This window comes from Alteriqipengyuania triglochinis (assembly GCF_054655655.1).
Window position 1 is genome coordinate 1 of the sequence record NZ_BAAHNC010000001.1, and the last position, 55,194, is coordinate 55,194.

Genomic DNA, 55,194 nt, shown 5'->3' on the forward strand with positions numbered 1-55,194 from the left:
AAGCATCCCGCGATGCCCCACCCGAGGGACGATCGCGCAGGAGATAGCGGTATACCCCGAGTGCGTTGATCAGCAGCAGGCAGATGTTCTGCCAGCCGATCCCGCTCGCATCCTCGCTCAGGAAGCCCCATGCGATCAGTGCGAACGAGGATGTGACGAACAGGACGAAGGCCCACCCTGTCGTTCGCCGCCCGAGATCGCTCGCAACAATCGCCGCTGCGATCACTGCTGCGATCGCTCCATACCATTCCAGCAGATCAAGCATGCGCGTCCCCTTTCAGTCGAGTGACATCAATGTCCTGATGCCGTGTCCCGGACCCGACCTCACAAATGTGGGTAAGGTCCGAAACAACCGGTGGGGTCCGGCGCTGCCTTATATCGCCGGATCGAGCCGTTCGCCGAGCATGTGCGGCGTGGCGAGGCCGAAGGCGAGGGCGCTCGCAAGGGAAAGCGGGACGAGATCCGAGTAAACGAACATCACGAGCACGCATGCGCCAAGCAGCGCGATGACACCGGTCGGTGCAACCGCGTGAAGGACCGCGCGGCGCCCATGATCCGCGATCTGCCGCAGCTGGATGGGCAGGGCATGCGCTGCGAAGAAGATCAGCGCGACTGCTAATGCCGGGGCAAGGAAGGCCGTTGCCAGGATCGCTGCGAGGGCGTGCGCGGCACCAGGGGCCCGTCTTGCCGAGGCCAGCAGTGCGCATCCGGTCCCGGCAATGCCGATTCCAGCCAGCACCAGCAGCACCTCAGCCGGAAAGCTTGCACCGGTGATCGCGGCGAAGACCCGCGCGGTCTCGTGTGGCTGGAACAGGACGCTGCCGCCTATCGCGAGGCCGGCGATCGCATAGCGCGACACGCGGTCGAACCCGCATTCGCTCGTCGCGAAATGCCACGCCGAGAGCAGGAGAAACATGCTGAGGCCGGCGAGCGGCGCGGCGAGATACAGGGCTGCTACACCGCCTGCGACGATCACGTAGGCGACGGCGCGCAGGGAGGTGAAGCGCCGGATAGTATCGGCGCTCTCGTCTCCCGCACCGTGGAACAGGCCCGCGGCGAACAGGACAACTGCCGCCGCCAGCGCCCATGGGCCACCTGCCAGCTGGGCGAGCAAAGCCAGAACGATTGCACCGCCCGTCAGAAGGGGGCCGATGGACGGCCCCCCTCCTTCAAGACGCGCGATTGCGTGCATGCGGCGCCTTAGTCTCCGCGCTTCGAGGCGATCTGGGCGCCCAGCGGGCTCGTCTCCAGCGCCTCGGCTGCGGGAACGTAGCCTTCCAGCGCGCTGCGCCGCAGGACATAGCGGCTCAGGATGATGCCGTAGATCAGCTTGGAACTGATGTCGGCGATCGAGAACAGCAGCTGGCGGGTGACCACGATTTCACCCGTGAAACCCAGCTGCGGCAGAGCGTAGGCGATCGGGTATATTCCCCAGGTCGCGAGGAAGTACCACCAGATGTTCTTGGGCCATTCCTTCAGCTCGGGCGGGCTCGTTGCGATGCCCTGACCGATCACGCCGCGCACCTCGATGATGAGCCACACGAAGAAGACCGTGGAGATGACGCCCCAGATGTTGAGGCGCATGAAATCGCCGGTTTCGCCGAACTGGCCGTAGAGGCCCGTCCAGATCATCAGCAGCGCAGGGACGATCATGCGAATGACACGCCGATGCAGCTCGGGCCGCGCAAGCCCGAAGGCGATTGCAAGCTGGGTCAGCAGGATGGGGACTGTGATCGTCCAGTTGCCGTACCGGAATGCGTTGGTGAAAGTCGAATTGTCGGCGAGCGGATGATAGACGCCGCCAACCAGATCGTAGCTCTGTTCCCAGATCATGAACTCGCGCAGCAGGCTGAGTCCCGCAGAAGCCATGACGACCGCAGAAAGGATCGGAACGATCCGGTAGCGCGGAGCGAGTTGCCAGGCCATTGCGAGGAAAAACAGAATGAACGCGAAATGCGCGCCGTAGCTGACCATGAGGATTAGCGAACCGGCGGTATACTGGTCGACGCTGAGCGCGACGAGGTTTTCGATGCTGCCAAGGTGGCTAGCGACTTCGGGTGTGATCATGATTCAAACCTTAAAGAGGATGACGATCACGAACCTCGCGCCTTCCATACAAGAAGCCCCGAGCACGAAGTACGCTGCAACCAAAGTGCCGATGCGGGGTTGGGTTCCTGAAACATTACATGGACTTTGGGGCAGTGTGCATGCGCGTGAGACAACCGGCGACCGGGCTGATTGGCTGGGTTACCCATCGACTGGTCGCCAATTACTGGTTTCTCGCGCTGTGCGCGGTGGTCAGCGCGCCCGTCTTTTTCGGGCTTTGCCTTGCGCTGGACCGGCACGGGGCGGCCGACTGGCTGGTCGCGAACGGCCTTTCTCCCGTTGCCTCGGCCGACACGGCGAAAGAGGTGGCAAGTGTCGTCGCGGGGATCGATGCGGCCTTCATCACGCTGTATTTTTCGATCTCGCTGATTGTCCTGACCATCGCCGCGGGCAATCTGGGCGTCCGGTTGATCGACCGTTGGCTGGCCAAGCGACTGGTGCGCGTGTCGATTGGCGGACTGTCCTTCAGCTTGGTGTTCGCGGTGATCGCGCTCGCAGCCATCGATGCGGATGCGAGCCTTGAGCAGACGCCGCTGGTGACTTTGGCGGTAACCGTGCTGCTGTTCGGGGTGAATGTCGCCATGCTGGCGGTCGCCTTGCACGACCTCGGGCGGACGATGTTCGTCGACGAAGCGATCGACAGGCTGGCGAACGATGCGATCGCGGCTGCGCCGAAGATCGTGGCTGCAATGCCGTATGTCGGCCGGTGGGGGCAGACGATCGACGCTCCGCGCGATGGCTATGTTGAGGGCGTGGACCTTGAGTATCTCGCCCGAAAGTTGGCAGATCATCCGGGCAGGGTTCGCATCGCAGTCGCGCCGGGGCAGCACATTCTTCAGGGACAGCCGATCGCCTTGTTCGAACAGGCAGGCGTTTCGCCCAAGCTGGTCAAGCAGGCCCTGCCGATCGGGCCGTTCCGCAGCGATCGGCAGGGCGCGGTCTTCGGCATCAGGCTGCTGGTGGAGATTGCGGCCCGCGCGCTTTCGCCGGCGGTGAACGACTTCTACACCGCGCTCGCGGCGGCGGACGCGCTGAGCGAGGTCATCGTCCGGCATGCACGCAACTGGGTGGGCGACGGGAGCGTGGCAGCCTCGGCCGACCATCCGCGTTTCGAACTTTGCGGCCAGGATTTCGCCAGCCTGCTCGACGATCCGCTGAACGCTTTCCGGCAGGCAGCGGCGGACTACCCCGCGGTCTCGATCCGCATGATCGGCAATTATGCGCGGGTGATCGCGGTGCTCGAACGGGATAACGATGCGGCGGGGGCAGTTCGCTTCCTCGGCGAGAAGGCACGGGCCCTGCGCGATCATGCGGTGGACCGGGCGCAACTGGCACAGGACAAGGCCGACATCGCAGTAGCGTTCGACGCGCTGCGCTCCTCATCCGATGTGGCGTGACGTCCGGGCAGCGGTGAAGATGCGTGCGGTCGGCTCTGGCTCGCCCGCGAAGAGCGCGCTAGGTCGGTCACCATGAAGAGTTCGACCGACGCATCGCCTGCCACCGACATCCAGCCTTGGACGGCCCGCTCTCTGCTGTTCGTACCCGGAGACAGCCCCCGCAAACTGGAGAAGGCATTGGGGGGCGAAGCCGATCTGATCATCCTCGACCTCGAGGATTCGGTCGCCGAGAGCGCCAAGCCCGACGCACGGGCGCATGTCGCGGAGGCGCTGGGAAAAGGTGGCCGTGCCAAGCCGCTGTGGGTGCGCGTCAACCCGGTCGACACTCCGCACGCGCTGGGCGATCTGGTTGCAGTAGTGCCGCATCGGCCCGACGGGATCATGCTGCCCAAGGCAACACCCGACGAAGCGCGACTGCTCGGCCACTATCTCACCGCGCTCGAAGCGGCTGCAGGGATCGACGACGGCGCGATCCGGCTGATCGTCGTCGCCACTGAAACCGCATCTGCACTCTTCCGGCTTGGCGATTATGCGGGCGTGCCCCGGCTCGACGCGCTGACCTGGGGCGCGGAAGACCTTGCCGCAGCTTTCGGCGCGGCGGCCAATCGCGATGAGCAGGGCAATCTGCTGGAGCCTTTCGCTCTCGCGCGGACCCTGTGCCTGGCGGGGGCGAACGCCGCTGGCGTCGCTCCGGTCGAGACGGTCGATCCCAATTTCCGCGACGTCGAGCGCCTGGAGCGGACCGCGCGCGATGCCCGCAGGCTCGGGTTCCGCGGTATGATGGCCATCCACCCGGCGCAGATCGAGCCGATCAACCGTGCCTTCACCCCGTCCGAAGAAGAACTGGAACGCGCGCGTCGGATCGTCGCGCTGTTCGAGGAGAACCCTGCCGCTGGCGCGCTCCAACTCGACGGTGAAATGGTCGATATCCCACACCTGAAACAGGCACGTGGTCTGCTCGGTCTGGCAGAGAAGTAGGCGTTCCTACTTCCCCTTGAACTGCGCTTCACGCTTGCCGAGGAAGGCCGTCACGCCCTCGATGAAATCCTCGCTGTTGCCCGCAATCCGTTGCGCCTCGGCTTCGGCGTTCATCGCGTCGGACAGGCTCTGCGCCTGCGCATTGCGGACGAGGCGGCGTATCTGGCCCATCGCAACGGTCGGCCCGTTGGCGAGCTTGGTGGCCAGCGCCATCGCCTCGTGCATCACCGCGCCATCGTCGACGCAGCGGTTGACCATGCCCAGTTCGTAGGCGCGTTCCGCCGGGATGCGTTCCCCCAGCAACATCGCCTCCATTGCCGCGGGAATGCCCGCAGCCTTGGGGAGCACCCAGGTGGCGCCGCCATCGGGCACGAGGCCGATATTGACGAAGGCCTGCAGGAAGTAGGCCGACTTGCCCGCCACGATAAGATCGCCCGACAGAGCGAGCGTGCAGCCGATCCCTGCGGCTGCGCCATTGATCGCCGTCACCACAGGCACATCGAGTCCCGCCAGCGCCAGCATCAGCGGGTTGAAGCTGGTCTGCAGCGACCGGCGCGAGGCATCGCCCGGCTTCGAGCTACCTCCGCCAAGGCTGCGCCCGCTCAGGTCCGCGCCTGAGCTGAACCCGCGGCCTTCGCCGGTGATCAGCAGTGCGCGTGCGCCCATGCCGGGCAGGGCGTCAAACACGGCCATCATCTCGTCCACCATTTCGGCGCCCATCGCGTTCATCTTGTCCGGCCTGTTAAGCGTCAGTGTGACAATGTTGTCGGCCTGGTCGACGCGGATGGTCTGGTAATCTGCCATTGTGTGCTCCTCGATCCCGCTTGTTCTTTGCGCCACCGGTTCGGGCAAATGACAGGTTTTGGCAAGGGTTGCGCATTGCAATTCATCCTCACCGGTTGCGCGTACGGCCCCGCGCTGCCAATCCGATGGGTATGAGCAACAACGACGCACCGACCTTCATAGCCACCGAAGGAATCCACAATTTCCGCGACTACGGCGGCTATCCGACGCTCGGGGGAGGGCGCGTGCGTACCGGCCTGCTGTTCCGCTCTGGCCAGCATGTCGAGGCGAGTGAATCCGATCTGCGGACTTTCGCCGATCTCGGCATTCGTACGGTGATCGACCTGCGCGGCAATGGCGAGCGCGAGCGGCATCCCTGCCGCCGGCCCGACCTGTGGGATGGCGAGGTGGTTTTCTACGACGGAGAGACCAGCTCGCGCGCGCCGCACGAACCCGGCCAGCCGCAGGAACTCACCGCGGAGAGCGCGCATGACCGGATGCTGAAGGTCTATACCCGGATGCCAGAGAATGCCGCGATGCAGGTGATCTTCGGTCAGTACCTCCGCACACTGGCCGAGCGGGAGGGGGCGAGCCTGGTCCACTGCTTCGCAGGCAAGGATCGCACCGGCATCGCCGCTGTGCTGCTGCACCACATCCTGGGCGTGTCCCGGGCGGACATGCTGGAAGAATTCCTGCGTACTAACGACGCGCCGACCTACCACATCCTCGAACGACAATCGCTTCCCGGGATCGAGGAGCGCCTCGGCGGCCCGATCGTCCCGGCAGCCATCGCCGAGCTGATGCAGGTGCGCGAGGCGTATTTCGACCGCTTCTTCGCCATCGTGGACGAGCGCTGGGGATCGCTCGATGCGTTTCTCGGCGATGCGATTGGTGTGGATGACGGGTTGAGAGACAGCCTGCAGTCGCGCTTCGTGGCGTGACTCTGGGGGCTGCGATCCCCATACTTACAGCAAGATTTCAGACTGACAGGAGACGCGCGCACATGGCGACGCACCGCACAAAGATGCTCATCATCGGTTCCGGCCCCGCAGGCTACAGCGCGGCCATTTATGGCGCGCGCGCCATGCTGGAGCCGGTCATGGTCCAGGGCCTGCAACCGGGCGGCCAGTTGACCATCACCACCGATGTGGAGAACTACCCCGGCTTTGCGGATGTGATCCAGGGCCCGTGGCTGATGGAACAGATGCGCGCGCAAGCGGAGCACGTCGGCACGAAGATGCACTGGGACACGATCGTGGAGATCGACCTCAAGAATGGCTCCCCGTTCCGCGCGGTGGGCGACAGCGGCGACGAGTACATCGGCGATACCGTGGTGATCGCGACCGGCGCTTCGGCCAAGTGGCTCGGCGTGCCGGGCGAGCAGGAGCTTGGCGGCAAGGGCGTTAGCGCCTGCGCGACCTGCGACGGGTTCTTCTACCGCGGCAAGAAGGTCGCGGTGATCGGCGGCGGCAACACCGCGGTCGAGGAAGCGCTGTACCTCACCAACCATTCCGACGACGTGACGCTGATCCACCGGCGTGACGAGCTGCGCAGCGAGAAGATCCTGCAGGATCGCTTGTTCAACTCCGACAAGATCACGCCGATGTGGAACAAGACGGTCGAGCGGTTCGAGGCGGGCGAGAACGGAGCGCTGCACCACCTCGTCCTGAAGGACACGGTGACCGGCGAAGAGAGCACACTGGAAGTCGACGGCGCATTCGTCGCCATCGGCCATGCGCCCGCGACCGAGCTGTTCACCGGCCAGCTGCCGACCGACGATGGCGGCTACCTGATCGTCGAGCCGGGCACGCCCCGCACCGAGATTCCCGGCGTGTTCGCGTGCGGCGACGTGATGGACCACACCTATCGCCAGGCGGTAACCGCTGCTGGCACGGGCTGCATGGCCGCGCTCGATGCCGAGCGGTTCCTGTCAGGGCTCGAGATCGAGCTCGACGGCCATGTCGAGGAAGCCGAAGCGGCGGAGTAGGGCGGCTCTGCCCACCTGCCTTCTCCGCTCGTCCTGGGCTTGTCGAAGGACTGCATTCTCTTTCGCCCGGCTGAGCGATTGAAGGACGCCCTTTCGACTCGCTCAGGAGGAGCGGTCTGCTTGGTAACTCAAACGGAAGCCAGCAAACCTTAGCTGCCTTAGCCGCCGCCGCCAAAGACGGTCGCCGCGGCAAACCCGATCAGCGCGATCAGCACTACGCTCGACACCGCGAACAGCACGAAGCGCACCATCACCTTGTTCGCGGTGACCTGCACGATGGTGTGGATGATCCGAAGTCCGGTGTAGATCCACGCCAGCAGCGCCGGAATTCCGTCGCCCGCGCCGATGATCGCGAGCACGATGCCGACTGCGTAGAACACCGTGGGCTGTTCGTGCAGGTGGTTGTAGTTGTGCGCCTTCCACTGCACCTTTTCGGGCAGCACACGGTCGAGATCGAGGCCCGTCCCGCCCCGCAGGTTCTTCGTATCGATGTCCTTGCTCGCCTGCATCGCAGGGATGCGCGTGGCGTACATCCACGCCCAGACGATCATCGTCCAGATCATCAGCGCGACGAGAGGTTGCAGGATGTCCATGCCGATCATGAGGGGGCTCCCAGAGTTGCGATGAGCGCCATGACCGCGAGCGCGATCAGGGCGAGGGTCGAGGTGATGAAGAGCAGGAAACGGATCGCGACGATATTGACCGTTGCCTGCCAGACCGAATGAACGATCCGAAGCGCGACGTAGATCCAAGCAAGCAGGATCGCCAGCGGGCTGGGCGCGAGGATCGCGAGCGTTACGACGATGGCGTAGAACAGCGTGGGCTGTTCCATCAGGTGGGCGTAGTTATGCGCCTTCCATTGCACCTTGTCGGGGATCACGCCTTCTAGATCCCGCCCGCGACCGCCGCGCTTGGCATCTTGCAGGCCGGCGCCAGCCTTCTTCATGGCCGGAAGGCGAGTCAGTGCCATCCACAAAAGCATGATGAGCGACCATGCGACGAGCACGGCAGCCGGAGCGAGCATCTGAGCCTGCATTCAATCCCCCTGAATTGTCCAGCGGACGGTGACGGTGGCCAGGAGGCCTGTCAATCCGTCGATCCAGCTGCGCGGCAGAGCCGTTCGAGGCGATAATATCCGCCCATCCCGTCACGCCCCTGCCGGGTCCAGCCGGGCATTTGCGCAAGTGCTTCCGCGACATCGGGCAGATCGAGCCGGGGGGCGACATGGAACTGCTTCAGCCACCACTTGAGGATCCGCGCGCCAAGCGTGCCGCGCGCGCTGTAGCTGCCGAAATCGACCACATGCAGCGAACCACCCGGCGCCACCAGTGTGGCGGCGTGGCGCAGTGCGCGCTCCCAGTCGGGAATCATCGAGATCGAATAGGACAGGATCACCCGCTCGAACGTAGGGCGGCCCAGCATCGCGCGCGCATCGAACTGCCGCGCATCGGCGGGGGCAAGGATCGCGTTGGTGCCCAGCTTGGCGGCCGCGCTCTTGAGCATTTCCGCCGAGATATCGATCCCGAACAGCCGGGTGCCGGGATAGGCATGCTGCACCTTCGCAAGATTGCGACCCGTTCCGCAGGCGATTTCCAGCACGGCGTCGCCCGGCTGGCAATCGAGCCCCCGGATCAGCTCGTCGCGCCCGAACAGGTAATATTTGCGCGTGAAATCATAGATGTACTTCTGCCCGCGATAGATCGAATCCATCAGCGCGGCGTGATCGTGCTTGCCCCCCGCCTGTGCCATCAGGCGAGCTCGTACAGGTGCACGCCGCCGTAGATCGAGCTGCGGTCGCGCTCGGTCAGGTCCTTCGACAACTCGTCATGATAGGTCCACTGGTCGAGGATCTCGTTAGGTACGCGGCCGGGCAGCAGGCTCGGTTCGGCGGCGGTGCGGAACAGCACCCGTGCTCCCTCGCGCGCCGTCCGCGTGACCTCGCGCCACAGGTTGGTCAGCTGATGGTCGTCCATCCAGTCCTGCGCATCGAGGAAGACGTAGCGATCGAGGCTCCGCGCCGGCTGGGCGGAGAGGAATTCGGAAAGGTTGGCGCGCTGCACGCTCAGCTTGGCGACCCGTTCACGCAGGTCGGCGTAATTGTCGCGCTGGAGGTAGGGCGGCAGCGATGCGTTCTCGTCTTTCGAATAGCCGCGATTGAAGGCCTGCCACGCGAAGTAGTTGTCCTTCACGTCGAAATCGCAGGCCAGCTTCTCCAGCCGCTTGCGCAGCACTTCGGCCATCTTCTCGTCACCCGCCAGCGCGTCGTACTGCGCGGGCGGAATGCCGAGGCCGAAGAGCGATGCGGGCTGGTTGGTCACCCAGCGGACGAACTTCTTGTCGAATACCGGCGCCAGCTCGCTCTCGAAGATGGCACGCTGTTCCTCGACGGTCGGCGCTTCGAGCACCTTGCGCAGGTCCACGCCGTACAGCTTGGCGAACAGGTGGGCCATGCCGATGAAATTGCCCAGCAGGCCCTGCTTGTAGATCCCGCGTTGGAACTGGGTGATCCGGCGGCGTCCGCGAATGTCGCGGCCTTCCCAGTATTTGCGGCTTTCATCGTCCAGCAGCGGTGCGATCCGGTCCTCGTAGATCGACACGTTTTCCTTGTAATCGGAATGCGCGAAGAAGCGGCGGAAAAGGTCGTAGTTCGGCAGCGCGTTGATCGCCGCAATCTTCAGCCGGCCCAGCGCGATATGCGCGCGGTTGAGGTCGACCGCGGTGATCGCGGCGGGGTTTGCGGTGAGATAGCTCAGCGCGTTGCAGCTGCCGCTGGCGATGCACAGCACGCGGCTGTCCTCGTCGATCTGCAGCCCTTCCATGTCGACCACCGGGTCTTCCCAGATCTGCGCATAGACCAGTCCGCGAAACGCGGTGGCGAAGGCCTTGTCGAGCAGAGTGTCCTTCAGGCCCGTACTCTTGCGGACCACAGAACGGTCGATGATGTGGGTATCGCCTTGCGGCATGGGGGGTAGTCTCCGGTTGCGGTGTTCAGGCTGCGTCGGGCGCGATGGTCGCGGCATAGGCCGTGGGGTCCACATTGCGTCCGGTCAGCATGATGACGGTATCGGGTTTCAGCGCTAGCTTACCGGCAAGGGCTGCCGCAAGGGCCGCCGCGCCGCCGGGCTCGACCACGAGGCCGAGTTTCGCGAAGGCAAAGCGCTGGGCGGTGCGCACGTCATCGTCGGTAACGGTGACGCCGGGCTCGGCCCGGTCGCGCAGCACTTCGAGGTTGATCGGCTTGGTCGCCGTCGGCTGCAGTGCGTCGCAGATGGTCTCCGGCGCATCGGGTGCCGCCTGCACGATTTCTCCTTTGGCGATCGCCTGGCCGACCATATCCCAGCCAAAAGGCTCGACCGGCCCGATCCGGCTCTCCGGGCAGGAAAGCGCCAGCCCGGCTGTCAGCCCGCCGCCGCCACAGCAGGCGAGGATTAGAGGCGGCTGCTTGCCCAGCTGTCCGGTAAACTCGATCCCCGCACTGCCTTGTCCTTCGATCACCCAGGCATCGGCAAAGGCGTGAACCAGCACCGCACCGCGCTTGTCGATCTCGCGCGCCGCAACCTCGTCCCGGTCCTCGCCCCCCTCATCTTTTGGGGCGCGTTCGTATAGGACGATTTCCGCGCCGAGTGCTTTGGTGGCTTCAAGCTTCACTTTCGGCGCATTGCGCGGCATCACGATCGCGGCCTTGATGCCGAGCTTGCGCGCCGCCCATGCGACGCCCTGTGCGTGGTTGCCGCTCGACACCGCGACTACGCCGCGCGCGCGCTCCTCCTCGCTCAGGCTCGAAAGCCGCCACCAGCCGCCGCGAATTTTGAACGCGCCGATCGGTTGCAGGCTCTCCGCCTTCACCCAGCACTGGACACCGCCGATCTCGACCGGCAGCAGCGGGGTGGGCGGCAGTATCTGCGCAATGCTCTCGGCAGCGGCGATCACGCCTTCGCGGGTCGGCCGGCGCATTGCGTCCGCCTGTATCCCGCCCGTCACGACGCCACCTGCGCGCCATGCCTGACACACCTGACACAGTGTCCTGAAGAGGAAAAACCGGCTGGCCGAGGGCGAGGTGGGACAGGACAGGGGAGGGCGCGAACGTTCATTCGCCCCCGATAGTCCCCCCGCACCCGATTAGGAAAGTGCCGATTGGCGCTGCGCGTTTCTCGGATCGTTTGGAGCACCGCCTTCGTTTGGGTAAGGGCGCGCTCAAAGATTCGCATACGGAGAAAAAGCATGTCGAAGGTACTGGTGATCGGGGCAGGGGGCGTCAGCTCGGTCTGCGTCCACAAGATGGCGATGAACAAGGATATCTTCACCGACATCCATCTCGCCAGCCGCACCAAGAGCAAGTGCGACAGCATCGCCACCTCGGTGAAGGATCGCACGGGCGTGGAGATTTCGACCTACGAGATCGACGCGGAGGAAGTCCCCGCGATGGTCAACCTGATCAGGAAGATCGGGCCCAAACTGGTGGTGAACCTCGCGCTTCCCTACCAGGATCTGCCGATCATGGATGCGTGCCTCGAAGCGGGCGTGGATTACCTTGACACCGCGAACTACGAGCCCAAGGACGAGGCAAAGTTCGAATATCACTGGCAGTGGGCCTATCAGGACCGCTTCAAGGAAGCTGGCCTGACCGCGCTGCTCGGCTCGGGCTTCGATCCGGGCGTAACATCCGTGTTCACGATGTGGCTGAAGAAACACAAGCTCAAGACCATCCGCCAGCTCGACATTCTCGACTGCAATGGCGGCGATCACGGGCAGGCCTTCGCGACGAACTTCAACCCGGAAATCAACATCCGCGAAGTAACCGCGCCCGCGCGCCACTGGGAGAACGGCGAATTCGTCGAGACCCCGGCGATGGGCAAGAAGGTCGAGTTCGACTTCGAGGAAGTCGGCCAGAAGAACATGTACATGATGTATCACGAAGAGCTGGAAAGCCTGGCCAAGTTCGTGCCGGAGCTGGAGCGTGCGCGCTTCTGGATGACCTTCGGCGATGAATACATCAAGCACCTGACCGTACTGCAGAATGTCGGCATGACCCGGATCGATCCGGTCAAGTACCAGGGCCGCGACATCATCCCCCTGCAGTTCCTCGCCGCCGTGCTGCCCAAGCCGGAAACGCTGGGCGAAACGACCAAGGGCAAGACCAATATCGGCGTGATCGCGACCGGCGAAGCGCTCGACGGGTCGGGCGAGAAGACGTTCTACATCAACAATATCTGCAGCCACGAAGCCGCCTACGAAGAGACGGGTAACCAGGCCGTCAGCTACACCACCGGCGTGCCCGCGATGATCGGCAGCGCGATGATGGTGGAGGGCACCTGGGACGGCGACGGCGTGTTCAACATGGAGCAGTTCGACCCCGATCCCTTCATGGACATGCTGAACGAACATGGCCTGCCGTGGAACGTGAAGGAACTGGAGGGGCCGGTCGGCTTCTAGACCCTTGCAGCAAGGCTCCACCAAGATCGAGGCGGTTCAGGGCAACATCGTGACGATGGAGTTCGACGCCATCGTCAACGCTGCGAATTCCTCTCTGCTGGGCGGCGGCGGTGTCGATGGTGCCATACACCGTGCGGCGGGGCCGGATCTGGTGCGCGAATGCCGCCTGCTGGGCGGGTGCAAGACCGGGCAGGCGAAGGTCACCAAGGGCTATCGCCTGCCCGCCGACCACATCATCCACACGGTCGGCCCGGTCTGGCGCGGCGGCGATAATGGCGAGCCGGAGCAGTTGGCGTGCTGTTATCGGGAATCGCTCACCCGCGCGGTCGAACTCGGCGCGCGCTCTGTTGGTATTCCGGCGATCTCGACCGGGATCTACGGCTATCCGCTGGATCGCGCAGCGCAGGTTGCGGCGCAAACGGTTGCAGATGTGGTGGCGGAGAATCCCGACGCGTTCGACCGCATCGCACTGGTCTGTTTCGACGACGAGGCGCTGGCTGCCTTCGGGGATGCCCTGGAGAGTGTCCGATGAGCTCTAAACTTGCGCTGCTGGCACCCATCGGCCTGCTGGCGCTGTCGAATATCGTCATGAACGTCGCGTGGTACGCCAACCTCAAGGCGCCGGAGAAGACACTGGTATGGGCGATCGGCGTGTCCTGGCTAATCGCGCTGGGCGAATACGTGTTTGCCGTTCCCGCCAACCGGATCGGCATTGCCGCCTATTCTCTGGCCGAGCTCAAGACGATCACCACTATCTTCTCGCTGGTCGGCTTCGTCATCGTCGCCTTTTTCATGTTCGGCGAGAAGCCCGGTCTCAACCAGCTGATCGGGTTTGCGCTGATCGGTGCGGGGTCGTTCTTCATCTTCAAGACCTGATGGCGCAATCGGTGGGCGGGGCGATTCGGGCCGGTTGACACACCCTTGATCGGCTGCGTTTGGCTGACTGCCGAACGAACGAAACAGCCGGAGACTTTCAGACCATGCGCAAGATTGCCCTCGGATGTCTGCTCCTCGCCTCGCTTGGGGCGTCCGTGAGCGTCGCCGCGCAGGACGTTGCGGCCGAGACTGACCAAGGTCGAGCGACTTTCGACGCTGGCGCCGCGTGGGACGAGTTCGAGCAGGTGCTGCGGCGCGGCTATGCCTATATCGAGCGCGACGATATCGACGTCGAAGCGCAGTTGGACCGCTCCCGCGCGCTGGCAGCGAAGGCGCCCGACAAGGCGGCGCTGCGCCGGATCATGCACCGCACCGCGCTCACGTTCATGGACCCTCATCTGATCGTCGGGCCGTTCGATGACGACGATTACGCGATCGTCATGACGGCCGCCGATCTCGATGCCCGGTTCGAGGATGGCAAGGCGCTGATCGTCGATGTCCGGCGCGGTTCGCCTGCCTTCGATGCCGGGCTGCGGCCGGGCGACGAGGTGCTGTCCATCGACGGCAAACCGGCGCGCGCTGCGGCGCAGGCGCCTTTCGGCGAGGTTCTGCCCGATCCCACCGCCGACCAGCTCGATTACGGGCTGACACTGGCAGCAAACGGGCGGCGCAAGGGCGACCGATCGCTCAAGCTGCGCAAGGCGAACGGCCAGGTCCGCACCTTCGAGCTGGCATCGACGCGCGACTGGGCGAATTCCCTGCGTGACCGAGAGCCGGTGGACCTCTCCTTCGCCGGTCCGCGCGGTGATGTCGCGGTGCTCGCGCCGCTCAATTCGCTCGGTAATAACGACACGATCACCGCATTCGACGCAGCCATGAAAAAGGCCATAGGGGCGGGTGCGCGGGCGATCATCCTCGATATGCGCGAAACGCCAAGCGGGGGGAATACCGAGGTCGGCCGCTCGATCATCGGGCACTTCACCGATCAGGTCCGGCCCTACCAGATGCACCGCATCCCCGCGCTCGAACGCGAGTTCACCGTGCCGCGCCAGTTCGTCGAATACGTCTTCCCGCGCGAGCCCTACTTCGGCGGGCCCGTTATCGTGCTCCACGGCCGGTGGACCGGCAGCATGGGCGAAGGCATCGTCATCGGCATGGATGCGGCAACCGGCGCGACCACGATCGGTTCGAACATGGGCGACCTGTTGGGCGGGCTGTGGAACGAACAGCTCGAGCTGAGCGGCGCGCGTCTCGACTTCGGCGGCGAGTCGCTGTTCCATGTCGACGGGACGCCGCGCGAAGATTACGTCGCAAGCGTGCCGGTCGAGCCTGCCAGTACGGCGGCGGATGGAAGCGATCCCGCGATTGCCGAAGCGCTGCGATTGTTGGAAAAGCGCTGAGCGCGGTCGGTGACCAGCTAGCTGGAGAGCGAAGCGCTCTCCAGCAGAGTCATGAAATCGGGCAGGTTGCGCTCGTAATAGTGCAGGCGCGGCGCTTCGTAGAGGATCATGAACAGTTCGCCCTGCACGATGGCGGCCCGTGCGAGCCCCAGCCGGGTCAGGTTGTCGGCATCGACGTAGCGATAGGTGAACTCGACGCCGTCCTGCGCCAGGAAGGACGCGGGCGTCACCGATAGCACGCTGAAGGTGCCGATCCCGCGATCGGCGCGGTAGGTGCGTTCGAGAAGTTCGGGAATTTCCGGCAGCAGCGTCTGGCGGGTGAAATCGGGGAGCGGATTGTGCTTGCGATCCCGCTCCTTGATTAGCGGCTTGCCGGGGGCCATGCCGCCGAAGAACGTGACGTTGTTCAGCTGCTCCCCGTCGAGCGTCCAGGTTTCGGTTTTCTTGCCGATCCGGCCGTTGAGCCTGTTCCAGTCGAGGGCGGGCGTCACGGTCATCTCGCTCTGGGCCACGTCGACCCTCGTTCCTGCCTCGCGGAGTTTGTGTGCCAGGCCCGGTTGCGGCGACGCCAAGAGGGCGATCGACAGGCAAAAGGCCACGAAAATACGCGAAAACAACGTCATTGTGCGCGCTCCTTGGGAAGCATGAGACGGATCAGGGCGGCATCGTGCGCCTGAGGTTCCAGATCGAGATAGGTGGCGATGGCCGCATGCCCTTCGGTTGTTTTGCCGAGCTTCAGCAGCGAGAGGCCGAGGCCGCGATGGGCGCCGGGATGATCGGCTTGCAGCGCAATCGCCTCGCGGTAGAAATCGGCGGCATTGGCAAGGTCGCGCGGTGCGCCGCGCGCTCGGAAAAGCTCGCCGCGGGCGAACCAGAGGTCCGCCGTCCAGCCAGCCTGCGCGAGGCTTTCGATAATATACTCGCTGCCCCCGAAATCGTTGAGCTTGATCTGGTCTTCGAGGAAGACCGGCATCCACTGCGCCATGGCGTCGCGATAGGGTTCGGCGCCATCGTCGCGCAATGCGCCTTCGGGGTTGGCCAGGTCTGCAAGGTAGCCGGCCCGCTCGGCGTGCGGCGGATGCGATGCGGTGAAGGCGATCGCGTCGAATTTCGGTTTCCGGAGGCCCCGGGCCACGCTCGATGCCTCGATTTCGCCCATCAGGCTCTCCCACACCTGCGATGCGGCCTGGGGGCGAAATTCGCTTTCGTTCAGGTAGCTGAGGCCCAGCAGGTCCGCTTCGCGTTCCTGGTCGCGGTTGTAACGGAAGAGGTTGCCGTAAATCTGGTATGTCACGCTGTTGCTGGCGGTGTAGGCGGGGCCCGTCGCGAAGGTCGATGCGAGCAGCGATGCCCACGCGAGCACATCCCCGGACGAGCGGCGCCGCTTGAAAGCATCGAGGCCGTGGCGCTGCTCGAAATGGCCGAATTCGTGGCCCAGTACCGAAGCAAGCTCGGCCTCGCTGCGCATCCGCAGCAGCAGCCCGCTATAGACACGCATCGTGCCATTGGGTGACATCGTCGCGTTGAATGCGGGTTCACGGATCACATAGATCCGCGTCGCGCCGCAACGATCGGTCCCGACCGCCCGACACAGCACGTCGTGCAGATAGGCGACGAGCTTTTCATCGCGGATGATCTGCGGCGATGCCGCCAGCTTGCGCTCGCTCTCGTCGTCCTCGCCCCACAGGCCGATCTCGTCGACCCCTTGCGGCTGGTACACGCCCGCCCATGGCGGCGGCGGCGGTGCAGGCTCGGCGAATGCCGGGGAGGTGATGGCCAGCGCTAAGATCGCAGCAAGGCGCGATGGCGCCCGCATCACTCGGCCTCGATGCTGCTGCCCGGAAAATCCTCAAGCAGTTGGCGCATGCGCTTTTCGGACCCTTCGGGGTCGCGGACATCGCCTCCCATCTGCCCATCGGCGTTGAGCCACAAAAGGTCGCCCGTCCGCAGGTCGACGAGACCGGCATAGCCGATATGCTCGCCCGACTTGACCCCGATGCCCGGGCCGACCGCCGCGAGCACCTGCAAGATCTTGCGCCCGGTCGATCCATACGCATCCTTGGTTAGGATGAAGAGCGCATAGTCGGCGTCCGCAGCTCCAGGGATTGAGGCCACGCCGGGCCCCATCGACCACTCGAACACGTTCCCGCGATTGTCCTGCTTTTTCGTGGGCAGCCGATTGCCGACGAAGAACTGGTACTCGATCACCGAGGACGCGATGGCCCTGAACAGCGCCATATATTCCTCGACGAGGATCGCGTCTTCACCATAGGCCTCGGGTGCGGGCACGACTTCGTTGCCCAGCTGCGTCTGCCAATTGGTCAGCGAGGTCGCGAGATTGGCGCGCGCCTGCTCGGTCCAGTCGGCATTGGGTTCGAAGATGCCGCCCGTGGACTGTGCACCGGCCAGCACCGAAGGACGAAGCACCAGAATCTTCTGCCCGCTGCTGGCGCCCAGTTCGAAGTCTTCCTTCACTGCCGAACGTTCCTGCGCGTGCAGGGCAACCGGCGCTGCAAAAAGTGCGGCGCTCACGGCCAAGCCGATCCATTTCATCTGTACGTAACTCCCCCCCGGCCCTCGTGAAATAAGGGCCGCCCGAAGAAACTACTGCGAAAATTATTTTGTCTTGGCAAGCCTCTTGTTGCGGGGAAGTAATCCTTTCACCGAAGAGCCCTGACGGGCAGTAGTGGCGAAGCAGTTGCGCTTGGCAGCTTGCGGGGCAGGCAGGCGCTTTGCCAGGGCCGTTGAAGACGCTAGAGGCGTCGCCATGGAAACCAAAGCTGGCGACCCGGGCGCCTTCGCCCACTTCGATCTATCCCGCGTCGATACGCCTGCCTTCGTCGTGGACGCGGCGAAGCTGCGCGAGAATTGCCGCATCCTCGCGGAAATTCGCGACGAGGCCGACATCAAGATGCTGTCTGCGCTCAAGGCCTTCAGCATGTGGAGCACCGCGCCGATCATCGGCGAATATCTCGATGGCGTGTGCACCTCCGGCCTGTGGGAAGCGCGCCTAGCGTCGGAGTTCTACGATGGCGAGATCAGTACCTATTGCGCCGCCTACAAGCCCGACGAGCTGGAGGAGGTCGCGCGCCTTTCCGACCATGTGATCTTCAACTCGCCCGGCCAGATGCAGCGCGCCGCGCTGATCCTGGAGCAGGCGAGGGCGAGCGGCGGCGCGTTCGACGTCGGCTTGCGGATTAACCCGCAGGTGCCGACCGGCGAAGTGCCGCGCTACGACCCGTCCAGCCCCGGCAGCCGCCTCGGCTTCCCACTCAGCCAGTTGACCGAGGAGCATATGGAGGGCGTCGAGGGCATCCACTTCCACAACCTGTGCGAACAGGGCTTCGAGCCGCTCCACCGGACGTGGGACCGCGTGTTCGACGCGATCGAGCCGTGGTTCGGCCAGCTCAAGTGGATCAACATGGGCGGCGGGCACCACATCACGCGCGCGGATTACGAGCGCGAGGAACTGATCGAGTTTTTGCGCGATGCGAAGGCAGATACGGGCGCGGAAATCTACCTCGAACCGGGCGAGGCAGTGGCGCTGGATGCGGGTATCCTGGTGGGCACGATCCTCGACACTGGCGAGAATGACGGCCCGATCGCGATCACCGATATTTCCGCCACCTGTCACATGCCCGATGTGATCGAAGCGCCATACCGGCCCGCCATGCTGCATGAAAAAGCGGGCGAACCGCCGGTGCGGCTGGGCGGCCCGTCGTGCCTCGCCGGAGACGTGATCGGCCAATATTCGCTGCCCGTGCCCAACGAGCCGGGCCAGCGGATCGCCTTCCTCGACCAAGCACATTATTCGATGGTGAAGACCAACACCTTCAACGGCGTGCCGCTGCCCTCGATCTGGCTGTGGGACAGCGAGTCCGACGCGCTCGATTGCGTCAAACGATTCGGATACGAGGAGTTCCGCAACCGGCTTTCATAGCCTGCGGAATAACGCCTGCTCGCGCCGGAGAACCGGTTCGGCAGGCGCTTTGGCGCCGTTTAGGAACTCATCGGCCAGACAGCGTTGATTCGTTGAATGCTGCACGTAACGATTTCCCTTGCATCGCCGCGCGAAACGCCTATTTGCGCGCCTCCGCTGCCCCAAGGGGACTCGAACCGCAAGGCAGCCCTTGTCTGAAACCTAACCGTTTTGGGGGTCCCTTGAATTGGCCACTTATCCTGACGCTCGATCCGTAGTCGCCGCTCTCGCGCCCGACGAACCGGTCATTCTCAACCGTCCGCACGCAGCGGCGCGCGCCGCGCGTTTCTTCGTGGACGGCTTTCGCGGCCGCCCGCTCTATGCGGTCAAGGCGAACCCGTCGCCCGATCTGATCCGCATTTTGTGGGATAGCGGGATCACGCATTACGACGTTGCCTCGATCGCCGAGGTCCGGCTGGTGCGTTCGATCCTGCCGGAAGCCGAGCTGTGCTTCATGCACCCCGTGAAGGCGAAGAGCGCGATTGCCGAAGCCTACCACCAGCACGGGTGCCGTACCTTCAGCCTCGACAGCGAGGAAGAGCTGGCAAAGATCGTCGAGGCATGCCGCGCACCCGACGGGAAGCCCGCCAAGGACCTGAAGCTACTGGTGCGCCTGCGCGTCTCCTCCGAATTTTCCGAGCTGTCGCTTGCCAGCAAGTTCGGTGCCGACCTCATCGACGCGCCCGTGCTGCTGCAGCAGACCCGCCAGCATTGCGACTGGCTGGGCGTATGCTTCCATGTCGGCAGCCAGGCGATGACGCCGTTCGCCTATGTGCAGGCGATCGAGCGTGCGCGTGCAGCCATCGTGTCCTCCAGCGTGGTCATCGACATCATCGATGTCGGCGGGGGCTTCCCCAGCATCTATCCGGGGATGGAGCCGCCGCCGCTCGAAGACTATTTCGACGTCATCTTCCGCGCGTCCGAAACGCTGCCGATTTCGTACTCGTCGGAACTGTGGTGCGAGCCGGGTCGCGCGCTGTGCGCGGAATATTCCTCGCTCCTCGCGCGGGTCGAGAAGCGCCGCGGGAACGAGCTGTTCATCAATGATGGCGCTTATGGCGCGCTCTACGATGCGGCGCATCTCGGCTGGAAATTCCCGGTCCGGGCACTCGATCACGACGAGGCCGCACCGGGCGAGGATTTCTCGCTCTACGGCCCGACCTGCGACGATGCGGACTACATGGAAGGCCCCTTCGCGCTGCCCGCCGATATCGCGGCTGGCGACTACATCGAAGTCGGCATGCTGGGTGCCTATGGCGCGGCGATGAAGACCGATTTCAACGGCTTCGGCGTAACGCAGGCCGTGGTGGTCGACGATGATCCGATGCTGAGCCTTTACGACGGTCGCCGCGTGCGCCCCGAGACCGACAACGTGGTCAACCTGCGCTAGGATTCGGTGGCGGCGGGTCGGTGACGGCCTGCCGCTCCGCCTCGCATTTCTCCGCCGCCTTCTGCGCCTCCCACTCTGCCATGCGCATCGCCTGATAGCGACGCAGCAGTTCGACGCGGCGCGGGCGGAAGCTTGTGCTGCCCGGCTCTAGCCGTTCCATCCGGGCAACCTCGAAGGTGCGATAATCCTGGCGCAGCAAGCACCAGCCGACCAGCATCAGCGTGGTCGGGCTGTATGACAGGCCCAGCGGCAGGATCTCGCGGGTCGACTGCCGCTCCCGCTTGTCGCGATAGGCGATGACGATGCTCGTCTCTTCCCAGCACGCCTGCCTCAGCCTATCGACATCGACCGCAATCGCCGGGCGCTCTGCGGGCATGCGCCACGATCGCATGATCGCGTGCATCGACTGGCGCGATTGTCGGTCGGGCAGGGTGGCGATGATCCGCGCCATCGCGTCGCGCCCGGCGTTCGCGAGCCGATCGTCGCCCAGTTCGTCCAGACTGCCGACCGCGAGCATCAGTGCCTCGGTCTCGAGCCGGGAGAAGCTTTGCGGGGGCAGCGCGGGGTCTTCTGTCAACGTGTAGCCGTAGCCGGTCGCGCCATCGATCAGCACGCCGCCCGCGCGCAGCGTGGCGATATCGCGATAGAGCTGGCGCCGCGAAATCTCGGTTTCTTCCGCCAGTCGCTGCGCCGTGACGGGCGAGGGAAGCCGCCGGAGCGCGGCCATCAACCGCATGAGCCTGTCTTGCCGTGCCATGTTTCGCTGCTGCCTCTTTCTGTCAGCAGGGCGGGCATATTCCCGCGGCACCGCAAACGGAAAGGAAAATCGCATGCCGACGCTCTATCACTCTCCCCAGACCCGTTCCGACACGGTCGTCGATCTCGTCCGCATGCTGGGTGCGGACGTGGACATCCACGAGGTCACGATCCGCCGTCAGGATGGTTCTGGCGCGCAGGACCCGGCCAATCCCCATCCCGAAAAGAAGGTGCCCTATCTCGTCGATGGCGAGGATCATGTGCGCGAGCGCGGGGCGATCATGCTCTACCTCACGGACATGCACCCGCAGGCGAAGCTGGGGCCGCTGGCAGGCGAGGCAGGCCGCGGGGCCTATCTTTCGTGGCTAGCCTATTACCAGGGCGTGATGGAGCCGCTGCTGATCCTGCAATGGGCGGGCGTCTCGCATCCGGTGGTGACCGACGGGCTGGGCGACATGGAGCGGATGCTCGAAACGCTCGCCACCCCCTTGCGTGATGGCCCCTGGCTGCTGGGCGAGCGGTTCAGCGCGGCCGACATGCTGCTGAGCTCCCCCTTCCAGTGGTTCGGCGATGCGCTGCCCGCCGGGCCGGAAGTGCGCGACTGGGTGGATCGGTGCGCAGCAAAGGTGGCCGAGCCAACGGCTTAGGATCTATCGGGGGGAGGCGCCTGCGCGTGCGGGCTCTCCCCTTAGCCATCGAAGCCGACGAAGCGGGCGGTTTCGTCCAGCGGCTTTCGTTCGGAGACGACCGCGTTGGCGGGGAAGTCCGGATCGGGCCAGCCCATCGCGACGCAGATCATGATCACCTGATCCTCCGGGATGCCCGCATGCTCGCGCACCACGGGGCTCTGCATGATGCCTTGCGAGTTGATCACGCAGCCCAGCCCGCGCGACCATGCCGCATTGACCAGCGCATTGGTGATCGCGCCGCAATCGAACGGCGCGATGTCGCTGCCGAGGATCGCGCGATCGTAGGTCACCACGACGGAGACGGGCGCATCGAACTGGCGGAAGCCACGCAGCGTCCAGTCCTGCCTGCGCTCCTTGTCCTCGCGTTCGATCCCCATCGCGCCGAACAATTGCTTGGCCACGTCGATCTGGCGGCGGCGGTGGTGTTCGGGCGGGTCGCCTTCGGGCCGGCGGAACTCGCGCGTGTCGGGATTGCCCGCGAGGATACCTTCGGTGTTGCCCCGGCGGATCGCGTCGAGCGGATCGCCGGTGACGACGGTGAAGTTCCAGCACTGGTTGTTGTAGGACGACGGCGCGCGGGTCGCGAGCGCGAGAATCCCCTCGATCAGCTCGCGCGGGACTGGCTTGTCCAAAAAGCCGCGAATGCTGCGGCGGCCGGTAACGACCTCTTCGTAGCTCTGATCCCGATTGCCGCCCATGCCTGCTTCTCCCTGTGTTTGCCGCCGGACTAGCGCGGGCGAGACGGTCCAGCAAATCCGCTACGGCATTGGGATGCCATGGTTTTGATCTGTGGGATCAGGGCCGCGTGGCGGGCAGGCAGCGGCCAGTGGAGGGCTGGCCAAAAAGGCGGCAGTCGAAGAACACGGCCTCCGGATTGCCATTGCGCGGCGCGAGATAGCTGAAGCGCAGCTGGCGACGCGCCGCGTCGGGCAGCGGCAGTTCGGCGGGGATCGCGCTCGCCTCGCTCCAGCCATAGACCTGGCAGAACCTGTCGCCGGGGCACAGCGTGCGGGCGTTGGCGACGACCGCCGCAGGATCGTCGCCCGATCCGACGAGCACGAAATGCGCGCCCGGGCCGGGGCCGGGCGAAGAGCCGGATGTCTGGGCGGCGCGGGCGGCGTCCGCGCTCAGTTCGCTCCTCGTGCTGGCCGAGTTCTCCTCCTTCCCGGTGATCGAACGCACGGCCTCGCTGTCGGCGACGAGGCTGGGCAGCAGCGCTTCGGGGCGCTCGACCTCCTGCGCGACCATACGCAGCGCCATCGGGTCGGGCTCGCCGCCGCGATAGGCGACCGAGAAGGCCCGGCTGGTGCCCCAGAAGCCGCGCCAACGGAAGAACAGGTGCGGTCCGACGACCGCGATCTTGTCCAGCTGGTCGCTCCACCACGGATAGACGTAATTCGCATGGTAATGCGTCGCGATGCCTACCGCGCTCTCGACGCGTCCACCCAGCGCTTCTTCGGCACGCTGACGCGCCGCGCGCCACTGGCTTTCGGGGTAGCGCCGCGCGAGCGACCCGTCGCAAGTGAAGCTGAACTGGCAGCCTGTCGGCCGGTGGGACCCCTGATAGACCACGCCGCATACGGTGTTGGCGAAACCGGGATGGCGCGTGCGGTTCAGGATGACCTGGATCACCGCGCGCTGGTCGGCATCGCCGTAGCCGGCCTCCGCCATCGCGGCGAGGGCAAGGCAGTCGCGCGCGCGGGCGCGGTCCGCACTACTGCCCTCGAACCGGAAGGGGCTCGCGGTGCCGGGGCCGCCGTCGACGATGGCGACCGCTTCGTTGCGCGCCTGCGCATCGTCGGGTGCGAGTTCGGATTCGAGCAGCGCCTCGCCCGCGCCACTGGCGGGTAGCGCCTCGACCGGGGAGGCCGAAGCGATCGCAGTGGCGGCCGGTTGGGGGTGCACTGCATCGCGCGCCGCGGAGATCGACAGGACGACGAACGTCAGCAGCAAGATCGCCGCTACGCCGACCAGCGGAGCATTCTCGCGAAACCAGAGGGAGGCGGACGTGTGCATCGCCGCCTATCTAGTCTGAATCGCAGGCAATACCATCGGCGATGGATCGGGATGCATCACGCATCGACCAGCTTCAGGAGATCTGTGGAGGGGTACCGCGTGGACACCGGTCCACTGGTGGAGTCGGGGGACAGCTGAATCTAGCAGGTGCCCACGCGGCTTCTGAGATATGGCTTCGGAGCGCCGGTTTTTCGATATGGCCCTCTGGCACGCTGACCCAAAGGCGGTACCTGGCTCTACATGCCCGCTTCGACAGCCAGCCGGACAAGGTCCGCCGATGTGCGCAGCTCCAGCTTTTCCATCACCAGCTTGCGGTGCATCTTCACCGTCTTTTCCGACAGGCCGAGCGCGCCCGCGATCTGCTTGTTGAGCAGGCCGCTGGCGACCATCCGGGTGACCTCGAACTGGCGCGGGGAGAGCGTCTGCATCATGGCCGATGCACGCTCTCGGCGGCTGACGGCGAGATGCGGCTCGTCGCAATCAATCGCGACCTGGCTGCCGAGGAAGTAGAGTAGCTCGTTTTCCTCGTCGTAGATCGGCGCGACCAGCACTGCGTTGCGGAAGGGCTCACCGCTTTTCTTGTAGTTTAGGATTTCGACCAGAACCGGCTTGTTTTCGCGCACGCCGCAACGGATCTTCTCGGTCAGCCATGGCTCGGTGCCTTCCCCGGCGAGGAACCGGCAGTTGCGCCCAAGGATTTCCTCGGGCGGGTAACCGGTCAGGTCGATGAAGGGCTGGTTGACCGCCACGATCGGATTGTCGGGCAGGCGCGGGTCGGAAATTACCGATGCGATCGGGCTCGATTCGACGATCTGACGAACCCATTGGGCAGGCTTGGGATCACGAATGGAAAAGGACTGATCCCCGTCCGAATCCCATCTCATTATCGGAGTTGCCTGACCCATGGGCAATATATCGTCAGCCTCGCGAGAAAATGCAAATCGTCGGGGAGAAACTCATGTGGCCGCCGGTGCCTTGCGGTGCTTGGCGAGCACGCCGGACACCCGGCCGAGCGCGGCGCCCACCTTTTCCGGAAATTCGCCGGGGGCAAGTTCCATCGTGGTGTTGTGTGCGGTCGCCACGCGCCGGGCATCGGGCCATTCCTGTGCCATGCCGATCGCCCACTCGCGGAATGTGTCGGCAGCGTGGAGATCGGGCTCCAGCGCTTTGGCCAGGGTCGGATGGAAGGCGAGCTTGCCGGTGAAGGGCAGCAGCGAGAGCGGGAAGGGCGCCTCGATGCAAGAGAGCGTATCGTCGACGAAGATCGTTCCGCTCGGGCGGTGATAGGCGAGGATGGACGAGAAATGGACGTTCTCGTCTTCGCACACCATCTGCACGCCCTTGGGGACGGAGAAGCTCAGCGCATCGCCGAACAGCCCGTCGAGCGCGCCTGCCTCGCACGTGCCGCTTTCCCACTGGAGCCCGGGAAACTTCTCGTGATGGCGGCGCGTGCCGTAGAGCTTCGCGTGCGGATAGGTCTTCGCCATCCATCCGATATGCAGCGTGTGGAAGGGGTGGACGTTGATGATCGCGGCGACCTTCTTGCCGCCATCGGTCAGCGCGTCGACCTTCGCTTTCAGATCGTCGTCAAGCGTATAGCTGTCGAGGAAGACGAAGCGCCCGTCGGGCAATTCGATCAACGCACAATGCGTGCCGAGATCGACAAGCCCGCCAAGCTTGAACGATCCGCGGATGTGATAGAACCCGTTGCCAAAGTCGGTGAAGGTGCCGGCCTTTACTTTTGTTATCTCTGCCATGGTGGGCAAGCGCACGGGATGCCGTGCGGTTCCGGGCTTGCGTGACCGGTGCGGTTATTTCAGGCGCCGATGAAGTTTCGAGCGGCTTCGTGGCGGTGAGGACAGCCCGGTCAGCGCACCGTTAGCATCGAGCATGGTCTGAAATTCGGGTGGCACATCGTGCCGGAAGCCGGGATCGGCGGTAATTATGGTGTTAGCGCGTTTCTATTGAGCGCCATCGCGAATTTCAGCTAAGCCGGCCCACTCAGGATCATCGTACACCTGCAATTCTAGCGGATAGGGACCCAACCCGGATAGAGCATTGCTAAACTCGGCTTGGAAGGAAGCGATGTCGGGCGTGTAAAACCGCCACTCACGCCTGCCATCATGGGTGATGATCGCGACGCAAGATCCCCACCATCGGTCATTGTCGCTGGCTTCCAGAATTCGGTCTTCGAATTCTTCCATGGCAGCCATGTCTTTGGAGTTTGGCAAACCGGACGTGTCGCTTGGCTCATAGGCCCAACGCACCATGATCAGCTTGGCGAAGAGGTCTCTGTCGGCCGTCGATGGAAGCCCGGATCGGTATCGCGCCAACAGCGGTCCCGTCGACGTCTTACCCTGAGCAACCGTCCACTCGTCAGTAGGAAATATGCCGGAGCTACTCACGCCGCCTGACGCAGCTCCAGCTCCAACCGGTCCCAGATCTCGGCCAGTGCGTCGACCAGCTCGCGCATCATTTCTTCCGTGTGCGCGGGGCCGGGGGTGAAGCGCAGGCGTTCGGTGCCGCGCGGCACGGTCGGGAAGTTGATCGGCTGGACGTAGACGCCGTACTCGGCGAGCAGGATGTCGCTGATCCGCTTCGCCTTCACCGGGTCGCCGACCATCAGCGGCACGATATGCGTGGTGCTGTCCATCACCGGCAGCCCGGCATCGCGCATGATCTGCTTGAGCAGCGCGGCAGCCGCCTGCTGCGCGTCGCGTTCCTCGCTACTGTTCTTGAGGTGCTTGACCGAGGCGAGCACGCCCGCGACCAGCACGGGGCTGAGCGAGGTGGTGAAAATGAAGCCCGGCGCATAGGAGCGGATGCAGTCGACGATCCGCTTGTCCGCCGCGATATAGCCGCCCATTACCCCGAAGGCCTTGCCCAGCGTGCCTTCGAGGATGTCGATCCGGTGCGCGGCATCGTCGCGTTCCGAAATGCCGCCGCCGCGCGCGCCGTACATGCCGACCGCGTGGACTTCGTCGCAATAGGTCAGCGCGTTGTACTTCTCGGCCAGGTCGCAGATCGCGTGCAGCGGGGCGACGTCGCCATCCATCGAATAGACGCTTTCGAAGGCGATCAGCTTGGGCGTGTCGGGATCTTCGGCGGCAAGCAGTTCCTCGAGATGGTCGAGGTCGTTGTGCCGGAACACGCGCTTGGCGCAGCCCGAGTTTCGGATGCCGGCAATCATGCTGGCGTGGTTGAGTTCGTCGGAGAAGATCACGCAGCCCGGCAGCAGCTTGGCCAGGGTGGAAAGCGTCGCGTCGTTCGACACGTATCCGCTCGTGAAGATCAGCGCCGCTTCCTTGCCGTGCAGATCGGCGAGTTCGGCCTCCAGCTCGATATGGTAGTGCGTGTTGCCGCCGATATTGCGCGTGCCGCCGGAGCCCGCGCCGACATCGTGCAGCGCCTCTTCCATCGCTTCGGTCACCTTGGGATGCTGGCCCATCGCGAGATAGTCGTTGGAGCACCACACGGTGATCGGCTTCGGGCCGTTATGGCCATGGAAGCAGCGCGCATTGGGGTAGGCACCCTTGTTGCGCAGGATATCGATGAAGACGCGGTACCGGCCTTCCTCGTGCAGGCGATCGATCGCCCGGTCGAATATATGGCTGTAATTGGTCACAGTGGGAGTCCCACTAAGCTTCCGAAACCGCAGATTCCAGCGCGATCTTTGCGAGTGATTCGCAAAGATGAAGGATATATTGCAATCAGAATTGCGTCGCGTGCATCAGTCCGTGACGCTCGAGCATCGGCGCAAGGCCGGACAGGCTTTGCGCGCTGCCGGTCGCGACGGCGAAATCGCTGCCCGCCCGCGCGAAGCTCTGGCCCTCGGTCAGCGAGGCGATCCGCCGGGCGATACCGGCGGCTCCGTCGACCAGTCGCACATGCTCGCCGAACACCGCGCGCAGTTCCTCTGCCAGCAGCGGGAAATGCGTGCAGGCGAGCACCAGCGTGTCGAGATCGCTCGCCTGCGGATCGTGGCGCAGGCCGGCGACCGCTTCGGCCACCGCACCCTCGGCCAGCGTCTCACCGCGCATCTTCGCCTCGGCCAGCGGGACCAGCGCGTCGGCGGCGAAGCGGATCAGCCGCTTGTCGCTCGCGAACTCCGCCTCCAGCCGGTCGACATAGGGCTGGCGCACGGTCGCCCCTGTGCCAAGCAGGCCGATCGTGCCGGTCTTCGTGGCGAGCGCGGCGGGCTTGATAGCGGGCACCGTGCCGACGATCGGGATTGCGAGCACGTCGCGCACCATGCCCAGCGCGATGGTGCTGGCGGTGTTGCAGGCAATGCAGATCAGGCGCGGCTGGTACCGTTCCGCCATCCGCCCCAGCAGGCCGCAGACGCGCGCGGCGACCTCCGCCTCGCTCTTGGTGCCGTAGGGGAGGCCTGCGAAATCGGCGGCGTAGATCACCGGGGCGTCGGGTAGCAGCTTCCGCACCTCGGCAAGGATGGTCAGCCCGCCGACGCCGGAATCGAAGATCAGGATGGGGGCGGAAGGTTCGGCCATCGCAACGAGCCGATGGCCGAGGTCCCGCCGCCGGTCAACTTTCTGGCGAACGCATCACGGCTGTAATGTTGGAGATTTCGATGTCGATCTCGGCAAAGCGCTCCACGCTCCAGGCCTCGTATTCGTTGAACGAGATGCGGCCGTCGGCATTTGCATCGGCGGTGGCGTAGAATTCATCGACCTGCGCAGTGTCCGAACTGTCGCCAAGAAGCGCAACGCCATCGCTTTCGACCGGCTCGCCCGGGTCGACAAATTCGACCGTCACGAACGGCGATTCGGGATCTTCGAGAAAACCGTTTCCGTCCCGGTCGAGCAGCTCGAACACGCGTTCGAAATTGCCGTTGACCGCGATCTTTTCGGGTTCGGCGGGCTGTAGAGTAGCGGCGAGAGCGAATGTGGCGACGATAAGCATGGCAATTCCTCCAAAGACAATTGTGCGAGGCCTCCATCCCTCGTCGTGGATCGCCTCAACCGGAAGGTCCGGCGGACCGGTTACGGCCCGGTCGTACCCCTCTGCCTCGGCCAGCATGCGCGCCGCTTCCAGCGATGTCGCGACGTCCAGCTTGGTGCGCGCCATCTTCAGCCGCTTCTCGACCGCATGATGCGAAATGCCGAGGTCGAGCGCGATTTCCTTCGCGGTCTTGTGCTCGAGCCACAGCCGCAGGCACTCGCGCTCCCGCTCGGTCAGCCGCGCAATTGCCGGGTCGGCATCTTGAGTTTCTAAGGCTTCCATAGCGCGAAGGCTTACCCGCGGCAGTGGTGCGCGCAAGGTACGGTCTGCTGGTACTCGAACCGATCCGGGCGCATTTTGGCAGGCAGAGCTTCGACAAGCGGCCCGGGCGGGCTATGGGGTAGGCATGGACACTCTCTACGCCGCACTGATCGGTTACTTACTCGGCTCGATTCCCTTCGGCTATCTGCTCACCCGCGCGGCGGGGCTGGGCGATGTGCGCGCGCAGGGGAGCGGCAATATCGGGGCGACCAACGTGCTGCGCACCGGAAGCAAGAAGCTGGCGGCGGCGACGCTGCTGCTCGATCTCGCCAAGGGACTGACCCCGGTGCTTGTCGCGCGCGCGCTGTTCGACCAGCCCACGATGATGCCCGAAGCGGCGCTCGGCCCTGTGCCCGCCGCGGCTCTGTTCGCGGTGATCGGCCACTGCTTCCCCCTCTGGCTCGGCTTCAAGGGCGGCAAGGGCGTGGCGACCAATGCGGGCGTCGCATTCGGGCTCGCGTGGCCGCTGGGGCTGACCTACGCGATCGTGTGGCTGGCCGTCCTCGGCGGGCTGCGGATCAGTTCGCTGGCCGGAATGGCGGCGGTCGTGTGCGCCGCGATTGCCGCGTCGATCCTCGAATACGAGGCCTTCGTTCCCGTTCTCGCGCTGATCGCGGTGCTGGTGCTGTGGCTCCACCGCGCGAATATCGGGCGGCTGGTGAAGGGCGAGGAGCCCAAGGTCGGCGCGAAGAAATGACGCGAGACGGGGGATGGGGGCTCTCTCAGGCCGAAGCTTTCGCCCGTATCCGCCTGTTGCGGTCCCCCCGGATCGGCCCCGTTACCTTTTCCCAACTCCTCGCCCGCTATGGCAGCGGGGAAGCAGCGGTCGAGGCCTTGCCCAACCTCGCCAAGGCGGGCGGCGGGCATCATACCCTCGCGAAGGAGGATGCGGTCCGGCGCGAGGTCGAGGCGGTGAAGCGCCATGGCGCGCGCTACTTGTTCCACGACCAGCCCGATTATCCGCGAGCGCTCGCCGAATGCGACGGTGCGCCGCCCGTCATCACCTATCGCGGCGACCTTTCGCTGGCGAGCAAGCCGGTGGTCGCGATGGTCGGTGCGCGCAATGCCAGTGCGGCGGCGGTGAAGCTGGCGCGCGAATTTGCGCAGGCGCTCTCGGCAGAGGGGTTCGTCGTCGTCTCGGGGCTGGCGCGCGGCATCGACGGCGCCGCGCACGAGGGCGCGTTTCCGAAGACCATCGGCGTGATCGCGAGCGGGATCGAGATCGCCTATCCGCCGCAGCATGCCGAGCTGCAGGAGCGAATCGCGAGCAAAGGCCTGCTGATCGCCGAACAGCCCCCGGGCACCGAACCGCGCGGCAGCCACTTCCCCAGCCGCAACCGGATCATCGCCGGCCTCGCGCTGGGCACGCTGGTGGTGGAGGCGGCAGTGAAGTCCGGCAGCCTCATCACCGCGCGGCTGGCGGGCGAATACGGGCGCGAGGTGATGGCGATCCCCGGCAGCCCGCTCGATGCGCGCAGCCACGGCTGCAACCATCTGATCCGCGAAGGCGCGGTGCTGGTGCAGGAGCCATCGGACGTGGTCGAACTGCTCAGCACATTCGACGGCGCCCCCCGTTCGACCTTTCGCGAACCGGCTATCCCCTACGAACCCGTGCCGGAGGATATCGTTGACGCCGAACCTGCGGACATTGCCAGCCTGCTCGGCACTGCGCCCGTCGGCGTGGATGAGATCATCCGCCAGTCGGGCGCGCCCGCCGCAGCGGTGCAACTCGCGCTGCTCGAGCTGGAGATCGCCGGGCGGCTGGCGCGCCACGCGGGCGGCAAGGTCAGCCTTTCCTCCGTCTGAGCGAGCCGATATGCAAACCGCCGCGACGCAATTCGAAGAGGGGGGATCATGGATCGTGAAGCGGATGTCAGCGGCATTCTGAGCCAGACCGTGGATGTGGCCAGCGGGGTGGGTCGCGCCCTGGCGATCTACGTGCTGGTGCTGGGCGTGTTTTCCGGAATCGGCGGGCTGTTCGGGCTCGCGTCGATGGAGGACGACATGTTCTCCGTCGGCTTCAACTACGATTTCATCGTCGGCGAGACCGCCGGCATCCTCGGCGGCCTGTTCGAGATTGTCGGCCTCGTGCTGTTCGTGGTCGCCAGCTATGTCCTGCTCGCGCAAATGATGGCGGCCGTTGGGCGGCCGATGCGCCGGGGCGGGCGGTTCTGGAGCTTCGTGGGCATGTCGATCCTCGCGATGATCGGGGTGATGATCGGTTTCGTCCTGCTCATCATTCCCGCTGTCATCCTGATCGTTCGCTGGTCCGCCGCGAACGGGTTCGTTCTGGGCGGGGAGCATTCGGTAACGGAGGCGCTGGGCGCGAGCTGGGAAGCGACCGACGGACGCGGCCTGTCGATCTTCGCAGCGGGGCTGGTGCTGTGGATCGCGCTGGCGGTTCTCAGTTCGATCGTGGTTGCCATCGTCACTGGGATCGGGCTTGCAGGCGAGACAATGTCGCCGCTTCTCGCCCTTGCGATGGCCGTTTCGGGATTTGTCGAGGCGTTCGGCAATGCGGTGAGCTTCGCCTTCAGCATTGCGGTGTTCCACCTCGTCGCGCCCGCCGATACCGCCTTGGCGGAGGTTTTCGAATGAGTGCAGGCCGGAGCATCGCCCTGGCAAGCGATGCGTCGTTCGGCGATCGGGTCGGCATCATCTGGAACGAGGCGTGGCGGCTGCTGGCAGCAGCGCCCGTGGATGTCGCCGCATATCTCCTCTTCACGATCATCGGGGTCACGCTTGCCGACCTCTTCGCTCCCGAAGCGGGAGGGACCTTTGCGGTGAACTTCGCCTCACTTGCCGCCGCTTTTGCGCTTACTCTCAGGATCGTCAGGAAAGGCGTGGAGGGTGGCCAGCGCGGGCATCGCGGCTTTCTGACCTATCTGGGAATTTCATTCTTGTCCGGAATCGCCATCGCGCTTGGCCTGTTGCTGCTGATCGTGCCGGGATTGATCCTCTGGGCGCGCTGGTTACCCGCCTATGGCTATGCCCTCGGGGAGGGGCGCGGGGTGACGGAAGCCCTTTCCGACAGCTGGGAGGCGACAAGCGGGCATGTCGGCCCGATCATCTGTTCGATGCTGGTACCTTCCGTCATCGGCCCGGGTGCCGCCATGGCGGTGATCTTTATCGCAGAAGGCTCCGGCCCAGCGATCTGGTGGTCCTCGCTCATCGCCAATGCGCTGATCTATGGCTGGCAAGCGGCGAGCATAGCGATCGGTCTGGCGGTGTTCTCGCTGCTGGTCCGGCGCGACAGCGAGCTCGTCGATGTGTTCAGCTAGGCTGATTTTCTCAGGGAGAATGTCGTGAACTTTCACCTAAAATGGGCGCTTGCAATCCCCTTGGTGATCTTCGGGGGCTACGCACTTGGGGCGCTGCTTGGTCAGGGAGCGGTCGAGGATCGCCAAGATGCGACGGTCACCCTTGTCGCACTACTGGTAATGGCGTTCGTGCTGCTCGTGCTGGCGGTCGCTGCGCTGGTCGCACTCTTCACGCGATCGACTTCGTCCAGCCCCATGACGCGGCTGGCAGACCGATTTCTTCCCGTGGTCGTCCTGGCCATCTCGCTCGTGATCTTGAACGGGATCATCCAGCATCAATTGCGCGCATCCAAACTTGCCTTCGTCGCCGATCACCGATCCGAATTCGCCGGGCCATCTCCAAGTGCGGTCGTGTACGCCGAGGGCATTCCCGATGGAGGCGAAGCGATCGTCAAGCTCCCCGGTCGCAATCCCGAGAGCCTGTCGCAAGCGGTCATGGTCGATCTCACCGGCGAGAGGATCCAGAGCTGTACGCGCTTGGACGACGCGTTCTGGGCATGTCATTTCGATTGAGCGCTTGACGAACCGCATCCCCGATTCCCACTCTCGCGCGTACGTACACGTGAAGGAACGCCCCCACTCTTATGCAACTGGTCATCGTCGAATCGCCCGCCAAGGCGAAAACAATCGAGCAATATCTCGGCAAGGACTTCAAGGTTCTCGCCTCCTACGGTCACATCCGCGACCTGCCGCCCAAGGACGGCAGCGTGCGCCCGGACGAAGATTTCGCGATGGACTGGGAGATTTATTCCGACCAGCGCAAGCGTGCCCAGGTGAAGGCGATCGCGGACGCCGCGAAGAATGCCGACCGCCTTGTCCTCGCAACCGACCCTGACCGCGAAGGGGAAGCAATCAGCTGGCACGTGCTGGACATGCTTAAGAAGCGCAAAGCCCTGCCAACCAACGTCGACCGGGTGACCTTCAACGCGATCACCAAGGGCGCGGTGACCGAGGCCATGAAGAAGCCGCGCGCGCTCGACCAGGATCTGATCGACGCCTATCTGGCGCGCCGCGCGCTCGATTACCTGTTCGGCTTCACGCTCAGCCCCGTGCTGTGGCGCAAGCTGCCCGGCGCCAAGTCGGCGGGCCGCGTGCAGTCGGTCGCGCTGCGCATCATCGTCGACCGCGAGCGCGAGATCGAGGCGTTCAAGGCCGAGGAATACTGGTCGATCATCGCCAGTTTCGAGCAGGATGGCACGCCCTTCACCGCGCGGCTGGTAACGCTCGACGGCAAGAAGCTCGACAAGATGACGCTGGGCGACGAAGGCAGCGCCATGGCTGCCAAGCAGGCGGTCGAGGACGGGCGCTTCACGGTCGAAGGGATCGAGACGAAGCCGGTCAAGCGCAACCCCGCGCCGCCGTTCACCACCTCGACCTTGCAGCAGGAGGCGGCGCGCAAGCTCGGCTTCTCGGCCAGCCATACGATGCGGTGCGCGCAGTCGCTCTACGAAGCGGGCGCGATCACCTACATGCGTACCGATGGCGTAAGCATGGACCAGAGCGCGATCGATGCCTGCCGCGATGCGATCACGGACCGCTATTCCGCCGAGTATCGCCCGGAAAAACCGCGCTATTACAAGACTAAAGCGAAGAATGCTCAGGAAGCGCACGAAGCCATCCGGCCGACCGATTTCCGCAAGGACAAGGCGGGTTCGGGCGACGAGGCGCGGCTTTACGATCTTGTCTTCAAGCGCGCCCTGGCCAGCCAGATGGCAACCGCACAGCTCGAACGCACCACGGTCACCCTGACCGAGGGCAGCGGGCAGCACTCGCTCCGCGCCACGGGCCAGGTGGTGAAATTCCCCGGCTTTCTCGCGGTCTATCAGGAAAGCTTCGACGACAAGGACGACGAGGACGGTGGTCTGCTCCCGCATATGCGCGAAGGCGACGCCCCGGCGCGCAAGAGCGTCGAGGCCAACCAGCACTTCACCCAGCCGCCGCCACGCTATTCCGAAGCCTCGCTGGTCAAGCAGCTGGAGGAGCTGGGCATCGGGCGTCCGTCCACCTACGCCTCCACCATCCAGACCTTGCGCGACCGCGAATATGTGCGGATCGAGAAGAACCGCTTCTTCGCCGAGGAATCGGGCCGCCTGCTGACCGCCTTCCTCGAACGCTTTTTCCCCACCTACGTCGCCTACGACTTCACGGCGGGGATGGAGGAAGAGCTGGACGATGTCTCCGGCGGCCGCGCCGAGTGGAAGGCGATCCTCGAGGCGTTCTGGAAGGACTTCAAGCCCAAGTCCGACGAAGTGATGGAGCAGAAGCCGTCGGACATCACCGCGGTGCTCGACACCTTCCTGTCCGACTACCTCTTCCCCGAACGCGCCGACGGCAAGGACCCGCGCTTCTGCCCGCTGTGCGACCAGGAAGGGCGCGCCGGGGGCCGCCTGCACCTGCGTGGGGGGCGCTTTGGTGCCTTTGTGGCCTGTGAAAACTATCCCGAGTGCAAGTTTACCCGTCGCTTCGCGCAGCCGGGTTCGGACGCCGACGAAGTGGCCGAGGATGCGGTGCTGGGCGAAGATCCCGAGACCGGCCTGCCGGTCGAGCGCAAGACGGGTCGTTTCGGGCCGTACCTGCAGCTGGGCGAGGGCAAGGAAGCCAAGCGCGCGAGCATTCCCAAAGACGTGCCCGAGTTGGACCTCGAAATGGCGCTCAAGCTGCTCAGCCTGCCGCGCATCGTCGGTCAGCACCCGGAGACGGGCAATGATATCGAAGCGTCGATAGGCCGTTACGGCCCCTATCTGCGCCACGATGGCAAGTACGCCAGGCTCACCAGCACGGCCGATGTGTTCGATACCGGCATGAACGCCGCGGTTACGTTGCTGGCCGAGGCGGCGCAGAAGGGCGGCCGAGGGCGGGCCAAGGCGGAGCCGATCAAGGTGCTCGGCAAGCACCCGACCTCCGAGGCCGAAATGAAGGTAATGCCCGGCCGCTACGGCCCCTACGTCACCGATGGCACGACCAACGCGACCATTCCCAAGGACGTGAAGCCGGAGGATGTGACCGAGGAGCAGGCGATCGAACTGATCAACGCGCGCGCCGCCAAGGGCCCGGCCAAGAAGAAGAAAAAGGCAGCCCCGAAGAAAACGGCGGCGAAGAAGGCCCCGGCGAAGAAGGCGGCGGCCAAGAAGCCTGCCGCGAAGAAGGCGCCTGCCAAGAAAACCGCCGCCAAGAAGGCGGAGGACTGATGGCGAAGGACAAGTTCGAGCGACACAAGCAGCCCTGGACGGGCGACGAGGCGGGCCAGCTGAAAACGCTGGCCGCCAAGGGGCAAGGTCTCAAACAGATCGCCAAGGCGCTGAACCGCAGCGAGGAATCGACCAAGGACTTCGCGAAGAAGAACAAGATCGCGATTGCAAAGAAGCGGTAGGCACAGCCTCCCACCCAGATCAGCTCGCCTCCCCGTTCGGCTTCGCAAAACGGGGAGGGGCGCTTCGTTCTTTACTGCACCACCGGCACGTCTTCGATCGTCACCAGCGCTTCATCGCCACAGGTGACGATAATCTGGCGAATCTGGGAGTACGGCGTCGTCTCGGCGTAGCGGACTTCGGTGGGCGTGATGACCTGCATGGTCATGCCGTCGGGCTTCTCGGCTTCCAGACGGAAGCGCAGGCCCGGGGGCTGCATGCGGTCCGCAGGGCCGCCGATCAGCTCGACTGACCAGCCAGGCGTGGGCATGTCGACTTCGCCCTGGATGTGCAGCGTCGGCTTCGCATTCGGGCCTGGCATCATGTTGATCCACGCTTGCCAGTCGCGCGAATCGTTCACCGGGCAATTGGCCATCGGGGGCGTCGCTTCGGGCACATCCTCATAAGGGGCACAGGCTGCGAGGCACAGTGTGCCGGCGGCGAGACTGGTGACGGAAAGAAAGCTGCGCAATGTTCGATCTCCTGACAAAGGGATAGCGGTAGGGACTGCCCCTCCCGGTGATGTCCGGTCGAGACGTTTCGGCCCTTCTACCTTTCTGACGGAGACAGGGCATGAACCCCTTATTCCGCCAGTCTAAAGCCTTCGGATGGAGCGCAATGCGCGCTGGTCCGTTCCCGGGGACCCATCAGCCGCGCAGCATTCAACCCTCGGGCCCGCGTATCACTTGGTCCAGTCGAGCCCCATTTCCTCGAACATTTCCTTGTCCTCGGCCCAGTTCTCGGTCGCCTTCACATGCAGGAACAGGTGGACCTTCCGGCCGAGGATTTCGCTCAGCTCCTCGCGCGCGGCCTGGCCGATCGACTTGATCCGGCTGCCGCCCTTGCCGAGCACGATCATCCGCTGGTTGTCGCGCGCGACCACGATCTGCTGGTGGATCTCCACGCTGCCGTCCTTGCGCTCGACATATTTTTCGGGTCGGACCATGCTGTCGTAGGGGAGTTCCTCGTGCAGCTGGCGGTAGAGCTGTTCGCGCGTGATTTCGGTCGCCAGCAGGCGCTCGGGCGCGTCGGAGACCTGATCTTCGGGATACATCCATGCGCCTTCGGGCATCTCGGCGGCGAGCGCGTCCTTCAGTTCGGTCACCCCGTCGCCGGTCAGCGCCGAGATGAAGTAGATTTCCGCGAAATCGACCTTGGCCGAAAGCTCCTGCGCCAGCGCGAGCAGAGGCTCCTTCTTGGCGATATCGACCTTGTTGAGGACGAGGATCTTCTTTTCGGGCCGGTCCGTAAGCTGTTCCAGCAGCGGCTCGAGCTCGTGCCGGCGCTGTTTGACGGGATCGACCAGCAGCAGCACGGCGTCCGCGCTTTCCGCACCTTCCCACGCCGCGCTTACCATCGCCCGGTCGAGCCTGCGGCGCGGCGCGAAGATGCCGGGCGTGTCGACGAGGATCATCTGCGTGTTGGCAGTGTCGCTTTCATGCAGCGCGATGCCGAGCATGCGCGCGCGCGTGGTCTGCGCCTTGGCGCTGACGATGGCGACCTTCTGGCCGACCAGCGCGTTGACCAGCGTGGACTTGCCCGCATTGGGCGCGCCGAGCACGGCAACGACGCCGCATTTCTGTTTCGTATCAGTCATATAACCTTTTTCTCCTCACCTTTGAGGGGGAGGCAGGGTGGGGGTGGTCCAGCGATTGCGGGAGGTGTTGCGTCCATCCCCGACCCCTCCCCGAAGGGAGAGGAGTGCAAGCATCTGCGCCTACCCATACTGCTCCATAAACGCTTTTGCCGCCGCCGTCTCCGCTTCCTGCTTGCTGCTGGCGGTGGCCTGCGCCTCGCCGACATTCTTCACGGTGACGCGGACGGTGAAGCGCGCGGCGTGATCGGGGCCGGAGCGGTCTACCAGCGCATATTCGGGCGGCTTGCGCCGATTTCCCGCCGCCCATTCCTGAAGGGCGGACTTGGGATGCTTGGCGCGGCCCGCATCGCCTTCGACCGCATCGGCCCAGAGCTTGTGAACCAGCGCCTGCGCGCTTTCGAACCCGGCCTCGCGCAATTGCGCGCCGAGCAGCGATTCCATCACGTCGCCGAGGATGTTGTCGCTGTCCGCCGCACCGTCGTCGCGCGCCTGCCGGCCCAGTCGGACATGACCGGATACGCCGATCTTGCGTGCCACCCGGGCGCACGCCGCCTTGCTGACCAGCGCGTTCAGTCGCTGCGCCAGCACGCCTTCGCTCACCTGGCCCTGCGTATCGAACAGCCACCCGGCGATGGCGAGGCCGAGGACGCGGTCGCCGAGAAATTCGAGCCGCTGGTAATCGCGGCTCTCACCCAAGCTGCCGTGGGTCAGCGCTTCGGTCCACAAGGCCTCGTCGCTTGCTGCAAAGCCGACATTGGTCAGCCAGTCGCGGGTATCGTTCCAGTCGCTCATAGCGACTGCCCCGTACGCTCGCGCCGGATGGCGGGCAACCAGCTCGACGGGTCGCGCCAGCGTTCGGTGCCATCGGTCGACCACAGGATCGCGCCCGGCTGGGCGACCAGCAGGCGTTGCGGTACGAACCCGATGCCGCCGCCGGGCACCGCGGGAAAGCGGCTGTCCATCGAATTGTCGCGATTGTCGCCGAGCAGGAACATCGTCCCTTCCGGCACGGTCCGGGGCCCCCAGTCGTCTTGCGGCGTGCGGCCGAAATCGATCACGTCGTAATTCACGCCCGACGGCAGATATTCGCGATTGCGGCGATAGTGGCAGTCCGCACCGCCGGTCGGCCGCACGGACTCGGCACCGCCCCATTCGCACGGCGTGTTCGGAGTGATCGGCACGATCGCATCGTCGCTGGCCGACTGGCTGAGAATCTGGCCGTTGAGGAGCACGTATCCGCCGCGCAGCTCCACCGTGTCGCCGGGCAGGCCGATCACGCGCTTGACGTAGTCGGTCCCGTCGACGGGGTGCTTGAAGATCACGATGTCGCCGCGCTGCGGCTGGTGGGCGAACCACCGTCCCGGGATCAGCGGGATGTCGAAGGGCAGCGAGTTGCTCGAATAGCCATAGGGCCACTTCTTCGCTGCGATCGTATCGCCCGGCATCAGGCTGGGCATCATGCTCTCGCTGGGAATCGTGAAGAGCGAGAAGGCGAAGGTGCGCAGGGCGAGCGCGGCAAGCGCGACGACGATCACGAGGAGGAGCAGGTTTGCCAGCCCGCCGCCGCGCGTCCTTCCGCCAGCCTCGTCCCCGGTCCGGTGCGGCTCGCCTGCTTCACCCTTTTCATCCATCGCCGCAGCACCTAGGCGCTGGAGGCAGGCAGGCAACAGGATTTTGCGAACATGAGCGATAGCAGGACAGCGGCTTGGAACCGGATCGAGGGCGTGCCGCAGGCAAGCCTTGGGGATCTGTTCGAACGGGACGACAACCGCGTGCATGCCCTGACCGGCCGGATCGGCTGGGGCGAGGGCGAAGATGCCGCCGGCATTCGCTTCGACTGGTCGAAAACCCACCTGACCGACGATCTGCTCTCCGCGTTCGAGGATCTGGCGAAAGCGAGCGATTTCGACGCCAAGCGTGCGGCGCTGTTCGCGGGCGATCCGATCAACGTCACCGAAGGCCGCGCTGCCGAGCACACTGCCCAGCGCGGGTCCGGCAGTGAAGCGAGCGTCGAGGAGGCGCAGGCCCTTCTCGCGCGGATGCAGATGCTGGTCGAGGCGATCCGCGAGGGCGCGCTGGGCGAGGTCAACCACCTGATCCACATCGGTATCGGCGGCTCCGCCCTCGGCCCCGCGCTGGCGATCGACGCGCTGACCCGCGATCTCGCCTATGTCGATTGCCACGTGGTCTCCAATATCGACGGCGTGGCGCTGGAAGCCGCGTTCGAGGCATGCGATCCGGCGACCACGCTGGTCGCGGTGGCGTCCAAGACCTTCACCACGATCGAGACGCTGACCAATGCTGACAGCGCGATGCGCTGGCTAAACGAGAATGGCGTGTCGGACCCGCATGGCCGCGTGATCGCGCTGACCGCCAATCCCGAAGGAGCGGTGAAATGGGGCGTCGACGAAACGCGCGTGCTCCCCTTCATGGAAAGCGTCGGCGGGCGCTACTCGCTGTGGTCGAGCATCGGCTTCCCCGTCGCGCTCGCGGCAGGGTGGGACGAATTTGCCGCGATGCTCGAAGGGGCTGCCGCGGTCGATGCGCATTTCCGCGAGACGGACGGGCGCGACAACCTCGCATTGCGCGCCGCCTTTGCGGACCAGTACTATGCCCGGGTGCGCGGCTGCCAGACCCGCGCGGTGTTTGCCTATGACGAGCGGCTGGCGCTGTTCCCAAGCTATCTCCAGCAGCTGGAGATGGAGAGCAATGGCAAGCGCGTGACCTCCGACGGCAAGCCGGTCGACGGGCCGACCGCTCCGATCACTTGGGGCGGCGTGGGGACCGATGCCCAGCACGCCGTGTTCCAGCTGCTCCATCAGGGCACGCACCTGGTGCCGGTGGACTTCATTGCCTCCATCGCCCCCGGAGACGCGCTGAACCCAGCACACCACCGCATCCTGCTGACCAACTGCTTCGCGCAGGGCGCGGCGCTGATGGCGGGCGGCAACATGAGCGCGGACGGTAAGGACCCGGCGCGCGACTTTCCCGGCAATCGCCCTAGCGCGACAATGCTGTGCGACGACATGGATGCGGCGACGCTCGGCGCGCTGATCGCCTTCCACGAACACCGCACCTTCGCGAACGCGGTGCTGATGGGGATCAACCCCTTCGACCAGTTCGGCGTCGAGCTGGGCAAGAAGATGGCCAAGGATATCGAGGGCGGCGCGGCGGACTTCGACGCGAGTACGAAGGCGCTGCTGGAGGCGAGTGGGTTGGGGTGAGCGTCCTCGAAGGCCAAGTGACGTTGACGGAGCTTATCGATTACAAGGTCAGAGCTGCGCAAACCCGGGGCGATGTCTATGTTTGTGCGGTGCGCCGCGAGAGCAAGATGTAGCCGCGACAGGCTACGATCTTCGATTTCACTTCCTTTGACACTCGCTCACCAGCCCTTGCTCTGCAGGCGCTAAACATCCAACTTAAGCGCGATTGCCAAGCACCCAAGCCGCGCCTAGTCTCGCGGTAATGACGTTCCCCATCATCTTCGCCGTTGTCTGGGCGCTGGTCCTCACCATCGGCGGTGGGCTGCTGACCAGTATCGGCGAGTGGTACCGCGATCTGAACAAGCCTAGTTGGCAGCCGCCAGACTGGCTGTTCGGCCCGGCGTGGACCGTCATTCTGGTGCTGGCGGCGTGGGCCTTCGCGCTCAGCTGGAATGGTGCGCCCGAGAGTGCGCGTCCGTTTTTGATCGGGCTCTATCTTGCCAACGGGCTGTTCCATTTCCTGTGGTCGCCGCTGTTCTTCACTGCGAAACGGCCCGACTGGGCGCTGATCGAGGTGCCGTTCCTGTGGCTGTCGGTCCTCGCGCTGACCATCTTCCTGCGCGAATGGTCGGTTGGGGCGAGCTGGATGATCGTGCCCTATCTGGCGTGGGTCAGCTTCGCGGCGATCCTCAACTGGAAAATCGTGAAGCTGAACGGGCCTTTCGGGAGGAAGGCCGCCGCCTAGGTTGGCGCATCGGACCCGGCTTCCTCCACCAGCCGTAGCTTCGCGAAATCCTGCGGGCGGTGGTCCGCCAGCCACTCCATCATCCCTTCGCGGATATCGCACCTGAGGTCGAACAGGGTGGGGGAGTCCTTGGCGCTCATCAGCAAGCGCACTTGCTTGGAATCGCGCGTCGTCTCGGTCACCTGGACGACCTTCACCCTGCCATCCCAGCGTGGGTTCGCTTCGACCTGCCGGAAGAATTCTTCGCGCAAGGGGCCGATCTTCGCCTTCGGGTCGAGATGGAGGAATACGGTGCCGAGCAGGTTGGCGGTCTGCTTGGTCCAGTTCTGAAAGGGTTTTTCGAGGAAATAGCTGGTCGGCACCACCAGCCGCCGCTCGTCCCAGATCTTCACGACCACGTAGGTCGTGCGGATATCCTCGATCCAGCCCCATTCGCCTTCGAGCACGACGGCATCGTCGATATTGATCGGCTCGGTCAGCGCCATCTGCACGCCAGCGATCAGCGACTTGAGCGCAGGCTGTGCGGCGGCACCGACCGCAAGGCCCGCGAGACCGGCGGAAGCGACCAGCGTCAGCCCGATGTCGCGCACGCCGGGAATGGCGAGCAGCATCAGGCCCACGGTGACGAACACGATGATGAAGGTCGCGATGCGATTGAACATCGTCAGCTTGGTGCGCTTGCGGCGGGCCTTCAGGTTGTCCGCCACGGAAATGTCCGCGTGCAGCTTCGCCGCCTCGATCATCGCCTTCAGGATGGCGAGTGCGATCCAGCCGACCACTGCCGGCAGTACGAAAGCGGCGATGCTGGTCCAGAACTCGCTCAGCTCGGGCACCCGGTGCGATGCGGCGACCAGCCCGAGGACGATCGCGGCTGCCCTGGTGGGCGCGCGCAGGCGCCGCACCACGATATCGTCCGCATTCTCGTCCGTGCGTCGCGCGATCCGCTTGAGCAGGTAGAACAGCACGGTGTGCAGCGCGAGCGCGAGCACGACCGCGATGCCTGCCGCAATCGCGGCGTGGAGCGGGTCCGCCAGTGCGCGCGTGCCCTCTTCGATGGTTTGGCCGATGGGTTCGATCATATCCGCCCCTTGTCATGTCCCTCCTGTTGCAACGCAACATCGCCGCTCATGTTTCGAAAACGCCCGTGCTCGATTGACTTTTCCGCTGCGATGCACCATCTGGACCGCATCGAGGCGCGCGCCAGCGTGAAGCGAGCGGACAGACAAGCCCGCTCCCGGCAGCCCTTCGGTCCTTTTCCAGAGACTTCCCTTTTCACGCGGGTCGTTTTGACACCCGCGCCGCGCGAGCTGTGACTCTGCGCGCCGCATATTTTGCGAGTTACATACCCACATGACGAAATTCTCAGACCTCGGCCTGTCGCAGCCCGTTCTCCAAGCGCTCGACCTCCAGGGCTATACCGAACCCACGCCGATCCAGGCGCAGGCCATTCCATCCGTGCTCGAAGGGCGCGACCTTCTGGGCATCGCGCAGACCGGCACCGGCAAGACCGCCGCCTTCATGCTCCCCAGCATCGATCGTCTGCGCGAGGCGGATAACCAGACCCCGTTCAAGTCCTGCCGCATGCTGGTGCTTGCGCCGACACGCGAACTGGCCGGGCAGATCGCCCAGAGCGCGAAGGATTACGGTGCGCTCGCGGGCCTCAAGGTGCAGTCGATCGTCGGCGGTACCTCGGTCAACAAGGATCGCAACAAGCTGCACCGCGGGACCGACATCCTCGTCGCGACGCCGGGTCGCCTGCTCGACCTGATCGACCAGCGCGCCTTCACTCTCGATGCGGTGGAAATCCTCGTGCTCGACGAAGCGGACCAGATGCTGGACCTCGGCTTCATCCACGCGCTGCGCAAGATCAATGAACTGACGCCCAAGACGCGCCAGACGCTGTTCTTCAGCGCGACGATGCCCAAGGCGATCAAGGATCTTGTGAGCCAGTATTGCCGCAATCCGGCGCAGGTTTCGGTCACGCCGGAAAGCACGACGGCAGAGCGGATCGATCAGTATCTCTTCATGGTCCAGCAGGACGAGAAGCAGAGCCTGCTCGAGCTGATCCTCTCGGGCCGCCACGAAATCCCCGGCAAGCTGGAACGCGTGCTCGTCTTCGCGCGCACCAAGCACGGCTGCGACCGTGTGGTGAAGAAGCTGGCGCAGGTGAACATCGCGGCCAACGCGATCCACGGCAACAAGAGCCAGCCGCAGCGCGAACGTGCGCTCGACGAGTTCAAGCGGGCGAAGACCCCGGTGCTGGTGGCGACCGATGTCGCCGCGCGCGGGATCGACATCCCGGGCGTCAGCCACGTCATCAACTACGAACTGCCCAACGTGCCCGAGCAATACGTGCACCGCATCGGCCGGACCGCGCGTGCGGGTGCCGACGGCATCGCCATCGCGTTCTGCGCCGAGGACGAGCGGCAGTATCTCAAGGATATCCGCAAGACGACCGATGCCGAGTTCGAACGCCTGCCGCTGCCGGAAAACTTCCGCGCGGTGGTCGAAGGCGTCGGCCCGACTAAGCCTGCACCCAAGCAGCAGCGCGGCCAGCGCGTCAGCCCCAAGCCGATCGGCGACGGTGCGCGCAAGCCCAAGGCCAAGCATCCGGCCCGCAAGGGCAAGCCGCAGGGCGGCAATGGTTCGGGCGGTCAGGGCCGCGGCGGTGCCGGGGGGCAGCCGCGTGGCGGCCAGCGTCGGCGCAACAACCGCTCCGGCGGCGCGCGCTCGGGCGGTCAGGCCTGAGTGCCGAGCGTCCCTGTACGTTTCGGTCTCTCGATAGACCGCAGCGATGGAACCGGTGAATTCAATGGGTGAGCAATCTCGCCCCGGAACGCAGCCGATCGACCGCGTGCAGCAGAACGTGCTGGCGCGCGGCGAACGGTGGCTGCTCAATCACCTATGCGCGCGGATGCCAAGATGGGTCACGCCCGACCTTCTCACCTTTGCGGGGATGGTGGGCGCGGTGGCGGTGTTCGCAGGCTATGCCGCCAGCAATCTGGGCGATGGCTGGCTTTGGCTGGCGATCGCCGGATACGTGCTGCACTGGTTCGGGGATTCGCTCGACGGAAGTCTCGCCCGGTTCCGCCGGATCGAGCGTCCGCGTTACGGCTACTTCCTCGACCATAGCTGCGACGGACTTGCGACCACGCTGGTGGTCCTCGGCCTCGGCTCGTCGGCCTATGTGCAGCTGGAAGTCGCGCTGGTGGCGTTGGCGGGCTATCTGCTCATGTCGATCCACGCCTTCCTCTCGGTCCGCGTGATGGGCGAGCTACGCCTGTCCTACCTGATGGCGGGGCCGACCGAACTGCGGCTTGTGCTGATCGCGATGACGGGTGCGATGATCGGCCTCGGGCCTACCCCTGTGATCGGCGTTTTCACCGGCTTCGACCTGTTCGTGGGTGCGATCGGCGTGTTGCTGATCTGCCTGTTCGGCGTTCGCACGGCGGCAACGGCGCGCAAGCTCGCGCTGGAAGAGCCTGCCGTCAAATACCGGTAGCGCGCCCTTTGCCACCGCACCCGGTTGGCAATCGCCATCCGCACCGCCATATCGCGCGCTCCCGCAACAGGAGTTCCGCGAATGCCCGCCGACCAGTTCGATTATGATCTCTTCACCATCGGCGCAGGCTCCGGCGGGGTGCGCGCCAGCCGCGTGTCGGCCGCCCATGGTGCGAAGGTCGCGATTGCGGAAGAACACCGCGTTGGCGGCACCTGCGTCATCCGCGGCTGCGTGCCCAAGAAGATGCTCGTCTATGGTGCGCATTTCGCCGAGGACCTGAAGGACGCGCGCAGCTTCGGCTGGTCGACCGAGAAGTGCGAGTTCGACTGGAAGACCCTGCGCGACAACGTGCTCAAGGATGTCGACCGGCTCGAAGGCGCCTATACCGAGACTCTCGAGAACCACGACGTCACGATCTTCAAGGAACGCGCGACGATCACCGGCCCGAACGAGATCACGCTCGAAAGCGGGCAGGAAGTGACCGCCAAACATATCCTCATCGCGACCGGTGCAACGCCGCGCAGGCCCGAGTTCGAGGGGGCAGAGCACGCGATCAGTTCGAACGAAGCCTTCCATCTCGACGCGCTGCCCGGGAAGATTATCATCGCTGGCGGTGGCTATATCGCCAATGAATTTGCAGGCATTTTCAACGAGTTCGGATGCGATGTTCACATCGTGAACCGTGGCGACCGGCTGCTGCGCAGCTATGACGAGGCGGTGCGCGACCGCTTGCTGCAGATCAGCACTACGAAGGGCATCAAGTTCCGCTTCAACACCACTTTCGAATATATCCGGCCGTGCGACGAAGGCGGCTATGTCGTGAAGATGTCCGACAGCGAGGAGGAGAAGGCCGACCTCGTCCTGTTCGCGGTCGGGCGCATTCCCAACACGCAAGGGCTCGGCCTCGAGAACGCGGGCGTCGAGCTGGGCGAGAACGGCGAGATCAAGGTCGACCGGTTCAGCAAGACCAGTGTCGATCACATCTATGCCGTCGGCGACGTGACCGACCGCGTCCAGCTGACCCCGGTCGCGATCCGTGAAGGCCAGGCCTTTGCCGATACGGTGTTCGGCGATGGCGAACCGGTCGCGGTCGATCATGGCTGCGTCCCCAGTGCGGTGTTCAGCCATCCGCCCATCGCGGCGGTCGGCATGACCGAGGGCGAGGCCAAGAGCGCGCTGGGCAGCGTGAAGGTCTACCTGTCGGACTTCCGCCCGATGAAGAACGTGCTCGCGGGCCGGAACGAGCGCAGCCTGATGAAGATGGTCTGCGATGGCGACAGCGGCAAGATTGTTGGCATCCACATGATCGCGCCCGAAGCGCCCGAAATGATGCAGGCTGCCGCGATCGCGGTGAAGGCGGGCCTAACCAAGGCGGACTTCGATTCTACCGTAGCAATCCACCCGACCATGGCCGAGGAACTGGTGCTGATGCGCTGATGCGCTGATGCGAGGTTCAGCGGCGGTCAAGCCGACTGCCGCGATCCTGCCGCGATGCGCATTCTCATCGCCTCGATCGCCCTTCTCGCCGCCTGTGCCCCGGCAACGGGCGAGGAGAACTCGCCCGAGCCCCCGGAGCCGGGCGCGCTGGTAAGCTACGCCACGCAGGTCGAGGCGCCGACGCCCGACTATGCGCAGCTGGCCAGGCAAGCGCGGCTGGATGGCGAAGCCTATGTCCGGCGCGATGCCACCACGCCGCCCCCCACCAATGCGCGGGCGATCGGCCAGGCGTGGTTCGATCGGCTGGAAGCGCGGCATGCGCTTCTGGGAGCGGGGCTGGGCGGCAAGGGGCCGGACGGGCCTGTGACCCATCTCGATGTCGGGATGACCGAAAGTCAGTTCGAAAAATGGGCCGACGAGCAGGGCTGGGACGTCCCTGCGCACATTTCTTGGACTTTCGTCCCCGCGATGAACCTGCCTGCCGTCTCCGACGCAGCGAAGCCCGGCATCCGCTACTGGCCCGCATCCTCGGCCCGCACGGGCGCGCAGAACGAGGCCTTGCTGTCAGGCCGCGTCGAACTGCGCGACGGATGCTTCTGGGCGACACAGGGTGATGGAGAGGCGGACAAGCTCGCCTTTTTCCACGCTGAAATCGGGCTCGATCGCGATGCGGAGGGCTATTACATCCTCACCGACCGGGTCGGCGGGCAGACGCGCGCCCGGCTTGGCGAACCGATGAGCTGGGGCGGACCGCCCAGCGCCTATATCGGCGCGCGAGCCGAACGAGAGCTGCGTGAGGCCTGCGGCGATGCGCCGATCCTCGTGGTCGGCTCGCCCGAAAGCCGCGAGCGCTTTGCCACCGCGTATCCGCACACGCGCAATCCGGCGAACCCTCCGCCACCGCCCACCGATTGACCGCTACGGCCCAGCCGTGCAACGCATCTCCGACAGTTTCAGAGGGATGCCGATGTCAGCCAATATTGCCGAAATGGAAAAGCGCCGCGAGGCTGCCCGTATGGGTGGCGGCCAGAAGCGGATCGATGCGCAGCATGCCAAGGGCAAGCTGACCGCGCGCGAGCGGCTCGATGTGCTGCTCGACGAAGGAAGCTTCGAGGAGCTGGATACCTACGTCGTCCACGACTGCACCGATTTCGGCATGGAAGACCAGCAGATCATGGGTGACGGCGTCGTCACCGGGTCGGGCACGATCAATGGCCGGCTGGTCTATGTCTTCAGCCAGGATTTCACCGTGTTCGGCGGTTCGCTGTCGAAGCGCCATGCGGAGAAGATCTGCAAGGTGATGGACAGCGCGATGAAGGTCGGCGCGCCGGTGATCGGCCTCAATGATTCGGGTGGTGCGCGTATTCAGGAAGGCGTGGCCTCGCTCGGCGGCTATGCCGAGGTGTTCCAGCGCAACGTGCTCGCCAGTGGCGTGATCCCGCAGATCAGCGTCATCATGGGGCCTTGTGCTGGCGGCGCGGTTTACAGCCCCGCGATGACCGACTTCATCTTCATGGTGAAGGACAGCTCCTACATGTTCGTCACCGGGCCCGACGTGGTGAAAACGGTCACCAACGAAGTCGTCACGCAGGAAGAGCTGGGCGGCGCGATCACCCACACCACCAAGACCAGCGTGGCGGACGATGCGTTCGAGAACGACATCGAAACGCTGATGGCGACGCGCCGCTTCTTCGACTTCCTCCCGCTGTCGAACCGCGAGCCGGTGCCCGACATGCCGAGCAATGATCCGTGGGACCGGGTGGAGGAAAGCCTCGACACGCTGATCCCCGACAATGCCAACCAGCCGTATGACATGCACGAGGTCATCTCGAAGGTGCTAGACGACGGCGACTTCTTCGAGATCCAGCCCAAGCACGCGGGCAACATCATCTGCGGCTTCGGCCGCGTCGAAGGCCGCACCGTGGGCGTGGTCGCCAACCAGCCGCTGGTGCTGGCGGGCGTGCTCGACATCAACTCGTCGAAGAAAGCCGCGCGTTTCGTGCGCTTCTGCGACGCGTTCGACATTCCCATCCTGACCTTCGTCGACGTGCCCGGCTTCCTCCCCGGCACCAGCCAGGAACTCGGCGGCATCATCAAGCACGGCGCGAAGCTGCTGTTCGCCTATGCCGAGGCGACCGTGCCCAAGATCACCGTCATCACCCGCAAGGCCTATGGCGGCGCGTATGACGTGATGGCGAGCAAACACCTGCGGGGCGACCTCAACTACGCCTGGCCGACCGCCGAGATCGCGGTGATGGGCGCGAAGGGCGCGGTGGAGATCATCTTCCGCCAGGACCGCGACGACCCCGACAAGATCGCCGAGAAGACCAAGGAATACGAGGACCGCTTCGCCAACCCCTTCGTCGCCGCCTCACGCGGCTATATCGACGAGGTTATCTACCCGCGCTCCACCCGGCGGCGGATTGCGCTGGGGCTGCGCAAGCTGCGCGGCAAGGAACTGAGCAACCCGTGGAAGAAGCACGATAATATTCCGCTTTAGGTAGACAGCATGGAAGCTCTTATCTCCGGCGGGCTACCAATTCTCACCCTGCTTTTGGGCTGGGGGCTGGCCAAGTGGAACGAGGATCGAAAATCGCGTCTGGAAAGGCGTTTAGAGGCCTATTCTGCGTTCATCGAAATCTGGGCGGTTGCCGAACGACCAGACTTTGGCGCGGTTATGGCAAAACTACTAAGTGGTCAGCCACGGACTGACGGAGAAGAGCAAGTTTTAACGTTCGTCAAAGAGCGTTTCGACCATGCGCACAGTAAATTGATGGTTCATGGTTCGCCGAAAGTAATCCGGGCGCTAAGCAATTTCTACTCAAACACTGATGAGACGATGTCAGACGAAAAGAAGGCTGCTCTTGTGGGGTTATTAGAAGCCATGCGCGCTGATGCAGATTCCGGTAAGCATGCTGAGTTCGCAGCGGATGTCGACAATATTATGATTGGTGGACCAGTGGAAAGGCGGCAACGTATCATCCAACGCAACAAAGCGAAGGAGCTCAAAGAGTGAAACTCGGCCGTCTCAACCATATCGGCGTCGCGACGCCTTCGATCGCGGACTCCGTCGCCTATTACCGCGACACGATGGGCGCGGTGCGGATCACCGAGCCGTTCGACCTGCCCGAACAGGGCGTGAAGGTCTGCTTCGTCGATACGCCCGACAGTACGGGCGAAGTCGGCAAGGGTACGCAGATCGAGCTGATCGAGCCCTATGACGAAAGCTCCCCCATCAACGGTTTCCTCGCCAAGAACCCCTCCGGGGGCCAGCACCATGTCTGCTACGAAGTGGAAGACATCGAGCAGGCTCGCGAATGGTTCGAAGCGAAGGGCAAGCGCATCCTCGGCCCGACGCGCATTGGCGCGCACGGCACGCCGATCTTCTTCCTCCACCCCAAGGACATGGTGGGCCAGCTGACGGAGATCATGGAGACGCCGAAGGACGGCGCACACTGATCTGGCGAAGGGTTGAGGGTGGGCACCGATCCGCGCCTCAGCTCGTCGCCCCTGCGAAGGCAGGGGCCCAGCTGACCTTGCCGACGAGAACAGCCCTTATCTGGATCCCCGCCTTCGCGGGGATGACGAAAGAAGGGACTAAGGAGAGGAACCTGTGATGCTGTTCTACGATAGCCCCAACCCAGCGCCCAATCCGCGCCGCGTGCGCATCTTCGCCGCCGAAAAGGGCATCGAGCTACCCTCCAAGGAAGTCTCGATCCCGCAGCGCGAGCAGAAGGCGCCCGATTACCTCGCCAAGAACCCGCGCGGGCAGACGCCGATCCTCGAGCTCGACGATGGCACGGTGATTGCCGAGAGCGTGGCGATCATGCGCTATCTCGAAGCGCTGCATCCCGAGCCGCCGCTGTTCGGCAGCACCCCGCTCGAAATCGCGCAGATCGAGATGTGGTGCCGCCGGGTCGAGATGATCCTGATGCCGCCGGTCGCCGCCGTGTGGGTCCACACGCATCCTTTCACCGCCGCGCTGCCGGGCCGCAATGCCGAGTGGGGCGAAGCCAACCGCCCGCGCGTGGCCGAAGCGCTGAAGTTCTTCGACCGCTCGCTGGCAGAGACCGAATACTTCGCGGGCGACAGCTACACCGCTGCCGACATCCTGCTGCTCACCACTGTCGATTTCGCGAAGTTCATCGGCCTCGACACGACCGAAGGGCTGGATGCCTTGGGCGATTGGCACACCCGCGTCTCCGCGCGAGAGAGTGCAAACGCCTGACGGGCACTGCGCGTCGCGCGTTGCATAGGCGCGATACGAGGCGCTAGGGGAGGGGCATGACTGACAAGACCCCCAACTACGACGACTGGCAGGCCAAGGCCGACAAGGAAGTTAAAGGCCGCGACCTGACCTGGCACACGCTGGAGGGCTTCGATGTGAAGCCGCTCTACACGGCCGAGGATACCAAGGACATCGACCCCGGCCTGCCGGGTTTCGAACCGTTCACGCGCGGGCCCTACGCGAGCATGTATACCGGCCGCCCGTGGACCATCCGCCAGTATGCGGGCTTTTCGACCGCCGAGGAATCGAACGCCTTCTACCGCCGCAACCTCGCCGCCGGGCAAAAGGGGCTGAGCGTCGCCTTCGACCTCGCCACGCACCGCGGCTATGACAGCGATCATCCGCGCGTGGTCGGCGATGTCGGCAAGGCGGGCGTCGCGATCGACACCGTGGCGGACATGCAGATCCTGTTCGACCAGATCCCGCTCGACACGATGAGCGTCTCGATGACGATGAACGGCGCGGTGATCCCCGTGCTGGCGTTCTACATCGTCGCGGCGGAGCGCTCGGGCGTCAGCCAGGACAAGCTTTCCGGGACCATCCAGAACGACATCCTCAAGGAGTTCATGGTCCGCAACACCTACATCTACCCGCCCGAACCGAGCATGCGGATCGTGAGCGACATTATCGCCTACACATCCGACCACATGCCGCGTTTCAACAGCATTTCCATCAGCGGCTATCACATGCACGAAGCGGGTGCGACGGCGGTGCAGGAGCTCGCCTTCACCATCGCCGACGGCAAGGAATACGCCCAGCGCGCGATGGACACCGGCCTCGACATCGACGCCTTCGCCCCGCGGCTCAGTTTCTTCTGGGGCATCGGGATGAACTTCTTCATGGAAGTCGCCAAGATGCGCGCCGCGCGCGCGCTTTGGCACGACGTGATGACCGATCTGGGCGCGCAGAATCCGAAGTCCAAGATGCTGCGCACGCATTGCCAGACCTCGGGTGTCTCGCTGCAAGAGCAGGACCCTTACAACAACGTCATCCGCACCACGATCGAGGCGATGGCGGCAGTGCTGGGCGGCACGCAGTCGCTCCACACCAATGCGCTGGACGAGGCGATCGCGCTGCCGACCGACTTCTCCGCCCGCATCGCGCGCAACACGCAGCTGGTGCTGGAGGAAGAGACCGGCATCACCAACGTCGCCGATCCGCTGGGTGGCTCGTATTATGTCGAGGCGCTCACCGCCAAGCTGGTCGAGGAAGCCAAGAAGATCATCGACGAGGTCGACGCAGCGGGCGGGATGACCAAGTTCGTCGCCACGGGTGAACCCAAGCGGCGGATCGAGCAGGCGGCGGCCGAGAAGCAGACCAATGTCGATCGCGGCGAGACGGTGATCGTCGGCGTGAACAAGTACCGGCGCGAGACCGAGGACGAGATCGAGACGCTCGATATCGACAACCACAAGGTCCGCCAGTCGCAGATCGCGCGGCTGGAGAAGGTTCGCTCCCAGCGCGATAACATTGCCTGCCAGGCCGCGCTCGACGCGCTGGCGCGCGGCGCGGCGCAGAAGGAAGGCAACCTGCTCGCGCTCGCAGTCGAAGCGGCGCGGCACGATGCTACGCTGGGCGAGATTTCCAGCGCGATGGAAGACGTCTTCGGGCGTTACGACACCAAGCCGACCCCGGTGAGGGGCGTCTATTCCAAGGCCTATGCGTCGGACAGTCGCTACAGCCAGGTCGTGCAGGGCGTCGACGCGGTCGAGCAGCGGCTGGGCCGCAAGCCCAAGCTCATGGTCGCCAAGATGGGCCAGGATGGCCACGATCGCGGTGCCAACGTGATCGCATCCGCCTTCGCCGACATGGGCTTCGATGTCGTCTCTGGCCCGCTGTTCCAGACCCCGCAGGAAACGCTCGAAATGGCGCTGACTGAAGGTGTCGACGCAATCGGCGCGTCTTCGCTGGCGGCGGGTCACAAGACGCTGATCCCCGAGCTGATCCGGCTGCTGAAAGACGCGGGCCGCGGCGACATCAAGGTGACCGCCGGCGGCGTGATCCCGCAAAGCGACTACCAGTTCCTGCGCGATGCAGGCGTGCAGGGCATTTACGGCCCCGGCAGCAACGTGGTCGAATGCGCGGCGGACATGCTGCGGCTGCTCGGCCACAACATGCCACCGCCCGATGACGAGATGGACGAGGCGGCGGAGTGACGACCTCGCCATTCGTCATTGCGAGCGTAGCGACGCAATCCAGGGCGGCACGTCCCAGCTCTGGATTGCCGCGTCGCCTGTGGCTCCTCGCAATGACGTTGGAGGATCCGGCGGAGTGAAGATTATCGCCATTTGTTTCGGTTTGATTTCGCTGACAGGTTGCGGCGAACCGGACACTTGGAACGGTTGGGTCTACCCCGACGGCGCAAATCTCCTAGTCGATCAACCAATTGGTGAGTTTGAGACGTTGGAGCTTTGCCGCGACACAGCCTTGGCAAAGCTGGAGAGTGAAAAGCTCTATCGCGATGGGAAACCTGTAAAGGGTGACTACGAATGCGGCTTGAACTGTGAATCATCGGCCCAAGGCATCAATATATGCGAAGAAACGAGTCGTTAGTTGAATGACCCGAGATCGCGCAGGCTGTGCCGACCCATCCGTGCAATAGCAGTGCGATTTACTACCCACCCACACCGACCAAATGGAGCCCCCCCCCGATGACCGAACTCCACCCCGAAACGCTCGCCGTCCACGCCGGGTGCGAGCCTGATCCGACCACGAACGCGCGCATTACGCCGATCTACCAGACGGCGAGCTACGTGTTCGACAGCCCCGAACATGCGGCCAACCTGTTCTCGCTGTCGGAATTCGGGAACATTTATTCGCGTATCATGAACCCGACCAACGACGCGCTGGAGAAGAAGATCGCGGCGATGGAAGGCGGCGTGGGCGCGCTGGCCGTCGCGTCGGGCCACGCCGCGCAGCTGATCGCGTTCCACACGCTGATGGAGCCGGGCTGCAATATCGTCGCGGCGCGCAAGCTGTATGGCGGATCGCTCAACCAGATGGGCGAGGCGTTCCTCAAATTCGGCTGGGAAACGCGCTTCGTCGATGCCGACGACCCCGAAAATATCCGCGCCGCGATGGATGACAAGACGCGCTGCGTTTTCATCGAAAGCCTCGCCAATCCGGGCGGTGTGGTCAGCGATATTTCCGCTATTGCCGACGTGGCCCACGCGGGCGGTGTGCCGCTGATCGTGGACAACACCATGGCCAGCCCTGCGCTGTGCAAGCCGTTCGATTTCGGCGCGGATATCGTCACCCATTCGACCACCAAGTTCCTCAACGGCCACGGAAATGCCATCGGCGGCGTGATCGTCGACAGCGGCAAGTTCGACTGGAAGGCACAGGGCGACAAGTTCGCCTCGCTCACCCGGCCCAACGGGTCGTACCACGGCGCGGTGCTGGTCGATGCGCTGGAACCGGTCGGCCCGATCGCCTTCATCATCGCCTGCCGCGTGCTCGGCCTGCGCGATCTCGGCCCGGCGCTCGCACCGATGAACGCCTTCCTCGCGCTGACGGGGATGGAAACGCTGCACCTGCGGATGGACCGCCATTGCGAGAATGCGCGCGATCTGGCCGAATGGCTCAAGGGGCACGAGAAGGTGGCCTGGGTATCCTACGCCGGATTGCCGGATAGCGACTATCACAGCCTCGCTAAGAAATACCTCGGCGGGCGCGGCGGCGCGGTGTTCACCTTCGGCCTGAAGGGCGGATACGACGCAGGGACGGCGCTGGTCTCCAACGTGAAGCTGTTCAGCCACCTCGCCAATATCGGCGACACCCGCTCGCTCATCATCCACCCCGCCTCGACGACGCATAGCCAGCTCGGCGAAACCGAGCTGATCGCGGCGGGCGCGGGGCCCGATGTGGTGCGCGTGTCGGTCGGCATCGAGAATATCGAGGACATCAAGGCCGACCTTGAGCAGGCTCTGGCCGAGGTGGGTTGAGGAACAGCTGAGTGACACTTCCTCCCCTCGTCACCCCGGACTTGATCCGGCGTCCCGCTTCTTCTTTGGTACCGCACGGAAAGAAGCGGGCCCCCCGCCTGCGCGGGGGTGACGAGGTTAGGGAGACGATGGAGTGATCGAGCTACTTCTTATTGCGCTGGCCGCTCCTCGGGAGCCGGTCGAACCACAGGATGAGTGCGCCATAACCGCTCCCATCCGTGATCCCATGATCTGCGAGCCGATTTTCGAGGTCGGAGGTGTAGCCATCTACAATCTGGAGAGCGTCGCGGTTGGGCCGATTGAACGGATGTATCAATTCCGGCAGGACATCGCGCATTGCGGGCTGGCCAGCCGTATCGATGGGGTCGATGATAGAATAGCGGTGTACGATATCGTCAATGCAGATGAGGACAGCCGGGCCTGCGTGTTCAAATGGATCGACACAAACGCGCCCGAGCTCAAATTCTCCGAAGAGAAGCTCGCTTCCTTTTTCACCCTGTGACTCACTTTTACAGTTGGAACCATCGTTGACCCAAATCCGCACCGACTGGACCCGCGAAGAAATCGCGCAGCTTTTCGACCTTCCCTTCACCGAGCTGCTGTTCCAGGCCGCAAGCGTTCACCGCGAGAACCATCCGCCCGAACAGGTCCAGCTGTGCACGCTGCTCAGCATCAAGACCG

Annotated in this window: 59 protein-coding genes (1 of these 59 only partly in view); 33 read left to right on the top strand and 26 right to left on the bottom strand. The window is 64.6% G+C overall.

What is annotated here, in order from left to right; genetic code table 11:
* The 3 genes from ACYQ0L_RS00005 to ACYQ0L_RS00015 all read right to left on the bottom strand — a co-directional run.
* Positions 1-265: hypothetical protein (locus ACYQ0L_RS00005; RefSeq protein WP_459786870.1), on the bottom strand; the 265-nt coding region annotated here is incomplete at its 3' end.
* Positions 266-373: 108 nt separating this feature from the next.
* Positions 374-1,192 carry a Brp/Blh family beta-carotene 15,15'-dioxygenase gene (locus ACYQ0L_RS00010; RefSeq protein ID WP_459786871.1) on the bottom strand — a complete coding sequence of 273 codons (819 nt, stop codon included), beginning with the start codon at positions 1,190-1,192 and terminating at the stop codon, positions 374-376.
* Between the two features lie 8 nt (positions 1,193-1,200).
* Entirely contained in the window at positions 1,201-2,067 is an 867-nt protein-coding gene (locus tag ACYQ0L_RS00015; protein ID WP_459786872.1) for a bacteriorhodopsin, read from the bottom strand.
* 140 nt (positions 2,068-2,207) lie between these two features.
* On the opposite strand from ACYQ0L_RS00015, the gene ACYQ0L_RS00020 reads away from it, so the two are divergent.
* Positions 2,208-3,503, top strand: coding sequence for a DUF2254 family protein (locus ACYQ0L_RS00020; protein WP_459786873.1), 1,296 nt, complete (start codon positions 2,208-2,210; stop codon positions 3,501-3,503).
* 72 nt (positions 3,504-3,575) lie between these two features.
* A complete protein-coding gene (locus ACYQ0L_RS00025) occupies positions 3,576-4,481 on the top strand; it encodes an HpcH/HpaI aldolase/citrate lyase family protein (RefSeq protein ID WP_459786874.1) in 906 nt (301 codons plus the stop codon).
* Between the two features lie 6 nt (positions 4,482-4,487).
* Here ACYQ0L_RS00025 and ACYQ0L_RS00030 read toward each other — a convergent pair whose 3' ends face one another.
* A complete protein-coding gene (locus tag ACYQ0L_RS00030; protein WP_459786875.1) occupies positions 4,488-5,285 on the bottom strand; it encodes an enoyl-CoA hydratase-related protein in 798 nt (265 codons plus the stop codon).
* A 131-nt stretch (positions 5,286-5,416) separates the two neighbouring features.
* Between ACYQ0L_RS00030 and ACYQ0L_RS00035 the strand changes: the two genes are divergently transcribed.
* Both ACYQ0L_RS00035 and trxB read left to right on the top strand, forming a co-directional pair.
* Complete coding sequence (locus ACYQ0L_RS00035) at positions 5,417-6,205, top strand: tyrosine-protein phosphatase (protein WP_459786876.1); 789 nt, start codon at positions 5,417-5,419, stop codon at positions 6,203-6,205.
* 62 nt (positions 6,206-6,267) lie between these two features.
* A complete protein-coding gene (gene trxB / locus ACYQ0L_RS00040) occupies positions 6,268-7,251 on the top strand; it encodes a thioredoxin-disulfide reductase (RefSeq protein WP_459786877.1) in 984 nt (327 codons plus the stop codon).
* Positions 7,252-7,409: 158 nt separating this feature from the next.
* Here trxB and ACYQ0L_RS00045 read toward each other — a convergent pair whose 3' ends face one another.
* Genes ACYQ0L_RS00045 through ACYQ0L_RS00065 form a run of 5 tightly spaced genes read right to left on the bottom strand, consistent with a single transcriptional unit; the run spans position 7,410 to position 11,205 of the window.
* Complete coding sequence (locus ACYQ0L_RS00045) at positions 7,410-7,853, bottom strand: MAPEG family protein (protein WP_459786878.1); 444 nt, start codon at positions 7,851-7,853, stop codon at positions 7,410-7,412.
* Entirely contained in the window at positions 7,850-8,287 is a 438-nt protein-coding gene (locus ACYQ0L_RS00050) for an MAPEG family protein (protein WP_459786879.1), read from the bottom strand. The genes ACYQ0L_RS00045 and ACYQ0L_RS00050 overlap by 4 nt, the downstream gene beginning before the upstream one ends.
* A 50-nt stretch (positions 8,288-8,337) precedes the next feature.
* Positions 8,338-9,000, bottom strand: coding sequence for a class I SAM-dependent methyltransferase (locus ACYQ0L_RS00055; protein WP_459786880.1), 663 nt, complete (start codon positions 8,998-9,000; stop codon positions 8,338-8,340).
* Positions 9,000-10,214, bottom strand: coding sequence for a BtaA family protein (locus ACYQ0L_RS00060; protein WP_459786881.1), 1,215 nt, complete (start codon positions 10,212-10,214; stop codon positions 9,000-9,002). The genes ACYQ0L_RS00055 and ACYQ0L_RS00060 overlap by 1 nt, the downstream gene beginning before the upstream one ends.
* Before the next feature lie 25 nt (positions 10,215-10,239).
* The gene (locus ACYQ0L_RS00065; protein WP_459786882.1) at positions 10,240-11,205 is read right to left on the bottom strand and encodes a threonine ammonia-lyase; all 966 of its coding nucleotides are present in this window, start codon (positions 11,203-11,205) and stop codon (positions 10,240-10,242) included.
* 267 nt (positions 11,206-11,472) lie between these two features.
* Between ACYQ0L_RS00065 and ACYQ0L_RS00070 the strand changes: the two genes are divergently transcribed.
* The 4 genes from ACYQ0L_RS00070 to ACYQ0L_RS00085 all read left to right on the top strand — a co-directional run bounded on the left by ACYQ0L_RS00070 (position 11,473) and on the right by ACYQ0L_RS00085 (position 14,960).
* Positions 11,473-12,684 carry a saccharopine dehydrogenase family protein gene (locus ACYQ0L_RS00070; RefSeq protein ID WP_459786883.1) on the top strand — a complete coding sequence of 404 codons (1,212 nt, stop codon included), beginning with the start codon at positions 11,473-11,475 and terminating at the stop codon, positions 12,682-12,684.
* A 4-nt stretch (positions 12,685-12,688) separates the two neighbouring features.
* Positions 12,689-13,216: an O-acetyl-ADP-ribose deacetylase gene (locus tag ACYQ0L_RS00075; RefSeq protein ID WP_459786884.1), complete on the top strand. Its 528-nt coding sequence runs from the start codon at positions 12,689-12,691 to the stop codon at positions 13,214-13,216.
* Entirely contained in the window at positions 13,213-13,560 is a 348-nt protein-coding gene (locus ACYQ0L_RS00080) for a DMT family protein (protein WP_459786885.1), read from the top strand. Before ACYQ0L_RS00075 ends, ACYQ0L_RS00080 begins: the two co-directional genes overlap by 4 nt.
* A gap of 104 nt (positions 13,561-13,664) precedes the next feature.
* Complete coding sequence (locus tag ACYQ0L_RS00085; protein ID WP_459786886.1) at positions 13,665-14,960, top strand: S41 family peptidase; 1,296 nt, start codon at positions 13,665-13,667, stop codon at positions 14,958-14,960.
* 17 nt (positions 14,961-14,977) lie between these two features.
* On the opposite strand, the gene ACYQ0L_RS00090 is transcribed toward ACYQ0L_RS00085, so the two are convergent.
* The 3 genes from ACYQ0L_RS00090 to ACYQ0L_RS00100 all read right to left on the bottom strand — a co-directional run bounded on the left by ACYQ0L_RS00090 (position 14,978) and on the right by ACYQ0L_RS00100 (position 17,492).
* Positions 14,978-15,472 carry a hypothetical protein gene (locus tag ACYQ0L_RS00090; RefSeq protein ID WP_459786887.1) on the bottom strand — a complete coding sequence of 165 codons (495 nt, stop codon included), beginning with the start codon at positions 15,470-15,472 and terminating at the stop codon, positions 14,978-14,980.
* A 107-nt stretch (positions 15,473-15,579) separates the two neighbouring features.
* Positions 15,580-16,776 carry a M48 family metallopeptidase gene (locus tag ACYQ0L_RS00095; RefSeq protein WP_459786888.1) on the bottom strand — a complete coding sequence of 399 codons (1,197 nt, stop codon included), beginning with the start codon at positions 16,774-16,776 and terminating at the stop codon, positions 15,580-15,582.
* Entirely contained in the window at positions 16,776-17,492 is a 717-nt protein-coding gene (locus ACYQ0L_RS00100) for a hypothetical protein (protein ID WP_459786889.1), read from the bottom strand. The genes ACYQ0L_RS00095 and ACYQ0L_RS00100 overlap by 1 nt, the downstream gene beginning before the upstream one ends.
* A gap of 235 nt (positions 17,493-17,727) precedes the next feature.
* Between ACYQ0L_RS00100 and ACYQ0L_RS00105 the strand changes: the two genes are divergently transcribed.
* Both ACYQ0L_RS00105 and ACYQ0L_RS00110 read left to right on the top strand, forming a co-directional pair.
* Positions 17,728-18,900, top strand: a complete 1,173-nt coding sequence (locus ACYQ0L_RS00105; protein WP_459786890.1) for a carboxynorspermidine decarboxylase — start codon at positions 17,728-17,730, stop codon at positions 18,898-18,900.
* Between the two features lie 226 nt (positions 18,901-19,126).
* Positions 19,127-20,329 carry a type III PLP-dependent enzyme gene (locus ACYQ0L_RS00110; protein ID WP_459786891.1) on the top strand — a complete coding sequence of 401 codons (1,203 nt, stop codon included), beginning with the start codon at positions 19,127-19,129 and terminating at the stop codon, positions 20,327-20,329.
* Here ACYQ0L_RS00110 and ACYQ0L_RS00115 read toward each other — a convergent pair.
* Positions 20,316-21,086, bottom strand: a complete 771-nt coding sequence (locus tag ACYQ0L_RS00115; protein WP_459786892.1) for a helix-turn-helix transcriptional regulator — start codon at positions 21,084-21,086, stop codon at positions 20,316-20,318. The genes ACYQ0L_RS00110 and ACYQ0L_RS00115 overlap by 14 nt on opposite strands.
* A 73-nt stretch (positions 21,087-21,159) precedes the next feature.
* On the opposite strand from ACYQ0L_RS00115, the gene ACYQ0L_RS00120 reads away from it, so the two are divergent.
* Positions 21,160-21,732 carry a glutathione S-transferase family protein gene (locus ACYQ0L_RS00120; protein ID WP_459786893.1) on the top strand — a complete coding sequence of 191 codons (573 nt, stop codon included), beginning with the start codon at positions 21,160-21,162 and terminating at the stop codon, positions 21,730-21,732.
* 41 nt (positions 21,733-21,773) lie between these two features.
* Here ACYQ0L_RS00120 and ACYQ0L_RS00125 read toward each other — a convergent pair whose 3' ends face one another.
* From ACYQ0L_RS00125 to ACYQ0L_RS00160, 8 genes are all read right to left on the bottom strand, one after another.
* Positions 21,774-22,472 carry a nitroreductase gene (locus tag ACYQ0L_RS00125; RefSeq protein ID WP_459786894.1) on the bottom strand — a complete coding sequence of 233 codons (699 nt, stop codon included), beginning with the start codon at positions 22,470-22,472 and terminating at the stop codon, positions 21,774-21,776.
* 97 nt (positions 22,473-22,569) lie between these two features.
* Positions 22,570-23,790 carry a cell wall hydrolase gene (locus tag ACYQ0L_RS00130; RefSeq protein WP_459786895.1) on the bottom strand — a complete coding sequence of 407 codons (1,221 nt, stop codon included), beginning with the start codon at positions 23,788-23,790 and terminating at the stop codon, positions 22,570-22,572.
* 236 nt (positions 23,791-24,026) lie between these two features.
* Positions 24,027-24,674 carry a LuxR C-terminal-related transcriptional regulator gene (locus ACYQ0L_RS00135; protein ID WP_459786896.1) on the bottom strand — a complete coding sequence of 216 codons (648 nt, stop codon included), beginning with the start codon at positions 24,672-24,674 and terminating at the stop codon, positions 24,027-24,029.
* Between the two features lie 72 nt (positions 24,675-24,746).
* Complete coding sequence (locus ACYQ0L_RS00140) at positions 24,747-25,547, bottom strand: hypothetical protein (protein ID WP_459786897.1); 801 nt, start codon at positions 25,545-25,547, stop codon at positions 24,747-24,749.
* 204 nt (positions 25,548-25,751) lie between these two features.
* Positions 25,752-26,195 (bottom strand): DUF695 domain-containing protein, encoded by a 444-nt coding sequence (locus tag ACYQ0L_RS00145; RefSeq protein WP_459786898.1) that lies wholly within the window; start codon positions 26,193-26,195, stop codon positions 25,752-25,754.
* The gene (gene hemA / locus ACYQ0L_RS00150) at positions 26,192-27,415 is read right to left on the bottom strand and encodes a 5-aminolevulinate synthase (protein WP_459786899.1); all 1,224 of its coding nucleotides are present in this window, start codon (positions 27,413-27,415) and stop codon (positions 26,192-26,194) included. The genes ACYQ0L_RS00145 and hemA overlap by 4 nt, the downstream gene beginning before the upstream one ends.
* Before the next feature lie 85 nt (positions 27,416-27,500).
* Positions 27,501-28,298: a glutamate racemase gene (murI, locus tag ACYQ0L_RS00155; protein ID WP_459786900.1), complete on the bottom strand. Its 798-nt coding sequence runs from the start codon at positions 28,296-28,298 to the stop codon at positions 27,501-27,503.
* 34 nt (positions 28,299-28,332) lie between these two features.
* Entirely contained in the window at positions 28,333-29,031 is a 699-nt protein-coding gene (locus tag ACYQ0L_RS00160) for a LuxR C-terminal-related transcriptional regulator (protein WP_459786901.1), read from the bottom strand.
* 124 nt (positions 29,032-29,155) lie between these two features.
* Between ACYQ0L_RS00160 and plsY the strand changes: the two genes are divergently transcribed.
* The 7 genes from plsY to ACYQ0L_RS00195 all read left to right on the top strand — a co-directional run bounded on the left by plsY (position 29,156) and on the right by ACYQ0L_RS00195 (position 35,760).
* Positions 29,156-29,767, top strand: coding sequence for a glycerol-3-phosphate 1-O-acyltransferase PlsY (gene plsY, locus ACYQ0L_RS00165; RefSeq protein WP_459786902.1), 612 nt, complete (start codon positions 29,156-29,158; stop codon positions 29,765-29,767).
* The gene (gene dprA / locus ACYQ0L_RS00170; protein WP_459786903.1) at positions 29,764-30,876 is read left to right on the top strand and encodes a DNA-processing protein DprA; all 1,113 of its coding nucleotides are present in this window, start codon (positions 29,764-29,766) and stop codon (positions 30,874-30,876) included. The genes plsY and dprA overlap by 4 nt, the downstream gene beginning before the upstream one ends.
* Before the next feature lie 48 nt (positions 30,877-30,924).
* On the top strand, positions 30,925-31,668 hold the full coding sequence (locus ACYQ0L_RS00175; RefSeq protein WP_459786904.1) for a hypothetical protein: 744 nt from the start codon (positions 30,925-30,927) through the stop codon (positions 31,666-31,668).
* Positions 31,665-32,351, top strand: coding sequence for a hypothetical protein (locus ACYQ0L_RS00180; RefSeq protein ID WP_459786905.1), 687 nt, complete (start codon positions 31,665-31,667; stop codon positions 32,349-32,351). The genes ACYQ0L_RS00175 and ACYQ0L_RS00180 overlap by 4 nt, the downstream gene beginning before the upstream one ends.
* Before the next feature lie 24 nt (positions 32,352-32,375).
* Complete coding sequence (locus tag ACYQ0L_RS00185) at positions 32,376-32,903, top strand: hypothetical protein (protein ID WP_459786906.1); 528 nt, start codon at positions 32,376-32,378, stop codon at positions 32,901-32,903.
* Positions 32,904-32,974: 71 nt separating this feature from the next.
* Complete coding sequence (gene topA, locus ACYQ0L_RS00190) at positions 32,975-35,578, top strand: type I DNA topoisomerase (RefSeq protein ID WP_459786907.1); 2,604 nt, start codon at positions 32,975-32,977, stop codon at positions 35,576-35,578.
* Positions 35,578-35,760: a hypothetical protein gene (locus ACYQ0L_RS00195; RefSeq protein WP_459786908.1), complete on the top strand. Its 183-nt coding sequence runs from the start codon at positions 35,578-35,580 to the stop codon at positions 35,758-35,760. Before topA ends, ACYQ0L_RS00195 begins: the two co-directional genes overlap by 1 nt.
* Positions 35,761-35,831: 71 nt before the next feature.
* On the opposite strand, the gene ACYQ0L_RS00200 is transcribed toward ACYQ0L_RS00195, so the two are convergent.
* The 4 genes from ACYQ0L_RS00200 to lepB all read right to left on the bottom strand — a co-directional run bounded on the left by ACYQ0L_RS00200 (position 35,832) and on the right by lepB (position 39,025).
* Positions 35,832-36,269 carry a hypothetical protein gene (locus tag ACYQ0L_RS00200; RefSeq protein WP_459786909.1) on the bottom strand — a complete coding sequence of 146 codons (438 nt, stop codon included), beginning with the start codon at positions 36,267-36,269 and terminating at the stop codon, positions 35,832-35,834.
* Between the two features lie 210 nt (positions 36,270-36,479).
* A complete protein-coding gene (gene era / locus ACYQ0L_RS00205; protein WP_459786910.1) occupies positions 36,480-37,394 on the bottom strand; it encodes a GTPase Era in 915 nt (304 codons plus the stop codon).
* 120 nt (positions 37,395-37,514) lie between these two features.
* The gene (gene rnc / locus ACYQ0L_RS00210; protein WP_459786911.1) at positions 37,515-38,186 is read right to left on the bottom strand and encodes a ribonuclease III; all 672 of its coding nucleotides are present in this window, start codon (positions 38,184-38,186) and stop codon (positions 37,515-37,517) included.
* Entirely contained in the window at positions 38,183-39,025 is an 843-nt protein-coding gene (gene lepB, locus ACYQ0L_RS00215; protein WP_459786912.1) for a signal peptidase I, read from the bottom strand. The genes rnc and lepB overlap by 4 nt, the downstream gene beginning before the upstream one ends.
* A gap of 51 nt (positions 39,026-39,076) precedes the next feature.
* Between lepB and pgi the strand changes: the two genes are divergently transcribed.
* Complete coding sequence (gene pgi, locus ACYQ0L_RS00220) at positions 39,077-40,618, top strand: glucose-6-phosphate isomerase (protein WP_459786913.1); 1,542 nt, start codon at positions 39,077-39,079, stop codon at positions 40,616-40,618.
* A gap of 241 nt (positions 40,619-40,859) precedes the next feature.
* A complete protein-coding gene (locus ACYQ0L_RS00225; protein WP_459786914.1) occupies positions 40,860-41,342 on the top strand; it encodes a TspO/MBR family protein in 483 nt (160 codons plus the stop codon).
* Here ACYQ0L_RS00225 and ACYQ0L_RS00230 read toward each other — a convergent pair.
* On the bottom strand, positions 41,339-42,421 hold the full coding sequence (locus ACYQ0L_RS00230) for a mechanosensitive ion channel family protein (protein WP_459786915.1): 1,083 nt from the start codon (positions 42,419-42,421) through the stop codon (positions 41,339-41,341). The two genes, ACYQ0L_RS00225 and ACYQ0L_RS00230, sit on opposite strands and share 4 nt — an antisense overlap.
* Before the next feature lie 271 nt (positions 42,422-42,692).
* On the opposite strand from ACYQ0L_RS00230, the gene ACYQ0L_RS00235 reads away from it, so the two are divergent.
* From ACYQ0L_RS00235 to bioB, 13 genes are all read left to right on the top strand, one after another.
* The gene (locus ACYQ0L_RS00235; RefSeq protein ID WP_459786916.1) at positions 42,693-44,090 is read left to right on the top strand and encodes a DEAD/DEAH box helicase; all 1,398 of its coding nucleotides are present in this window, start codon (positions 42,693-42,695) and stop codon (positions 44,088-44,090) included.
* Positions 44,091-44,154: 64 nt separating this feature from the next.
* On the top strand, positions 44,155-44,844 hold the full coding sequence (locus ACYQ0L_RS00240; protein ID WP_459786917.1) for a CDP-alcohol phosphatidyltransferase family protein: 690 nt from the start codon (positions 44,155-44,157) through the stop codon (positions 44,842-44,844).
* 81 nt (positions 44,845-44,925) lie between these two features.
* Positions 44,926-46,281: a glutathione-disulfide reductase gene (gorA, locus tag ACYQ0L_RS00245; RefSeq protein ID WP_459786918.1), complete on the top strand. Its 1,356-nt coding sequence runs from the start codon at positions 44,926-44,928 to the stop codon at positions 46,279-46,281.
* A 54-nt stretch (positions 46,282-46,335) separates the two neighbouring features.
* Positions 46,336-47,196 (top strand): hypothetical protein, encoded by an 861-nt coding sequence (locus tag ACYQ0L_RS00250; protein ID WP_459786919.1) that lies wholly within the window; start codon positions 46,336-46,338, stop codon positions 47,194-47,196.
* Between the two features lie 52 nt (positions 47,197-47,248).
* Complete coding sequence (locus ACYQ0L_RS00255) at positions 47,249-48,781, top strand: acyl-CoA carboxylase subunit beta (protein ID WP_459786920.1); 1,533 nt, start codon at positions 47,249-47,251, stop codon at positions 48,779-48,781.
* 9 nt (positions 48,782-48,790) lie between these two features.
* Positions 48,791-49,297: a hypothetical protein gene (locus ACYQ0L_RS00260; RefSeq protein ID WP_459786921.1), complete on the top strand. Its 507-nt coding sequence runs from the start codon at positions 48,791-48,793 to the stop codon at positions 49,295-49,297.
* Positions 49,294-49,740: a methylmalonyl-CoA epimerase gene (gene mce, locus ACYQ0L_RS00265; RefSeq protein ID WP_459786922.1), complete on the top strand. Its 447-nt coding sequence runs from the start codon at positions 49,294-49,296 to the stop codon at positions 49,738-49,740. The genes ACYQ0L_RS00260 and mce overlap by 4 nt, the downstream gene beginning before the upstream one ends.
* Before the next feature lie 157 nt (positions 49,741-49,897).
* Positions 49,898-50,509: a glutathione S-transferase family protein gene (locus ACYQ0L_RS00270; protein ID WP_459786923.1), complete on the top strand. Its 612-nt coding sequence runs from the start codon at positions 49,898-49,900 to the stop codon at positions 50,507-50,509.
* A 56-nt stretch (positions 50,510-50,565) separates the two neighbouring features.
* The gene (scpA, locus tag ACYQ0L_RS00275; protein ID WP_459786924.1) at positions 50,566-52,725 is read left to right on the top strand and encodes a methylmalonyl-CoA mutase; all 2,160 of its coding nucleotides are present in this window, start codon (positions 50,566-50,568) and stop codon (positions 52,723-52,725) included.
* Between the two features lie 115 nt (positions 52,726-52,840).
* Complete coding sequence (locus ACYQ0L_RS00280; protein WP_459786925.1) at positions 52,841-53,122, top strand: hypothetical protein; 282 nt, start codon at positions 52,841-52,843, stop codon at positions 53,120-53,122.
* A 98-nt stretch (positions 53,123-53,220) separates the two neighbouring features.
* The gene (locus ACYQ0L_RS00285; protein WP_459786926.1) at positions 53,221-54,513 is read left to right on the top strand and encodes an O-acetylhomoserine aminocarboxypropyltransferase; all 1,293 of its coding nucleotides are present in this window, start codon (positions 53,221-53,223) and stop codon (positions 54,511-54,513) included.
* A gap of 133 nt (positions 54,514-54,646) precedes the next feature.
* Positions 54,647-55,015: a hypothetical protein gene (locus ACYQ0L_RS00290; RefSeq protein ID WP_459786927.1), complete on the top strand. Its 369-nt coding sequence runs from the start codon at positions 54,647-54,649 to the stop codon at positions 55,013-55,015.
* Between the two features lie 25 nt (positions 55,016-55,040).
* On the top strand, positions 55,041-55,194 hold the 5' end (the start) of the coding sequence (gene bioB, locus ACYQ0L_RS00295) for a biotin synthase BioB (RefSeq protein WP_459786928.1). The gene runs 866 nt beyond the window's last position; only the first 154 of its 1,020 coding nucleotides appear in the window; it begins with the start codon at positions 55,041-55,043; the stop codon falls past the right edge of the window.

Coding starts and splice junctions, on each gene's coding strand:
- ACYQ0L_RS00285 (WP_459786926.1), top strand. CDS start 53,221: ATGACCGAACTCCACCCCGAAACGCTCGCCGTCCACGCCGGGTGCGAG.
- ACYQ0L_RS00095 (WP_459786888.1), bottom strand. CDS start 16,776: ATGCGGGCGCCATCGCGCCTTGCTGCGATCTTAGCGCTGGCCATCACC.
- ACYQ0L_RS00140 (WP_459786897.1), bottom strand. CDS start 25,547: ATGGCAGAGATAACAAAAGTAAAGGCCGGCACCTTCACCGACTTTGGC.
- gorA (WP_459786918.1), top strand. CDS start 44,926: ATGCCCGCCGACCAGTTCGATTATGATCTCTTCACCATCGGCGCAGGC.
- pgi (WP_459786913.1), top strand. CDS start 39,077: ATGAGCGATAGCAGGACAGCGGCTTGGAACCGGATCGAGGGCGTGCCG.
- ACYQ0L_RS00240 (WP_459786917.1), top strand. CDS start 44,155: ATGGGTGAGCAATCTCGCCCCGGAACGCAGCCGATCGACCGCGTGCAG.
- ACYQ0L_RS00085 (WP_459786886.1), top strand. CDS start 13,665: ATGCGCAAGATTGCCCTCGGATGTCTGCTCCTCGCCTCGCTTGGGGCG.
- ACYQ0L_RS00065 (WP_459786882.1), bottom strand. CDS start 11,205: ATGCGCCGGCCGACCCGCGAAGGCGTGATCGCCGCTGCCGAGAGCATT.
- ACYQ0L_RS00015 (WP_459786872.1), bottom strand. CDS start 2,067: ATGATCACACCCGAAGTCGCTAGCCACCTTGGCAGCATCGAAAACCTC.
- plsY (WP_459786902.1), top strand. CDS start 29,156: ATGGACACTCTCTACGCCGCACTGATCGGTTACTTACTCGGCTCGATT.
- ACYQ0L_RS00175 (WP_459786904.1), top strand. CDS start 30,925: ATGGATCGTGAAGCGGATGTCAGCGGCATTCTGAGCCAGACCGTGGAT.
- ACYQ0L_RS00270 (WP_459786923.1), top strand. CDS start 49,898: ATGCTGTTCTACGATAGCCCCAACCCAGCGCCCAATCCGCGCCGCGTG.
- ACYQ0L_RS00050 (WP_459786879.1), bottom strand. CDS start 8,287: ATGCAGGCTCAGATGCTCGCTCCGGCTGCCGTGCTCGTCGCATGGTCG.
- rnc (WP_459786911.1), bottom strand. CDS start 38,186: ATGAGCGACTGGAACGATACCCGCGACTGGCTGACCAATGTCGGCTTT.
- ACYQ0L_RS00135 (WP_459786896.1), bottom strand. CDS start 24,674: ATGAGATGGGATTCGGACGGGGATCAGTCCTTTTCCATTCGTGATCCC.
- murI (WP_459786900.1), bottom strand. CDS start 28,298: ATGGCCGAACCTTCCGCCCCCATCCTGATCTTCGATTCCGGCGTCGGC.
- ACYQ0L_RS00020 (WP_459786873.1), top strand. CDS start 2,208: ATGCGCGTGAGACAACCGGCGACCGGGCTGATTGGCTGGGTTACCCAT.
- ACYQ0L_RS00255 (WP_459786920.1), top strand. CDS start 47,249: ATGTCAGCCAATATTGCCGAAATGGAAAAGCGCCGCGAGGCTGCCCGT.
- scpA (WP_459786924.1), top strand. CDS start 50,566: ATGACTGACAAGACCCCCAACTACGACGACTGGCAGGCCAAGGCCGAC.
- ACYQ0L_RS00035 (WP_459786876.1), top strand. CDS start 5,417: ATGAGCAACAACGACGCACCGACCTTCATAGCCACCGAAGGAATCCAC.
- ACYQ0L_RS00105 (WP_459786890.1), top strand. CDS start 17,728: ATGGAAACCAAAGCTGGCGACCCGGGCGCCTTCGCCCACTTCGATCTA.
- ACYQ0L_RS00230 (WP_459786915.1), bottom strand. CDS start 42,421: ATGATCGAACCCATCGGCCAAACCATCGAAGAGGGCACGCGCGCACTG.
- ACYQ0L_RS00125 (WP_459786894.1), bottom strand. CDS start 22,472: ATGGGCGGCAATCGGGATCAGAGCTACGAAGAGGTCGTTACCGGCCGC.
- ACYQ0L_RS00250 (WP_459786919.1), top strand. CDS start 46,336: ATGCGCATTCTCATCGCCTCGATCGCCCTTCTCGCCGCCTGTGCCCCG.
- ACYQ0L_RS00180 (WP_459786905.1), top strand. CDS start 31,665: ATGAGTGCAGGCCGGAGCATCGCCCTGGCAAGCGATGCGTCGTTCGGC.
- ACYQ0L_RS00030 (WP_459786875.1), bottom strand. CDS start 5,285: ATGGCAGATTACCAGACCATCCGCGTCGACCAGGCCGACAACATTGTC.
- ACYQ0L_RS00130 (WP_459786895.1), bottom strand. CDS start 23,790: ATGCACACGTCCGCCTCCCTCTGGTTTCGCGAGAATGCTCCGCTGGTC.
- ACYQ0L_RS00010 (WP_459786871.1), bottom strand. CDS start 1,192: ATGCACGCAATCGCGCGTCTTGAAGGAGGGGGGCCGTCCATCGGCCCC.
- dprA (WP_459786903.1), top strand. CDS start 29,764: ATGACGCGAGACGGGGGATGGGGGCTCTCTCAGGCCGAAGCTTTCGCC.
- ACYQ0L_RS00045 (WP_459786878.1), bottom strand. CDS start 7,853: ATGATCGGCATGGACATCCTGCAACCTCTCGTCGCGCTGATGATCTGG.
- lepB (WP_459786912.1), bottom strand. CDS start 39,025: ATGGATGAAAAGGGTGAAGCAGGCGAGCCGCACCGGACCGGGGACGAG.
- era (WP_459786910.1), bottom strand. CDS start 37,394: ATGACTGATACGAAACAGAAATGCGGCGTCGTTGCCGTGCTCGGCGCG.
- ACYQ0L_RS00115 (WP_459786892.1), bottom strand. CDS start 21,086: ATGGCACGGCAAGACAGGCTCATGCGGTTGATGGCCGCGCTCCGGCGG.
- ACYQ0L_RS00260 (WP_459786921.1), top strand. CDS start 48,791: ATGGAAGCTCTTATCTCCGGCGGGCTACCAATTCTCACCCTGCTTTTG.
- ACYQ0L_RS00120 (WP_459786893.1), top strand. CDS start 21,160: ATGCCGACGCTCTATCACTCTCCCCAGACCCGTTCCGACACGGTCGTC.
- topA (WP_459786907.1), top strand. CDS start 32,975: ATGCAACTGGTCATCGTCGAATCGCCCGCCAAGGCGAAAACAATCGAG.
- ACYQ0L_RS00225 (WP_459786914.1), top strand. CDS start 40,860: ATGACGTTCCCCATCATCTTCGCCGTTGTCTGGGCGCTGGTCCTCACC.
- trxB (WP_459786877.1), top strand. CDS start 6,268: ATGGCGACGCACCGCACAAAGATGCTCATCATCGGTTCCGGCCCCGCA.
- ACYQ0L_RS00070 (WP_459786883.1), top strand. CDS start 11,473: ATGTCGAAGGTACTGGTGATCGGGGCAGGGGGCGTCAGCTCGGTCTGC.
- ACYQ0L_RS00055 (WP_459786880.1), bottom strand. CDS start 9,000: ATGGCACAGGCGGGGGGCAAGCACGATCACGCCGCGCTGATGGATTCG.
- ACYQ0L_RS00060 (WP_459786881.1), bottom strand. CDS start 10,214: ATGCCGCAAGGCGATACCCACATCATCGACCGTTCTGTGGTCCGCAAG.
- ACYQ0L_RS00025 (WP_459786874.1), top strand. CDS start 3,576: ATGAAGAGTTCGACCGACGCATCGCCTGCCACCGACATCCAGCCTTGG.
- ACYQ0L_RS00195 (WP_459786908.1), top strand. CDS start 35,578: ATGGCGAAGGACAAGTTCGAGCGACACAAGCAGCCCTGGACGGGCGAC.
- ACYQ0L_RS00160 (WP_459786901.1), bottom strand. CDS start 29,031: ATGGAAGCCTTAGAAACTCAAGATGCCGACCCGGCAATTGCGCGGCTG.
- ACYQ0L_RS00235 (WP_459786916.1), top strand. CDS start 42,693: ATGACGAAATTCTCAGACCTCGGCCTGTCGCAGCCCGTTCTCCAAGCG.
- ACYQ0L_RS00080 (WP_459786885.1), top strand. CDS start 13,213: ATGAGCTCTAAACTTGCGCTGCTGGCACCCATCGGCCTGCTGGCGCTG.